Below are 56,589 nucleotides of genomic sequence, written 5' to 3' on the forward strand. Positions count from 1 at the left end.
CGGCGCCGCTCCCGGGCGCCCTGCGCTCAGGGGGGGGCGGGGGAGAGCGGGGGCGGGGGGGGGCCGGGGGGACCGGACCCCGCCCGCGCCAAGGTGCACGAGCCGTAGGTACGGGGGGAACCCCGGCTCGGTGCGACAGCCGATGACCAGTCGGCTCACTCTGTACTGCGTCACCGTGGCCGGAAACGTCACACCCGACTCGCCGGATCGTTCCCGATATGCGAAGGCGCAGGTCGGAGCCTTGGGTCGGGGGAGCCTTGACTCGGGGGAGCCTCAGAGCGCGGTGTACGTCGGGCTCGGCGAAGAGCCCGGGGAGCGCGTGGGGCCGTCGGGCCGCTGCGGGGCGAAGGCGGACGGGACGGGTGTGCTGCCGCCGTCCTGACGGTGGTCGTCGCCGCGACCCTCGTCCGAGCCGCCGCCGTCGTCATCACCACTCTGGTCGCCCCGGTGGCCGTGGCCGCCCCGGTTGTCCCGGTGACCGTGGTGACCTGAACCACCGTGGTCACCTGAACCACCCTGATCGCCCTGGTCGCCCCGATCGCCGTTGTTACCTTGATCGCCCCGATCGCCCTTGTCATCCTGCTCGTCCTGGCCGGACTGTTCGTCCTTGCCGTCCTTGCCGCCGTCGGACTTCCGGCCCGTGCCGCCCTGGGTGCCGCCGGTGCTCTCCAGGACTCCCTTGCAGTACGTCCACACGCGCGCGGGGCCGCCCGCCGCCCGCTCCAGGAGGCGCTCGCGGCCGGGGCCGATTTCCTTGCCGTCCCGGAGGTCACGGCAGGCCGCGGGCGCGCCCGCCCACGGCTGGGGGGTATGCCCGGCGGAGCCGGTGGCGCCGCCCTCGGCCCGATCGGTGCCGGACCCCTCGCGCGGGGAGCCGGTGCTGGGGGTGCCGCTCGTCGGGGCGCTCGGCGTCGGCGGGCCCGACGTACCGCCCTGCGCGACGTCCGCGGAGGGCGAGACGAGCGGACCTTCGGGCGTCCCGGCGGCGGAGACGGAGGCGGCGGGGCCGGGATCGTCGCCGCCGAAGGGCACCGGAAGGACTCCGGTGCCGGCGGCCACCGCGACCCCGCCGACCGTGCCCACGGCCAGCGCGGCGGCGAGCGCCAGCCGCACGGGGCGGGCCCAGCGGGGACGGCCGCGGGCGGGGGCCGGGCGGCCGCCGAGGCGGACCAGTCCCACGTCGGACGGCCGGGACGCCGCACCGGTGCGGCGCTCCTGCGAACCGTCGCCGTGCGCCACGGCGGCCTGCTCTGCGGTGGCCTCGCGGGCCTTGCGGAAGGCCGCCAACGCACCCTCCTCACCGGGGAGTTCGACCCCGGCCGGGGTGGCCTCGACGGCGAGCGCGCCCAGCGTCCCGGCGAGCCGTTCGGCCCGGCCTCGGGCGGACGCGTCGACGGCTTCGAGTGGCTCACCGCGCAGCAGACGTTCCGCCGTTTCCCGGTTCAGCCACTTGTCCTGCTCGTCGGCCATCACATGTCCTTCTGCGTCCGCCAACGCGTATGCGTCACAGTGGCGGACGTCACCGTACGATCGCGCGGTTCTCGCTGGGTCGGCAGGGCGTCGAGCCGGCCGGCTGATTCCGGATCCTCGGCGAGCAGTTCGGCGAGCCGTTTCAGACCACGGTGCGCGGCGGTACGGACGGCGCCCGCGCGTTTGCCGAGCGTCTCGGCGGCGGTCTTGGCGTCGAGTCCGACGACCACGCGCAGCACGACCGCCTCGGCCTGGTCCTGCGGGAGCCGCGCGATGAGGGCGAGGGCGCGGTCGGTGGCCAGGGCCTCGATGGCCTCGCCCGCGGTGTCGGACTCGGCGGCCCAGGCGGTCAGTTCGGTCTCGTCGCCGCCTATCACCGGGCGGCGGCCACGCATGCGTATGTGGTCGAGGGCGCGGTTGCGGGCGATACGGGCGGCCCAGCCGCGGAAGCGGTCCGCGTCACCGCTGAAGCGTTCGAGGTCGCGGGCTATCTGCAGCCATGCCTCGGACGCGACGTCCTCGGCGTCCGGATCGCCGACCAGTGTCCGTACGTACCCCAGCAGCCGCGGATGCACCGCGCGGTAGACGGTCCGGAACGCGGTCTCGTCCCCGTCCTGTGCCGCGCGTACCGCGGCGGTCAACTCCGCGTCGTCCCCCAGCACCCGTGGTATCCCTACTTTGCGCCTAAACCGGCGCCGCTCTCGCGGCCGTGGTCCTCGCCGTCGTGGTTCCTCAATTGATGGTTGCGGTGTTCGAGGTCACAGGTGGTTGGTCATGCGTCCCCCGCGCCTCGGCGCGAAAGGCACGTTACGGCCTGAAACCGCTGCCGTCCATGTCCGTACAAGATGCAACTAACTCATGACGCGGATCGGTGTGACAGAAAACGCACCCCTGACGCTGAAGGAAGTACGGGCCGCTGCGCGGCTCGTGCCGCGCGACGGCCGGGGCCTCTCCTGTGGGGGGTGGCGGCCCCGGCCGTCGCCTCGGCGCCTCCCGCTGTGACCCAGGAATTGTCCGGAGTGCGGGGCGTCTCCATACCTGGACCGTGGTCGAGGTCCTCCGCGCCCCTGGTATCCGCATCGGCACGGCTCGAACTGAGCCGGCACGGCCTGGTCCCATACCGGCTGCCGCCGGCCACCCCCTACGCGCCTGGTTCGAAGACTGGCCGCTCTCGGTCTCAGCTGCTGTAAAGGTCAGCTGTTGTATCAACTGCTGTAAAGGGTGGTCAGATCGACCAGGAGGAGATCGTCACGACGGTCGGCCAGGTCGACCAGGTCGGGGTAGAAGCCGTGCAGGGAGTACAGGGCCAGAGTGGTGGCAGCCGTGTCGTACCCCTGATCTGCGAGCAGGGCACGGATACGTTCCAGGCGCTCCAGGTCACCGGTCCCACGGCGGGCGGCGGTCGCCTTGGCCTCGCCCAGCAGCGCGATCCTCGCACGGGGAGCCTGTGGGCGCTCACCGGCAGCCAGGGCGATGACATCGACCTCGTGCTTCGTCCGGGCGGCCTGGTCGGCGACCTCGGTGGTACCGACCGGGCCGGGCAGTCCAGCGGGCAACAGGGTGTGGGCGTAACGACGGGTGAAGGCGCGGGCCAGGTCCTCGAAGTGCGGCCCGAGGATCTTGGAGTTGAAGGTCGGAGTTGCCTGCTGCCACACCTGCTCGGCGAAACCCTGCTCCACGGCGGCGGCCTGCGGGAGGGTGATGAGCTGGTTGAAGCGGATGACGGGGTCAGCGAGCGTGATGACGGGGTGTCTGGAGCGGAGGATGTCCTGTTCCCGCCGAATGTAGCCGGTGGATTCCAGCACTCCGAGCGGGTGAGCGACGGCGTTGCGCGGGCGTTCCAGGGCGGCACCGATCTTGCTGGGGGTGGTGGCGCCTTGCGCGATCGCGGTGAGGATGTCGTAGTACAGCGTGTGCTGCGTGATCCTCGGGTCCTCGCGCAGCAGGTACTCGGTCTCGGTACGCGAGTACACCGCCCGCCCCGGATCGAGCAGCGTCCGGGTGAGCCAGGTCTCAAAGCCGTCGTCCGGATGCGGCCGGGCAGCCACCGGCCGGTAGCCGGGTGCCCCGCCCAGGACCGCGTGCACCTTCAGCGCGGTCAGCGGTTCGGCGATCTGCCAAAAGGCCCGGCTGTCGCGGTAGTCGAAGGCACCCAGCCGTAGATCGACCACGGCTCGTCCCCGCAGCGGCTTGGTCCCCGAAAGCAGTTCGTGCATGACGCTCATGGCGGAGCCGCACAGGATCAGCCGCGGACCCGGCCCGGCACCAGGACGGGCACCCCGCTGGCGTTCGTCATAGAGCTGTTGCAGCAGCCCCGGGATTTCAGGCGAGTGCTGGAGCAAGTACGGCAACTCGTCGATCACCAGCAGCGGGTGCGCGGAACGGGCGGTCACATCAAGGGCGTTGGACAGGACGTCACGCCAGTCGGTCAGACGCAGACTCCCTGGCCGCAGGCCGGCGTGGGCGGCGACCGCGTCACTGAACCGCTGGATCGCGGGCAGCCGCCCCTCCTCCCGGACCGCTGTCGCGTACAGGCCGCCGACCTGCTCGGACAGTGCCCGCAGAAGGTACGACTTCCCTTGCCGCCACCGCCCCGACACGATGCCGAGCCGCATCGCCGGATCCGGATCAGCGACGAACTCCGCGAGCAGATCCCACTCCCGGTCCCGAGCGGCCGCGTCGTCCGGCTTGACCAGCAGGCTCTTCTTCACTCGCCCCCCCTACACATCGACTGCTACGAAATAAGTCCAAGTGCACTTCGACGGAAAGTGTCGTACTGGAATTCACTCTGGCACAACAGCTCGCAGGGGCCGACCCGATGATTGGGCGTAGCCCACGCGTGACCAACAGCGGCCAGGAACCGTCAGAAGCACCCCGACGGGGGCCGATCCAGACGGTAATCGAGAGCCTCTGCCCAGACGGCATAATTCCTGTTCAGAGGCCCTTCAAGGCTCAGGCAGGCCAAGGGTGGCGGCCCCGGCCGTCGCCTCGGCGCCTTCCACTGCGGCCCGGGCCGATACGGGGCATCGCCGGCCGCCGTGCCCCACCGTGTGACCCACCGGTCAGGGCGCCTCATGCACTGCTCCCCAGGCCGATGCGCAGAGCCGTCCCGGCCCCCGGCCTGCGAGCCCCTTCGACTCGGCGCTTGCCGTGCCGGGCCATGGTGCGCCCCGGTGAGTGGTGCCCCACATGCGCGGAGACCTCCATGGGGTTCTCCCCCGCGCCCTCCAGATGTCCCCGAGGCAGCGCGCCGTTCCCAGGGGCTCACCTCGGTTCGTCGGACACGGAGCTGTTTCCAGCATCCGAAGGCCTCGTAGCCTGCGCCGGCACACTCCCGGCCGATCCAGTATCGGATCTTCTTTCCCTCAGCCGGACCGTCACTGCGTCGCCGCTACTCACATCGCTTGAGCCTCTTCAGCATCACCGCGTAAGTCGGCGAGCCGTCGTACGGTTTGGACTCGTCAACCTTCTCGTATCCCCACGATCCGTATAGGGTCACAACCTTGGGGTGCGAGAGATCGACAAACAGCGTGACCGCCTCTTCATCCCTGCCGGACAGCAGTGCCTCGTGCAATTTCAAGGAGACGCCGGTCTTCCGCCAACGTGGCATCACCATCAGCTCCGACAGCGCGAAGGCCCGCTCCTCGGGCCCCAAGATCGCAGGCCGTTCAGATCCGCTCCACCAACCGCCAGGGCTGAAGGGGGCCCCATAGGCGTATCCCATCGGCTCGCCCTCGTCAAAGCCGATGACGCACACCCACCCGTCCCGGCTGCTCCAGCCGTCGACGAACTGCGTAAAACGCTCCCGAGAGTCGAAGGTTCCTGACAAACCCTCGTAGACCGCGTCGTGGATATCCAGCAGCATGGTTCGGATGCCCTTCACTTCTTCTTGCCCATAGTGCTTCAGATCCATTGCCGCGATCTTTCGATCCAGGAGGTGATTTCGGGCGCCGTCGAACCTGTGGAAATAATCAGCTTCCGAACCTTTTCCAAAATGTCTGTCGTGCGTTTCGAACCGGACTCCGGATTGAGCATGTCGTAGGCTCCCTGCCCCGCCGCACAGGCCAGTTCCACTTCCCCTTGGCTTGCCTGAGCAAGCGCAAGATGGGCCGAGTAAAGAGCCCGGTTTCGCACCAGTTCCGTACGGATTCCCGACAGCGCTCGGTGGAAGAAATACTCAGCCTTGGCGAAGTCACCCAGGGAGAACCACAAGCTCGCCGAGAGCCCATCGACTTCACTCTGATCGTAGAAGCCGATCCACGCCGGCCGCTCCGCGTCCGGGCCCCGAGCGAAGGAATTCTCCGCCGCAACGAGGGCCTTCAATGCATCACTGCGCTGACGGCTTCGCGCCAGCGTCCTCGCGTTTCGCATGTGCGCGAGGGAGGCATACACGGGGTCTCGCCGGGCGATCCACAGTACCTTCATGGCATCGGCCGCAGCCGCTGCCTCGACAAAGTCCCCCCTCTGCCCAGCCGTCATCGCAAGGTGATTCCACACGTGGTACTGGGTCTCGCTGTCTCCGGACAGCCCTGCGAATGTGACCGCCCTGTCCAGGTGCTTGCGCGCCCGGGTCCGGTCCTTGGCATCGATTGCGGCGAAGGCCGCGGTGCTGATCACATCAGAGGACAGGGAGTACAGCTTCTGCCGCACCCGTGGAGACGCAGTCCCCGATGAGAGGGTCGACTGGATGCGCGTGGACAGCTCAACAGCATCGTTCTCCACCTGCCGCGCCCCACCGACTCTCCAATCATCCTCAAGGATTTGGACGTATTCATGATGAAATCGGCGTACGTCACTCATCCCGAGGCGGGTCAGGGCAGGGGTCACTGCGGCGAGAGCGGTGCCACTTGCCGCTGTGAAGAACGTACGGCGGTGCACGGGGACCTCCCGCGGGGCCTGGACGGTCTTGCCCCGCGGGATGAACCCTAAATCGGTGGCCGAGCGTCCGAACACCCTCTCAAGGCAGAGCCGTTGCCTCGCATGCGGCCAACTGGTCTTGCCTTCGAGGTAGCGCCGCACGTCGCGGTCCGTGAAGCGCCCCTCCCGCCCAGTCAGCACCTCAGTCTCAGCGTTGAGTCTGCGGGCCAACCCCGCCTGTGAAAAGGCGAGTTCTTCCATTGCCTCGGCGAGCGCTCGGTTCTCCGCCATAACCGCACGGTAGCGGCGACACGACCAGCGACGACAACCCGAAGGTAAAAATCACCGGGGTCACGCACGCGTCGCGCGGCGGAATGACCTGTCCGCTACGGATGGTCCAGGGGTGAACTTGTCTCGTCGCAACCACCGTTGCAGTGAAGAGGCGCCACCCCGGCGCCCGGCTGCACGGAGAGGAGAGCCCGGCCAGCCCCCCTTCATGGCTGGGCAAATCCACCGCGCCGGAGGGATGACCCCGTGATCATGACAGCCGCCAGACCTACCACGACAGGTGCGCCGGGCTACAGCGAGACCATGCCTTGCGAGCCGGAGTCCGCACACCGCGCCCGCCAGCTCGTCTCTACCGCCCTCAACACCTGGGGCATAGGCGAGTTGGCTGACACCGCCAAGCTGATCGTCTCGGAACTGGTCAACAACTCCGTCAACCACACCAAGTGCCAAGCGATCCGCGTACTCATCCGCCGGGAGAAGCGCGACGTGATTCGCATCGGGGTTGCCGACAAGAGCCGAAACGTTCCCGTGTTGGGCAAGCCCGACGACAATGTGGAGGCGGGCCGTGGCTTGCTCCTGGTCGATTCCATGAGTCGTAATCGCCCGCCCACAGGCCGCGCCCCCGCTGTCCAACACGGCCCGTCAGCGGGTCTGGTTCGGCTCCCCCGAAGGGTCGGGCTGGGACTTGCCCGCCTGACCTCTCCACCGGACAACGGCACGACACCGAGAGGTCATCCGTGATGCAGGCCGAGGCCGGAGCCGACATCGTGGGACCGGCCGCGGTGATCACTCTCTCGGCGCGGGCCATTCGCGAGGCACGTATGGCGCTCTGGAGAACGCCCGCGAACTCAGGGCTTCCTGACCGACGCCAAAATGCCGTCTGCACCCTGACCGCGAAGGTCGGCGGCCACGCAGGAGCCACCCGTCGTCCCGGCGAGGGGCGCCCGGGCCGGTGGGATCACTGCTCGGCCCGGGGTTCCTCGGCCGCCGCCGTAGCTACCGACGCCGTCGCCGTCGCCGCGGCCAGTCGGTCGGCGCAGTACGCCGTCACCTTCTCCGTGCCGCCCGCGGCCGTGACGAGACGCTGCCAGGCCGTCGCGTTCAGCGCCTTGCCCCGGTCCTTGACCTGCTCGTACGCACGGCAGTGGGCGAGGGTGTCGTTGGCCGTGGCCGGGTGGTCCGGGCGGGCGTGGGCCGCCGCGGACTCCGGGGGCGCCGGGTCCGTGGGGCTGGGGCCTGCGGCCGGGCTCGTGGCGGGCCGGGGGGCGGACGGCTCCGGGGCCGGTTCGGTGGGCGGCCGTTCCCGGGTTTCCGTGGTTTCCGTCGACGGGTGCGGGGCCCGCCGGCCGGGCTCGTCGCCGTGGTGCGCCGGTGACCCGGCCGAGGCGATCGCCGCGACGGCGAGGCCGCCCAGCGCGACGCTCGCGAGGAACGCGGACAGCGTCGCCTTCACCGAGAACCGGGCGCGCCGCGGCGCGCGTGGCTGCCAGTCGTCCCGGCGCCGGGTCCGTGCCCGGTGCGCCCCCGTGTCCCGCGCGGCGCGGAACGCGGCGACGGCTCGCCGCTCGGCCGCCGGATCGAGGTCGGCGCCGTCCGGCCGGAGCGCGGCGGCGAACCGTGCCTCCAGCGTCGCGTCCTGGTCCGCCGACCTCGGGCCGGGCCGCGGGCCACCGGGGTGCGAGGGCCGCGGGCCGGGCAGCGGACCGCCAGGGTGCGCGTGCCGACGGCCTGGCGGCCCGTCGTCGCTGTGCCGTTCACCCATGTCCGCTCCCCGTCCTAGCCCGGCCCGCCGGATCCGCTGGGGCTGCCGGAGCCGTCCGCTCCTCGCCTCGCGGGGGCCGCCGGGCGCTGCTCGATCCGTCGGCTCCACCGACTCCATACGTGCCGCGCCCGCCACCGTTCATGTCGAATCCCCCAGCGTGCCCGGGCCCTGATCCGTCACACCGTCGTCCGCCGGTGATCCGCCGCCCAGTTGCCGGGCGAGACGTTTCAGCCCGCGGTACGCGGCCGTGCGCACCGCGCCGGGGCGCTTGCCGAGGACGCGCGCGGCGGCGGGGCCGTCGAGACCGACGACGACCCGCAGCAGCACGGCCTCGGCCTGGTCGCGCGGCAGCCCCCGGACCAGGGCGAGGGCGTGTTCGGTGGAGAGGGCCTCCAGCGCCTGGTCGTGCGTGCTGTGCGGCCCCGGCAGCTCCAGTACGTCCTGTTCAAGACCCGTGGCCCGGGGCCGCACCCGCTGCCTGCGCAGATGGTCGAGGGCCCGGTGCCGGGCGATGGTCGCGGTCCAGCCGCGGAACCCGGCGCCATCGCCCTGGAACCGGCCCAGGTCCCGGGCGATCTCCAGCCAGGCGTCGGAGGCCACGTCCTCCGCGTCGTCGCCGACGAGGCCACGGAGATAGCCGAGCAGGCCCGGCTGCACCATCCGGTAGGCCGCGGCGAAGGCGGTCTCGTCGCCGTCCTGGGCCCGCGCGACGGCCGCGCCCAGCTCGCCGTCGTACGCCTGTAGGCGGCGACGTTCCCCTCCCTGGCCCAAGAACCGTCCTCGTCCGTACGAGCCGTGCCCATGCCCGTGCCACCACTCGTCCTCGCGACGCATCGGCACCGAGCGACACGGTGCGACACGGCGACCCGTGTCCCCATGATGATCAGCGCCGCAGCTCACAGATGTGTCACAGGGCGTGGCTGTCCCGGCGGCCACCCACCGGGACAGCCGCGCCCGGCGCCCGGCTGCGGGCCGCGTCCGCGGTGGTCGTCAGGGCCCCGACACCGTCGCGTCCCGGCACAGCAGCCGCAGCGAGCCATGCCCGGCGAAGCAGCGCCGCGCCTCCTCGACGGGGTCCCACAGCCGACCGTCGGGCGTGCGGATCCAGTGGTCGCCGCCGCTCGCCCACCACTCGGCGCCGGTCTGCCGGACGATCACCTCGCCGGCGTAGGCGCCGAAGCCGCGCAGCACGTCCTGCACGGCGGCGGGCGGCGCCCCCTCGCGCCGTATGTCGTCGATCATCCGGTCCACCCGCCACAGGCTCTGCGCCGAGTAGTCGAGCCGTACCCGCGCGCCCTCGCGCATCGTCGCCACCACGTCCGCCGCCCATCGCACGGGCTTGGTCGCGGCCTGCGGCCTGGTCCGCTGCTGTTCTGTCACCTGCTGCGCTGTCACATAGTCAAAAGCGAGACCGGCGTGGCTTTCGTCACTCGGAACCGGGCCGGGTCCGCGACCGGTGCAGGACCGCCCCACCTCTCCCGCACGACGATCACAGCACCGGCCCAGGAGCGCGGGACGATCACAGCACCGGCCCGGGAGCGCGGTCCGCCCGGGCCCGCCGCCGAGCGGTCTCAGGCCCGGCCGCGGGCCCGGCGCGAGACCACCGCGCCCAGCACCCGGCGCCCCTCGGTCGTCACGTCCAGGGCCCGCCACAGCCCGCCCGCCCCATGCGCGGCGAGCAGTTCCAGGACGGTGACCTGACGGCGCAGTTCGGCGGCGACCAGCGGCGGCAGGCCCTGCGTACGGCCCTCGCCGGTCGTTGTACGGCCCTGGCTACGGCGCTCCCCGGTCGTCCTCCCGGCGCGTACGGCGTCCAGCGCCAGGGGGCGCAGACCGCGCGGGTCGCCGTCCGTGCCGGTGCCACCCGCGGCGGGTTCGAGGAGCCGGTGGACGCGTAGCGCGGCCACCGAGCAGGCGTCGGCCCACACCCGTAGCGCGACGCCGGTGCGCTCGGCCGGGACCGCGTCGAGCATCCGGCGGGCGAGCCGCACGGCCTCGTCCTCGTCCTCGTCCGCGGCATCGGCCGGGCCCGGCGGGCCTAGGGCGGCACGCGCCTGCTCCAGGCACCCGCCCCAGTGGCCGCCGTCCGCGAGGCTCCCCCACAGCGGGCGCAGCACCTCGCCGTCGCCGCCCAGCAGCGGTGCGCAGCGGTCCAGACAAGCCAACCCACTGGCGGCCAGCCCCTGTTCATCGGCCTGTGCGATCAGGTTCACCAGGCTCATTCGCGTCTCCCTCGCCGGGGCGCCGACCTGTACGGAGCCCGCACTTCCCGTTACTGCGCGGGAGGGCGCCGCAGTGTCACAGGGGTGGCGCACCCAGCAGGGCGAGAAGGCGGAAGAGCAGGTTCTCGGCCAGGTCGTCGGGCTCGGCGGTCAGCACGTCGAGCACGGCCTCCGCGGTGACCGTGTGCCCCGCCTCGGCGGCCCAGGCGACCGCACGCGCGGCGGCGTCGCGGGGATCCAGGAAGTAGTCCTCCAGGGTGAGGCCCGCCGCGTCGGCGCCGAGGTAGCCGGCCATCGCGGTGCGCGCCAGACACGTCGTCCAGGCGCCGCTGTCCGGCGCCGCCGCCTCGACGACCACACAGGCGCTGTCCATGACGTACCCGAACAGAGCGGGCGCGCCGGTCTGTTCGGCGAGGGCGTTCATGCTCCCGATCTCGCCCTCGGGGCCCGGGTACTCCCACACCTGCCAGCCGCCCGGCCCGGCCGCCCGCCGGGCCAGGCCCTCGGCAGCGGCCAGCGCGTCCAGTTCGGCGAGCGGCCGCGCGGCCCGGCCCACGACGACATACCCCCAGTAGCCCATGTCCGTCCCCCCTGGCTGTGCGACTCGGCTCCGGGCGAATACACCACAGCCGCACGGAAGTTCGCAGCCGTATCCGCAAACGGACCCCCGGGGCGGGGGTCAGCCCGGCGGCCCAGACCGGCGGGCCAACCCAGCGGGCCAGACCGGCGGGCCAACCCAACCGGTCAGCCCAGCGGCCCAGACCGGCGGGTCAGCCCAGTCGGCCGGCCAGCTTCTTGAAGTCGGCCCAGGACAGCGCCGGTGTGCCCGGGTCCCACAGCCGCTGCACGGTCGCCCGCAGCGGCATCCGGATCCCCGCGGCCACCTGGTCCTGGGTCTGGGCGTTCGGGAAGTCGCACCAGACGGCGAAAGAACCGCCGAGGATCTGCCCGTCGTACCGGGCGGGCACGGCGGTCGTACCGCGCAGCACCCGCGGGTTCCACTGCTCGTAGATCCGCTGCCCGGTGGGGTAGACGAAGGTCTGCGGCTGGCCGAGGACGTAGTACAGGAACTCGTCGTTGTAGTTGATGACCTTGCGCCCCTCGCCCAGGTACTCCGCCGGCGGCCGGGCGCCGATCTCCTTGCCCGTCCAGTAGGCGACCTCCAGGTCCTTGGCGGGCTGCACGGAGGTCCCCCGGTAGAAGCCGTCGTTCCAGGCCCGCATCGTGCGGTCATGGGCGCGGACGGTGTCGGCGCGGGCGTTGAGCCAGCCGGTCGCCAGGTCGGCGATGGTGCCGCCGGGGCCGTACGCCTTCTGGGCGGCGGTGGCCAGCTGGGGGAAGGACGCGGCCGGATCGGACACCGCGAGCGCGCGGTACTCGTCGCCGCCGAGGTGCCAGTACGGGCCCGGGAACACACCGCTGAACTCGCCCAGCAGGTCGTCGAGGAGGCGCGCCGCGGCGGGCTTGGAGATGTCGATGGCACCGCGCGAGGCGACGCCCTGCGCGTTGCGCAGCTGGAGATCGGGGTGGGCGGCGATGACCGCGCCGAGGTGTCCGGGGGAGTCGATTTCGGGTACGACGGCGATGTGCCTGCCGGCCGCGAGGTCGACGATCTTCTTGACCTGCGCCTGGGTGAGATGGTCCTTGGAGACGATCTCCGGGTGGGTCCTGGACTCGATCCGGAAGCTCTGGTCGTCGGAGAAGTGCAGCCCCAGCTCGTTGAACTTCAGGTCCGCCAGCTCGCGCACCCGGTCCTCTATCCAGGACTCGCTGAACGGCTTGCGCGCTATGTCCAGCATGAAGCCGCGCCGCGGCTTGGCGGGCTCGTCGCGCACGACGCCCTCCGGGGCGGCGCCGCCGCCGTGGACCTCCTGCTTCAGGGTGCGGGTGCCGTAGAACACACCCGCGTCGGCGGACCCGCTTATGGTCACCCCGCCGCCGCGCACGGTCATGGTGTACGACTCCGGGTTCCCGGCCTTGTCGCCGGTCAGCTCCAGCCGCAGGTCCCCGGCGCGCCGGTCGTGCCGCTCACCCGCGTACGCGAGGCCCAGCTCACCGGCTATCAGGCGGCCCTCGTCCGCCAGGGCCGGGTCGCCCACCACGACCCGCTCGCCCCGGGCGGGGCGCCAGCCGGGGCCGTGCTCGGGGGTGTGCGAGCGCACGGCGGGGATGGTACGGGGGGCCTGGGACAGCGGGTAGGAACGGCTGGGCGACGGGCTCGCCGGGCTCGGGGTGGCCGAACCGGGGGCCGCGCCCACCGCGCTGTCGCCCGAGGATCGGCGCGCGGCTCCCGTGGACGGTGCTCCGGTGCCGCCGTCCGCCGCGGCCCAGACACCCAGTCCGACCCCGAGTGCGACCGTGCAGACGAACGCTCCGCCGATCGCCGCGCGCCGCCGCCTGATCTGCTGCGCCGATGCGCGGCGCCTGTGCTGGCTCACACCGCCAAGCTAAGGCCAATGCCGAAGCGATGCGTCCACGAGCCGTTCCGAAACTCTGCCGTCCGGGTGAAATTCGGGCATCCGTCGGACACACCGTGACCACTCTCGATAACGTGACGACACATCTCTCACAGCACATCTTTCACAGCATCCGCTGCCACCCCACATGTGCTGCCGCCCCATATGTGACGCGAGGACCCACGCTGCCTGCGCATCGTCTCCCGTACCCGTCCGGGTCCTCCGGCGGAGCGACCATACCGGCGCTCCCCGAGCAGACCCGCGTCCCGCCGTGCGCCGGCCGACTGGCGGGATTCAACGCCACGACCGCCGACGAGGCCCGCAAGGCGCTCCTCGCCTGCCTGCACAGCCCACGCTGGGCCGAGCGCCTCGCCGCCCACCGCCCCTACCCCGATCTGGACGCCCTGCTGGCCGCGGCGGACGAGGCGGCCTACGACCTGACCCCGGCGGAGCTGGCGGAGGCCCTGGCAGCCGAGACCCTGCCGCCCCTCCCGGAGGACACCTACGTGGCGGCCCACACGGCCCTCAGCGCCGCGCACGCCGCCTACGAGGCCCGCTTCGGCCATGTCTTCGTCATCCACCTGGGCGGCACCCCGCCCGAAGAGGCCCTGGACCGCACCCTCGAAGGCATCCGGTCCCGCCTGACCAACGATCCGGACGAGGAACGCGCGGTGACGGCGGAGGAACTCCGGCGCCTGGCGCGAGCCCGTCTGACAACCCACCTGAGCAGCACGACGAACGGCACACAGGCGAACGACACATAGGCGAACGACACATAGAAGAACGGCACATAAGGGCCACGGCACCCCGCCGTCACCCCAGAGGGGCGCGGGGAACCGCATGAAAAGCCACAACCACGCCGCACCCGGCACCACCCAGCCGCCTACCCCACCCCCGTGGCCGCCCGCCCAGCTAACCCGTCCGGTGCCAGTTTGATCACACAGTCAAGGCCCCCCGCTGAGCGCCGCAGGCACCCCGCTACCATGCTGGGGGCCGGTGGACCGTACCCGGCCGGGCCCGACCGACACCGAAGCCGGCGCGGCCCTCAGTCCCCGCTCCCGGAGGGTTCTTCCGTGCCGGCTGGAACGCTGTACCGCGGCCGGGAAGGAATGTGGTCCTGGGTGGCTCATCGAGTCACCGGCGTCCTCATCTTCTTCTTCCTGTTCGTTCATGTGCTGGACACCGCTCTCGTGCGTGTCTCCCCCGAGGACTACGACAAGGTCGTAGCCACGTACAAGACGCCGATCGTCGCGCTGCTGGAGTACGGCCTCGTCGCCGCCATCCTCTTCCACGCGCTCAACGGCCTGCGCGTCATCGCCGTCGACTTCTGGTCGAAGGGCCCGCGCTACCAGAAGCAGATGCTGTGGACCGTCGTCGGCGTCTGGGTCGTCCTGATGGCCGGCTCGCTCTACCCGGTCCTCGGCCACGCCGCTCGTGTCCTGTTCGGGAGCTGACGCCGATGTCCACCACTGAAACCACCACTTCCGGGATCGGCCCCGTCGAGGGCGAGACCCTGTACGGCGTCGACAACCCCGCGCCGCTCATCGAGGCACCGCGCCAGCGCACCAAGAAGACCCCGCGGTCCACCCGCGGCAACTTCGAGATGGCCGCCTGGCTGTTCATGCGCCTGTCCGGCATCGTGCTGGTCGTCCTGGTCCTCGGCCACCTGCTCATCCAGCTGTTCCTGGACGGCGGCGTCTCCAAGATCGGCTTCGCCTTCGTGGCCGGCCGCTGGGCCAACCCGTTCTGGCAGGTCTGGGACCTCGCCATGCTGTGGCTCGCGATGCTGCACGGCGCGAACGGTCTGCGCACGGTCATCAACGACTACGCGGAACGCGCGAACACCCGGCTGTGGCTCAAGGGCCTGCTCTACACCGCCACGGTGTTCACCATCCTGCTGGGCACGCTGGTGATCTTCACCTTCGACCCGAACATCCGCTAGGCACGGGGCTGCGAGAATCATGAAGATCCACAAGTACGAGACCGTCATCGTCGGCGCCGGTGGCGCGGGCATGCGCGCGGCCATCGAATCGACCAAGCGCAGCCGCACCGCGGTGCTGACCAAGCTCTACCCGACCCGCTCCCACACCGGCGCCGCGCAGGGCGGCATGGCCGCCGCGCTCGCCAACGTGGAGGAGGACAACTGGGAGTGGCACACCTTCGACACGATCAAGGGCGGTGACTACCTGGTCGACCAGGACGCCGCGGAGATCCTGGCGAAGGAGGCCATCGACTCCGTCCTCGACCTGGAGAAGATGGGCCTGCCGTTCAACCGCACCCCGAACGGCACCATCGACCAGCGCCGCTTCGGCGGTCACTCCCGCAACCACGGCGAGGCCCCGGTCCGCCGCTCCTGCTACGCGGCCGACCGCACCGGCCACATGATCCTCCAGACGCTGTACCAGAACTGCGTCAAGGAGGGCGTGGAGTTCTTCAACGAGTTCTACGTCCTCGACCAGCTCATCACCGAGGTCGACGGCGTCAAGAAGTCGGCCGGGGTGGTCGCGTACGAGCTGGCGACCGGCGAGATCCATATCTTCCAGGCGAAGGCCGTGATCTACGCGTCCGGCGGCTGCGGCAAGTTCTTCAGGGTGACGTCCAACGCGCACACCCTGACCGGTGACGGCCAGGCGGCGGTCTACCGGCGCGGTCTGCCGCTGGAGGACATGGAGTTCTTCCAGTTCCACCCGACCGGCATCTGGCGCATGGGCATCCTGCTCACCGAGGGCGCCCGCGGTGAGGGCGGCATCCTGCGCAACAAGGACGGCGAGCGCTTCATGGAGAAGTACGCGCCGGTGATGAAGGACCTGGCGTCCCGTGACGTCGTGTCCCGCTCCATCTACACGGAGATCCGCGAGGGCCGCGGCTGCGGTCCCGAGGGCGACCACGTCTATCTGGACCTGACGCATCTGCCGCCGGAGCAGCTGGACGCCAAGCTGCCCGACATCACGGAGTTCGCCCGCACCTACCTCGGCATCGAGCCGTACACGGACCCGATCCCGATCCAGCCGACCGCGCACTACGCGATGGGCGGCATCCCGACGAACGTCGAGGGCGAGGTCCTGTCGGACAACACCACCGTCGTGCCGGGCCTGTACGCGGCCGGCGAGGTCGCCTGTGTGTCGGTGCACGGCGCCAACCGCCTGGGCACCAACTCCCTGCTGGACATCAATGTGTTCGGCCGCCGGGCGGGCATCGCGGCGGCCGAGTACAGCCGGCAGGCGGACTTCGTCGAACTGCCGGAGGACCCGGAGTCCGTCGTCGTCGAGCAGATCGAGCGGCTGCGCACGTCCACGGGCACCGAGCGGGTGGCGACGCTGCGCCGTGAGCTGCAGGAGACCATGGACGCCAACGTCATGGTGTTCCGCACCGAGCAGACCATCAAGACGGCGGTCGAGAAGATCACGGAGCTGCGCGAGCGCTACAGGAACGTGGCGATCCAGGACAAGGGCAAGCGGTTCAACACGGACCTGCTGGAGGCCATCGAGCTGGGCAACCTGCTGGATCTGGCCGAGGTCATGGCGCTGTCCGCGCTGGCCCGCAAGGAGTCCCGCGGCGGTCACTACCGCGAGGACTACCCGAACCGCGACGACGTCAACTTCATGCGCCACACCATGGCGTACCGCGAGGTGGGCGACGACGGCACCGAGTCCGTCCGTCTCGACTACAAGCCGGTCGTCCAGACCCGCTACCAGCCGATGGAGCGTAAGTACTGATGGCAACCCCTGTTCTGGACAAGGTGGAGGCGGAGGCCGCCACCTCTCCCTACATCACGGTCACCTTCCGCGTCCGCCGCTTCAACCCGGAGGTCTCGGCGGAGGCCACATGGGAGGACTTCCAGCTGGAGATCGACCCGAAGGAGCGGGTCCTCGACGGTCTCCACAAGATCAAGTGGGATGTGGACGGCACGCTCACGTTCCGCCGCTCCTGCGCCCACGGCATCTGCGGCTCGGACGCGATGCGGATCAACGGCAAGAACCGCCTCGCCTGCAAGACGCTGATCAAGGACATCAACCCCGAGAAGCCGATCACGATCGAGCCCATCAAGGGCCTCACGGTCCTCAAGGACCTGATCGTGGACATGGAGCCGTTCTTCCAGGCGTACCGGGACGTCATGCCCTTCCTCATCACGAAGGACACGAACGAGCCGACGCGCGAGCGGCTGCAGTCCGCCGAGGACCGCGCCCGCTTCGACGACACCACGAAGTGCATCCTGTGCGCCGCGTGCACCTCCTCCTGCCCGGTGTTCTGGAACGACGGCCAGTACTTCGGCCCGGCGGCGATCGTCAACGCGCACCGCTTCATCTTCGACTCGCGTGACGAGGCCGGCGAGCAGCGGCTGGAGATCCTCAACGACCGCGACGGCGTCTGGCGCTGCCGCACCACCTTCAACTGCACGGACGCCTGCCCGCGCGGCATCGAGGTGACGAAGGCGATCCAGGAGGTGAAGCGAGCGCTGATCACGCGCCGCTTCTGAACTTCTCCGCCACGAGCCGCTTCTGAGCCTCCACCACGCACCACCGAAGGCCCTGGTCCCCCCGTCCGCTGTGGGACGCTGGTGGTGAATGCGAGACCCTGCTCACTTCGCCCCGCCGATCACAAATCGGCGGGGCGAACGCACGAGAGCACGAATCGGCGGGGCGACCGCACGAGAGGCGGCGGCCTCACTCACCCCATCGGATGTAGCACGCCGAATCGCCGACGGCATTCCCGATCTGCCGCTACCGTCAATCGCCTCACCCGTCCACCCGACCCCCCAGGACACATGAGCGGACAACCAGCACAGCCCGTCATCGACACTCACGTCATCCTCCGTGACGGGGACAAGATCCTCTTCTCGCAGCGAGGGGGTCCGTACGGTCGCGGGCGATGGCACATGCCGTCGGGCAAGCTGGACCAAGGCGAACCCTTGACCGTCGGCGCGGCACGGGAGGTGTACGAAGAGATCGGCATCACCGTTGACCCGGCTCACCTGCGCCTGGTCCAGACCGTGCACCACCGGCAGGACGCCCAGGGGGAGCGAATCGGCTTCTTCTTCGTGGCCACCGAATGGGACGGGGAGGCCGTCAACAGGGAGCCCGAGAAGTGCCTCGCCCTTGAGTGGTTCGCCGTGCATGAACTGCCCGACGACATCATCGAGTACCCGAAAGCCCGCCTGCGCGGCTACCTCGACGACAGCGGCCCCCTCGCAGAACACGGCTGGCCGTAAGACCGGCCCGTTGCCCACCTTCGTCGGCGCCGTCCGCCACGCTACGGCGGACGGCCCTTCATGACGGCGGCCTGGCCGGAAGGGTGTTCTACGGCCCCGGTCGGCCGGAGGGCTGGTCGGCTTCGGTGGGACCGGTCATCGGCCGGGGCGCCGGTCGATCGCCGTCAGATCGATCTCGATGTCGAAGGGCACGGTGAGCTTGAGGCGGTCGTGGAAGATCCCGCTGAGGGCGTACGACCGGGTGGCGGGGTCCAGTTCGTAGACATAGACGACGGGGAGCCCTTTGTCCTCGTCCTCGTCCTGCTCGACCCGCCAGAAGTGCCGGACGCCGGCCTGCGCGTACTTGCGGGGCTTGACCTCGCGGTCACGCTCACGGGAGTCGGGCGAGACTACTTCGACGGCGAGGATGATGTCCTCGGGCTCGTACCAGGTCTGACCAGGGCCGGTATTCGCCTCGATCGGAAAGACCAGGATGTCCGGCTCAGGCCGATTCTTCTGGTCCAGCCTGATCGCCATCTCCCGCAGGACATCGAGCCGGGCCGGGGCCTGCTCCAAGAGACTGTGCTCCAGCAGACGCATGCAGCGTGCGTGGAAAGCGGTCTGCGGACTCATGAAGACGAGACTCCCGTCGATCAACTCCGTGTGCGGCGGGAGGTCAGGAATCCGGTCGAGGTCGTCCGCGGTCCAGCCCTCGGCGGGCGGGATCGGCCAGCCGTTCGCCGGGCCGGCATCAAGCTCGTGGTCGGATGCGGCGCTCATGATTGCTCCCATGCGATGGAGTCTCGCCTGTCTCTTCAGACTACCCAGGGGGAATACCGAACGCGTCACCTCATCGGGTGATCACGGCGGCGGCCCCCGGGCCGGTCCTCGAAGGCACGGGATCCGGGCCCGCTAATCTGACGACATGTCAGACGAAGAGTCGTACGAGCTGCTCGGTTTCGACAACGTACTGGTGCCCGTCGGGGATCTCGGCGAGGCCGTCGGATTCTACGAGCGGGCCGGGTTCGCCGTGGGGTTCCGGTTCGACGAGGGCGGGATCGCGCTGCTGAGGGTCGGCGGCGAGACGCCCGGGATCCTGCTGCGGGTCGAGGACGGGTTCGGGCACCGGCCGCCGCCGTGGCCCTCGCCGCGGATCTGGCTGGAGGTGCCGGACGCGCGCGTGGCGGCGCGCGCGCTCGCCGACGCCGGGATCGGCACGCTCGACGAGCCGTTCGCCGTGGCCACCGGGTGGGCCGTGGAGATCACCGACCCCTGGGGCAACGTCATCGGGTTCACCGACTACTCGAAGCGGCCGGAACTCGGCCGGCGGTCCTGACGGACCGGCCGCCGCGGGCGGGCGGGCACCTCCCGCGCCAGCCCGTGCCCCGGCCGCGGACACCGCCCGCGGCCGGGGCCCGGGCCGGTCGTTAGGCTCGTGCCCGTGTCCGCGAAGAACGCGCCCGTGACGGGCGACCCGGCCGGCGCGGGACGCTCCCCCAGCAAGGCGGAGCAGACCCGCGCGCTGATCCTGGAGACGGCGATGCGGCTGTTCCAGGAGCGTGGCTACGACAGGACGACCATGCGGGCCATCGCCGAGGAGGCCGGGGTCTCCGTCGGCAACGCGTACTACTACTTCGACGGCAAGGAGCACCTGATCCAGGGCTTCTACGACCGGATCGCCGCCGAGCACCGGGGGGCGGTCCGGGCGGTCCTGGACCGGGAGACCGACCTGGAGGCGCGGCTCGCGGGCGTGCTGCGGGCCTGGTTGGACGTCGCGCGGCCGTACCACGAGTTCGCGGTGCAGTTCTTCAAGAACGCGGCCGATCCGGACAGCCCGCTCAGCCCGTTCTCCGCGGAGAGCGAGCACGCGCGCGAGGCGGCCATCGGCGTCCACCGGGAGGTGCTGGCCGGTTCGAGGACCAAGGTCCCGGAGGAACTGCGGGACGCGCTCCCCGAGTTGATGTGGCTCTCCCAGATCGGGCTGGTGCTGTACTGGATCTTCGACCGCACCGAGGGCCGTGAGCGCAGCTACCGGCTCGCCGAGCGGGGCGCACGCCTGACCGCGCGGGGCGTGTCACTGGCCCGGTTCCGGGTGCTGCGGCCCTTGGTGCACGAGGTCCACGAACTGTTCACCGATTTCCTGCCCGGGATGACCAGGGCCCTGCCCGACCCCGCGGGAAGACCGAGTCCGTAGGGCCCCGAACCCGCCCGCGGCCGAGCGCGCGGGCGTCCTCGGGGCACGGGCGTCGTCGGAGGCGGGGGCGTCGTCGGGGGCGGGTCCCTCCTGAGTTCTTCGAGCGGTGCCGCTCCACAGGGCGTCGCCGTGGAGTGCCGGCTTCCCCGGCCCGAGTGCGCCCACGCCGGGGAACCCCGCACGCGTCGACACCCTCGGCCGCCTTTGATGGACCGGACGGGTCGGATGGACCGGACCGCGGGGCCCCGGCAGGCGCTGGACCGGCGGGTGCAGGCGGGGTCCGGCGGGTGCGACGGGTCCGGCGGTCCATCCGGTCAGTCCGGTCAGTCCGGTTCGTCCGACGGGCGTCCCCGCCCAGGCGCCCAGGCGCCCGGGCGCCGCGGCGCGGCACCCGGGCAGGGGCGGTGGTCAGTACCCGCGGGTCAGTTGACCGCGTCCACCTCGTCGTCGGCCAGTTCCACGTCGTACACGAGCGGACCGTCGCCACCGTCGACGACGATGTGCCGTGCGCGGGAGCCGTACGAGGCGGAGGTCGCCGCCAGGAGGTAGGTGCCCGGCCCGGGGACCGCCACGATGTAGGAGCCGTCGGCCAGGGAGACGACGCGGTCGAGCTGTCGGCCGCCCTTCGACATCAGGGTCACGGACGCGCCGTGGACCGGATCGCCGTCGACGGAGCGGACGAAGCCGTGTACGACCGACGCCGGGCCGCCGGCCGCGGGCGGCTCCGCGGCCTCCTCGGCCGGCTCCACCGCCAGGTGCGGCAGCCGCTTGTCCAGCCACCGCGGCAGCCACCAGTTCGACCGGCCCAGCAGATGCATCGCCGCCGGTACCAGGGCCGTACGCAGGATGAACGCGTCCAGGGCGACCGCGGCGGCGAGCCCCACGCCCGCCATCGCCGCGCTTGAGTCGCCGCTCAGTACGAAGGCCAGGAAGACGCACACCATGATCAGGGCCGCCGAGTTGATCACCCGGCTGGTCTCGGCCAGGCCGACGCGCACCGCGCGCGCGTTGTCCCTGGTGTGCACCCACTCCTCGTGCATCCGGCTGACCAGGAACACCTGGTAGTCCATGGAGAGGCCGAAGAGCAGGGACAGCATGATGACCGGCAGGAAGGCGTTGATCGGGCCCTCCTTGCCGAGGCCCAGCAGGTCCAGGCCCCAGCCCCACTGGAAGACCGCGACCAGGACGCCGAAGGAGGCCGCCGCCGCGATCAGGTTCATCACCGCGGCCGTCAGCGGCACCACCAGGGAACGGAAGGCGATCAGGAGCAGCAGGAAGCCCAGGCCGATGATGGTCGCGACGAAGTACGGCAGCCGGTCGCCGGTGACCGTCGCGAAGTCCTTCGAGACCGCGGTGACCCCGCCGACGTGGGCCTGCGCGCCGGCCTTCGGGATCACCCGGTCCCGCAGCGTGTCGATGAGGTCGTCCGTCGCCTTCGACTGCGGTGAGGTGGTCGGTACGACCTGGATGACGGTGACGCCCCGCGCGGGCGGCAGCGCGACCGCCTGGGCCACCCCGGAGGTCGCCTCGATGTCCTTGACCAGGGCCGTTGTGTCACCGCCGGAGGCGACCACCTGGAGGGGTCCGTTGAAGCCGGGGCCGAAGCCCTCGGCGAGCAGGTCGTACGCCTTCCTGGTCGTCGTCGACGCCTGGTCGTTGCCCTGGTCGGTCGCGCCGAGCCGCAGCGACAGCACCGGCAGGGCCAGGACGGCCATGACGACCACCGCGAGCGCGGCGACGGTACGGGGGCGCCGCTGCACCCCGCCCGACCAGCGGGCCGCGAGCCCGCTCGCCCGCTCCGGCTCGGGCCCCTGCTCGGCGAGGCGGCGGCGCTGGCGGCGGCTGAGCACCCGCGGGCCGAGGAAGCCGAGGAAGGCGGGCAGCAGCGTCGTCGCGGCGAGCACGCTCAGCACGACCGTCAGCGAGGTGGCGATCACCACGCCGTCCAGGAAGCGCAGGTTCGTGACCAGCATGCCGGCCAGCGCGATGCACACGGTGCCGCCCGCGAACAGCACCGCGCGGCCCGAGGTGTTGAGGGCGGTGACCGCGGACTCCTCGGGGTCGGTGCCGCGCAGGATGCCGCGCCGGTGCCGGGTGACGATGAACAGCGCGTAGTCGATGCCGACGCCAAGACCGATCAGGGTCGCAAGGAGCGGGGCCAGGTCGGGGACGGCGGTGACATGGCTGATCAGCTGGGTGGAGAACAGGCCGGTGCCGACGCCGAAGACGGCGACGCCGATGGGCAGCAGCATCCCGAAGAGCGAGCCGAAGGCCAGGAAGAGCACGACGGCCGCCGCGACGATCCCGACCAGCTCCGCGAGACCGGTCGGCGGCTGCTGCACCCGCTGGATCGCCTGCCCGCCCAACTCGACCTGGAGCCCGCCGCGTTCCGCGCCTTGCGCGATGTCGACGACGTCCTGGACCAGTTCCTTGGGCGCGGAGTCGGCCCGCTCGGTGAAGGTGATCTGCGCATACGCGATCCGGCGGTCGTGGCTGACCTGTGCGGCGCCCCGCTCCCCGGTGTAGGGGCCGGTGACGGCTCCGATGCCGTCCATCCCGGCGATCTTCTTGAGCGCGGGCTCGATCCGGGACCGTACGTCCTGGTCCCGGACCGTGCCCGAGTCGACCTTCCACACCACCGTGTCGGTGTCGCCGGATGTCTCCGGGAACGCCTTCTCCATCAGGTCGTACGCGCGCTTGGAGTCCGTGTCCGGGAGGGCGAACACATTTGCGTAGTCCGTGCCCGCCGTCGAGGCCGTAAAGCCCAGCCCGCCCAGCGCCCCCACCCACAACAGCAGGACCACCAGCCGGTGTCGAAAGCACCACCGTGCCAATGCCGTCACGTTCAAGGCTCCTTCACTGTCTCGTTCGGTCCCCCAGGTCCTGGGCAACAGGATTGGCGCCGGAACCCGCGCGGGGACACGACCCGCCCATGACTCTCAAGGAACTCCAAAGGGCGAACGAGCCCGGCTGTCAGTGGTCCCGCCGATACTGGGGGCATGACGACGGCTCCAGGCACCGTGCTGGTCGTGGAGGACGAGCCGAGCATCGCGGACGTCCTCGCCATCGCCCTGCGCTACCACGGCTTCGAGGTGATGATCGCGGGCACCGTCCGCGAGGCGCTCGCCGACGCCGAACGCACCCGGCCCGACGTGGCACTCCTCGACGTCATGCTGCCGGACGGGGACGGCCGCGCGCTGGGCCGTGAACTGCGCGCCCGGCGGCCCGACCTGGCGCTGGTCTTCCTCACGGCACGGGACTCGCCCGCGGAGATCGTCGGCGTCCTCGGCTTCGGCGACGACTACATCACCAAGCCGTTCAACATCGACGAGGTGGTCGCCCGGATCGGCGCGGTGCTGCGCCGCACCCGCCCCGCCGATGTCATCCCGCAGCGCCCGCCGCTGCGCCACGGCGACCTGGAGCTGGACGAGACGACGTACTCGGTGCGTCGCGCGGGCCGCACCGTGGAGCTGACCCCCACCGAGTACGCGCTGCTGCGTTTCCTGGTGCGCAACGGCGGCCGGATCGTGCCCAAGGAGCAACTGCTGCGCCATGTCTGGCAGTACGAGCACACCCCGCCCGAGTCAACCGTCGTCGAGACCTACATCAGCTATCTGCGCCGCAAGCTGGACCCCCTGGGACCGCCGGTGATCACCACCCGGCGCGGGGTCGGATACGGGCTGGCATGAGGCGCCGCCGTGCCCGCGACATGCGCTCCCTGCGCGCCAAGCTGACCCTCGCGAACGTGCTGCTGCTGGCCCTCGGCATCACCGCGGCCACCGCGGTGAGTCTGATGGGTATGCGGCACTATCTGCTCCAGCAGGTCGACGCCGAACTGGACAAGAGCCGCGGTTCGCTCTCCGACTCGCATCTGACGCTGCGCCAGATCGACTCGCTGGGCGCGCTGACGATCATCCGGGACCGGTTCGTCCGGCCGCCGATGAGCGGGCAGCGCCCGGACTCGCTGCTCTCGGTCGTCGACGCCCGGGGCGGGGTGCTGCCCCTCGCCGGTTTCCCGCCCAGCGAGAGCCAGCGCGCGCTGGCCGACGCGATCGGCAGCCCGGCCCCGCTCGCCGCGCTGCCCGAGCCGCGCGAGATCACCGTCCGCGACGCCGCGTACCGGGTGATCGGCGTCCGGCTCTCCGACGGCAACTACGTCCTGGTCGCCAACTCGACAGAGGCCCTGCACCAGGGCATAGCCAAGGCGCTCAGGCTGGACCTGGCCATGGGCACGCTGCTGCTGGCGCTGCTGGCCTGTCTGACCATGTTCAGCGTGCGGCGCCGGATGCGGCCGCTGGAGGACATGGTGGAGACGTCGTCGGCGATCGCGGAGGGCGACCTCGCCCGCCGGGTGCCCTCCAGTCGGGAGACCTCGCTGGAGGTCGAACAGCTGCGGCTCGCCCTCAACTCCATGCTCCACCAGGTGGAGTCGGCGTACCGGACGCGCGAGCGCAGCGCGGCCCAGCTGCGCCGTTTCGTCGCCGACGCCTCGCACGAACTGCGCACCCCGCTGTCGGCGATACGCGGCTATCTCCAGCTGTACGACAAGGGCATGCTGGTCGAGCCGGGGGAGCGCAAGCGGGCCTGGGACCGGATGAACGGCGAGGTGGACCGGATGGGGCGGCTCGTCGACGAGTTGCTCACCCTCGCCCGGCTCGACCAGCGGCCCGAACTGCGCCTGCGGAACGTGGACGTGAGCCGTCTGGTGCGGGAGGCGGCGCAGGACCTGCGGGCCCAGCAGCCGGACCGTCCGGTCACCGTGGCCGCGGACGGCTCCGTGCTGGTGCGCGCCGACGAGTCGGGTCTGCGGCAGGTGCTGGGCAACCTGGTGGCCAACGTCCGTACGCACACGCCCGCCGAGGTGCCGGTGCGGCTGGCCGTGGAGCGGGCGGACGGGCTGGTGCGGCTGTGTGTCGCGGACGAGGGTCCGGGGCTGGCGGAGGAGGACGCGACGCGCATCTTCGACCGCTTCTTCCGCGCGGGCGGCGGAGCGGGCAGCGGGCTGGGCATGGCGATCGTGCAGGGGGTGGTGCGGGCGCACGGCGGCGAGGTGGCGGTACGGACGGCCCCCGGGGAGGGGCTGGCCGTGACGGTCACGCTGCCGTCCCGGGCGCCCGTACCGCCGTGAGGGTCAGATCCAGTTGAGCTGCCAGAGCCGGAACACACCGGTGCCGTCCGAGAGGTACTGGCCGCCGCCGATGTCCTCGATGCTGACCACGTACTCCTTGCGCTGCCACAGCGGGATCAGCGGCACATCGGTGGCGACGTACCGCTGCACCTCGCGGAAGTCCTGGGCGACCCGGCTGCGGTCCGCGTACTGCCGGCTGTCCTGGATGAGACTGTCGACGGCCTTGTTGCTGTAGCCGGTGTTCAGGGTGGAGTCGGTGCCGACGAGCGAGGCGCCGAAGGTGTCCGGATCGGGGTAGTCGGCGACCCAGCCGACCGCCCAGGCGTCCATCTTCCCGGCCGCCCAGCGCTTCTGGAAGTCGGTCCACTCGTAGCCCTTGACGTCCACCTTGAACAGGCCGCCCGCCTCCAGCTGCTTCTTCAGCGCGGCGGACTCCTCGGCGCCCGAGCCGCGGCCCTTGCCGTAGCCGAAGGTGAAGCGCACCGGCAGGGTCACCCCGGCCTCGGTGAGCAGTGCCTTCGCCTGCGCGGTGCTCTGCCTCGGGTAGGTGTCGAAGAACGAGGTGCTGTGGCCGGTCAGGCCGGTCGGGATCAGCGAGTACAGCGGGTCGACCGTGCCCTGGTACACGGTGGCGGCCAGTTCCTCGCGGTTGATCAGCCAGGCCATGGCCCGGCGCACGCGCACGTCGTGCAGCGGCGAGCCCGCGCGGGTGTTGAGGTACAGGTTGCGGGTCTCGGAGCTGTCGGACTCGGTGACGCGCTGGTGCGGGTCGCTCGCGTTGAGGCCGGACAGGACGTTCGGCGGCAGCGTGCGGGTGGCCACGTCGATCTGCTTGCTCTGCCACGCCTTGTCGAGGGCCTGCGAGTCGCCGTAGTACCGCAGTTCGATGGGCTTGCCGGTGCCCTTCAGGTTGCCCTTGTAGTGCGTGTTCGGCGCGAGGACGGCCCGCTGGTCCTTCGTGTACCCGGTGAGCTGGTAGGGGCCGCTGCCGTCGGCCCCGGAGTCGGTGCGCAGGCTGTCCGCCGGGTACTTGTCCTTGTCGACGATCGCACCGGCGCCGGTGGCCACCTTGAACGGGAAGGTGGTGTCCGGCGACGACAGGTGGAAGGTGACGGTGCGGGCATTGTCGGCGCTCACCGAGTCCAGGGTGGAGAACAGCGGCGCCGGACCGACATCGGAGTTGATCTTCTTGACCCGGTCGAAGGAGTACTTCACGTCCTCGGCCGTCATCGCCCGGCCGCTCGGGAAGTCGATCCCGTCGCGCAGCGTGCACCGGTATGTCTTCAGGTCGCTGCCCGCGAACGTACAGCTCTCCGCCGCGTCCGGTACGGGCTGTACGCCGCCCGGTTCGAACGTCAGCAGCGACTGGAAGACATTGCTGAACAGGGCCGAGGAACCGGCGTCGTAGGCGCCGGCCGGGTCGAGGGACGTGACGGCGTCCGTCGTGCCGACCTTGATGGCCGTGTTCTTTTCCTCTTGCGACGGCAGCAGTTGCCAGCCACCCACTCCCACGATCGCCAGCACGAGCAGCGTCACGAGAATCCGCATGCGAACCGATCGCATGGTGGTGCCCTCCCCGGGCCTTCCGCGGGCCCTACCCCTGGTTTTGCACAGGCGCCACTCCCCTTCAGGGCGCGGCTCACCTAATCACACGTGTTTCACCTGGGGGAAGAGCAATGGGGCGAGATGTGCGACAACTTACCCCGCGACGGTTACCGCCTGGTTTCACAGAGTGTTCGCGGCGGCCGGGGCGAGGGGGCCGCCGCCTCCCCCGCACCGTCATGACGTGGGCTTTTCCAGTTGCTCACACTGGCTGGCGGGGGGCGGCGGCAACGGCGGGAGCGCTCAGGTCCGCCGGGCGGCACTGGCGGGGGGCACTCAGGCCCGTCCAGCGACACCGGCGGGGGGGAGCTCAGGTCCGCCCAGCGACACCGGCGAGCGCGCTCAGCAGCCCGCCCAGCGACACCGGCGGGGGGCTCAGGCCCGCCGGGACGCCAGCTCCACGACGGTGATGTCCGACGGCGCCCCCACCCGGGTGGGCGGACCCCAGGCGCCCGCACCGCGGCTGACGTACAACTGGGTGTCACCGTAGCGTTCCAGGCCCGCCACCGTCGGGTTGGCGGCCGCGGCGAGGAAGTTGCCCGGCCAGAGCTGGCCGCCATGGGTGTGGCCGGAGAGCTGGAGGTCGACGCCATGGCGGACGGCCTCGTGGATCTGGACGGGCTGGTGGGCGAGGAGCACGCACGCGCGTGCCGGGTCGCGGTCGCCGAGGGCCTTGCCGAAGTCCGGCCCCTGACCCTCGCTCTCGCCCTGTACGTCGTTGACGCCGGCGAGGTCAAAACCGGCCAGTTCGGTGCGGGCGTTCTCCAGCGGGCGCAGCCCGAGCCGTCGTACCTCCTCGACCCTCCCCCAGTGCCTAAAGGGCCTGGGGGGACCCCCAGCTCGGCACCGGAGAAGTACTCGTGGTTGCCGGTGACGAACGCCCCGTGCCGGGCCGAGAGCTGTGCGAGCGGCGCCGCCGCCGGGCCCAGGTCCGCCACGCTGCCGTCCACCAGGTCGCCGACGACCGCGATCAGATCGGGCTGGGTCGCGTTGATCGTGTCGACGACCCGCTGCGGGAAGCCCCGGCCGAGGACCGGCCCCAGGTGGATGTCGCTGACGACGGCGATACGGAACCCGTGTGCCGAGCACACGGGTTCCTGGCCAGCGGGACCGTGACGCGTTTCACCTTCGGTCCGCGCAGCACGCCGTAGGTGCCGTATCCGACGGTCGCCACGGCGGCCGTGGCCGCCGCACCGCCGACGACCCGCGCGACGAAGAGCCGACGGGACGGGTCCTGCGGGGCGCGCCCCGACTCGAGTTCGGCTTCGGGTCCCGACTCGGGTTCCGGACCGGCCTCCGGCCGCGGTTCCGGTGCCGCCTGTTGTGCTGCGGGCGCCGGTGCCGTGCCCGCCGGTACGGCCACCGGGACGGGGACGGGCCGGTGTTCGCGCAGCCCCGACGGCCGCCGCGTCAGCCGGCGCAGCAGCGGCCGTACGGCCTCCCCCGCCACCACCGCCATCAGCAGGTAGAGCGCCAGTGCCATCCACAGGAAGCCGGGCCGGCCCAGGGTGCGTTGGAGCCAGAACGGCGCTCCGGAGCGCTCGGCGACCAGGGCCGCGACCATCAGGACGGGGCCCGCCACGAACACCGCCGTACCGGCCCGGCGGGCGCGCCCCGAGGCCGCCGTGGTGTCGCGGACCAGCCGCCGCCAGACGTACCGGTGCAGCCCGGCCACGATGGCCAGGGCGACCAGGGCGACGAGCGCCAAGACGATGACCGCTGTGCTGTGTCCTCGCAGTCTTCCGCTATGACGTCTATGGCGTCCGGCGCGGTGCGCGCAGCCCGCGCAACCCGATGCCCCCGATGACCGTCCCCCATACGAAGGAGACGATCGCCAGCAGCAGATGCACCCAGAAATAGGCCGTCGGATGCCCGTCGTCGAAGGCGAGTCCGCTGCTGTCCTTGACGAGGTTCTTGACGAAAGTGACCCAGATGACCCAGCTCCACACCCCGAAGGCGAGCAGGAACCAGGACACCGGGCGGCTGAGCTTCATACGCCCAGTATCGCCGTCGGTCGGCCGGATCTCTGTCCGGGGTGGAACGGGCGGCAGGACTTCACGGCCCGCGACAGGTACGTTCTCGACCGTGCCCGCACCCAACAAGATAGCCAGACGATCCCTTCTGGCCAGTTCTGCCGCATTTTTGTCCATATCCCTCACGTCCCTCACGTCCCTCACGGCACCGGTCGCCCTGGCGGCCCCGCGCCCGTCGGCCACACCCCCGGCGCAGATGTCGACGGTCGGCGGCGCCCGCCTGGGCCAGGCCGGTACGCAGGTCGACCTGGGCACCGGCGCACCCGTGCTGCCCAAGGGACTGACCGCGCGCTCCTGGATCGTCGCCGACGCCGAGACCGGCGATGTGCTCGCCGCCCACGACGCACACTGGCACCTGCCCCCGGCAAGCACACTGAAGATGCTGTTCGCCGACACCGTGCTGCCGAAGTTCCCCAAGTCGACCGAGCACAAGGTGGTGTCCTCCGACCTGGCCGGCGTCGGCGCCGGTTCCAGTGTGGTCCCGGTGCACGAGGGCGAGACCTACACGATCCGCGACCTGTGGCTCGGCGTCTTCCTGCGCTCCGGCAACGACGCCGTGCACGTGCTGTCCGCGATGAACGGCGGCGTGGCCGAGACCGTCAAGGACATGCAGGCGCACGCCGAGGAGTTGCAGGCCCTCGACACCCATGTGGTCAGCCCCGACGGCTACGACGCCGAGCGGCAGGTCTCGTCGGCGTACGACCTGACGCTCTTCGCCCGCTCCGGGCTGCAGAAGAAGGACTTCCGCGAGTACTGCTCCACGGTCCGGGCGAAGCTCCCGGGCGAGACCAAGAAGGTCAAGGGCAAGACCGTCCGCGAGACCATCGAGCTCCGGAACACCAACCGGCTGCTGAGCGGCGACACCGACGTCCCGGTGTACCACGGGATCGCGGGCGTGAAGAACGGCAACACCACCAAGGCGGGCGCCACCTTCACCGGCGTCGCGGAACGCGGCGGCAGGGTGCTGCTGGTCACCGTCATGAACCCGGAGAAGAACGAGCACAACGAGGTCTACAAGGAGACCGCGAAGCTCTTCGACTGGGGCTTCGCGGCGGCCGACAAGGCGCGGCCGGTGGGCGAGCTGGTGCCACCGAAGAGCGCGGCGCCGCCCAGCGGGCGGCCGGGCGCCACGGCGTCCGCCGCGGAGGCGGGCGGCACCGCCGCGGCCGGGGGCAAGACCGACGGCGGGTCCTCGGCGAAGCCCGTGAGCACCTCCTCCGCGGGCCCGTCGGGCGGCGTCGGGATCGCGCTGGCGATCACCGGTGGGCTGCTGGTGCTGCTGGCCGGCGGGGTGTTCCTGGTCAATCGCCGCTGGCCGCTGCCGGACCTGGTGCGCCGTCGGACGCCCCGTCCGTGACCGGTCCCTCAGCGCTCTGCGTCGCCGTCCAGGCGGCGCAGAACAGCACCAGTCTCGCGGTGAAGTTGATCCACAGCAGCAGGGCCACGGGCACGCCGAAAGCCCCGTACATGCTCTTGGTGGCGACGCCCTGGATATAGCCGCTGAGGAGCAGCTTGAGGAGTTCAAAGCCGACCGCGCCGATCAGTGCGGCCACCACCAGGCGGCGACGCGGCGGATCGACCCCGGGCAGCAGGGTGAGGACGTAGAGCAGCAGCAGGAAGTCGGCGAACACGGCGACGGCGAACGCGACGAGGCGCAGCAGCAGGCTGCCCCAGCTCGCCCGGTCCAGGCCGAGCTGCTCGGAGACCCAGCCGACCAGGGCGGAGGCCACGGCCGACAGGGCGATGGTCGCGAGCACCGCGCCCCCGAGGCCGACGAGGACGCCCGCGTCGACGGCCTTGCGCACGATCGGGTTCTCCTCGCCGTCCGGCCGTTCCCACACCGCCCGCAGACAGTCGCGCATCTGGCCGACCCAGCCGATGCCGGTGAACAGCAGCACGGCACCGGCGATGAGTCCGACGGTGCCCGCGTTCTGCACCAGGGCGTTGATGTCCAACTGGTCGGAGATGCCCGGGACCTGATCGGCGATCTTGTTCTGGAGCTCCTGCTGCTGCGCCGCGCTCAGGGTGGCGGCGGCGATCGCGGCGGCCACCGTCAGCAGCGGGAACAGCGCGATGAAGCTGATGAACGTCATCGCCGCCGCCAGCCGCGTCCATTTCACCCGGTCCAGGCGCTCGTACGCCTGCCACGCGTGCGTGGTCATGAGCCATGTGAGGAGCGGCCCGATCCCGGGGAGCCTCTTCAGCCAGTCCATGATCCGACTCTGCCCTCGGCGGGGAACACCCATGTCCGGGTGCCCCAGAAGCGCAGGACCGTGGCGAGGGCCATGCCGATGCCGGACCCGGAGACGGTGTCGGCGCACTGCGAGGTGAGCCCGAGGCCGTAGTGGCTGACGGCGATGCACAGAAGCTGGACGAGCGCGCCGGCGAGGTTCACGGCGACGAAGACGGCGTACGGGCGCGGGCCCCTGGGGTGCGCGTGGCGGTAGGTGCCGCGGGCGTTGCCCAGGTAGGCGACCGTGCAGCCGGCCGCGAAGGACGCGGCCTTCGCGGTGAGGGGATCGAGTCCGGCGGGGCCGCGCAGACAGCTGAAGACGGCCAGGTCGGCGGCATAGGCGAGGAGCCCGGCGGTGGCGAAGCCGAGCAGCTCGCGTCGGTCGACGCTCACCAATTGGCCACCGCCAGGCCGTACATGGCGAGCCAGGCCAGCCCGATCAGGGCCAGCGCCCGGTCGCGCAGGACGACGTCCTCGGGCTCACCCGCGGTGCCACGGTCGGCGAAGACGGCGTACCGGAGGATCGCGAGGATGAAGGCGACCATCGACAGCTGCCGCCAGGGCAGCACGCCCGCGTGCGGCGTACCGCCCTCCTCCAGGGCCCACATGCAGTACGCGAGGACGGCGACCCCCGCGGCCAGTTGCCAGACGAAGCGGAGGTAGCCGGTGGTGTACTCGGTGAGCAACGCGCGCGTGGCACCCGATTTCCCGGCCATCTGGAGGGCTTCGGAGTAGCGCTTGGCCGACACCATGAACAGCGCCCCGAACCCGGTGGTGATCAGGAACCAGCGGGACAGCGGGATGCCGAGCGCGACCCCGCCGATCATCGCGCGCATCACAAAGCCGGTGGTGACGACGGCGAGGTCGGCGACCAGGACATGCTTGAGGCTTACGCAGTACGCCAGTTGCATGCCGACGTAGGCCGTCAGGAGGGCCGCGACGAGGGGTGAGGTCAGCCAGGCCGCGAGGGCAGGCGCGAGCACGGCCAGGGCGGCTCCGACGGCGTATGCGACGGATACGGGGACCTGCCCCGCGGCGACCGGACGGCGGCACTTGGTGGGGTGGGCGCGGTCGGCCTCGGCGTCACGGGCGTCGTTGATCAGGTAGACGGCGGCGGCGCAGGCGGTGAACAGGACGAAGACGAGGGCGACTTGGGTGAGCGCGTGCCGGGAGAAGAGCTGCCCGGCGGCGGCCGGTGCGGCGGCGACGAGGCTGTTCTTGACCCACTGCTTGGGGCGGGTGGTCCTCAGCAGGCCGCCCAGGACACTGCCCTTGAGCGGGGGCGCGGCCGCCGACGCGGGGGGCCTGCGCCGCTCCGGCAGCGCGGCTTCGCCGACGTGCACGCCGTCCGTGAGGGGCGCTGTCTCAGTCACGGATGCCTCCTGCCATCCAGCGCACTCCGAGTCGCGCCGTGAGCGCCCCCAAGGCCGCGCCGGCGGCGACATCGGAGGGGTAGTGGACGCCCACCACCAGGCGGGACAGGCACATGGCCGCGGCCAGCGGCGGGAGCCCGTACGCCCCCAGCGCCCCGAACGCCACGGCGGCGGCCGTCGCGGAGGCGGCGTGCGAACTCGGGAAGGAGTACCGGCCGACGGTGCGCACCAGCGGCTCGACGTGCCCGGGACGCCCCCGGCGCACCAGGCGTTTGACGCCCGAACTGGTGAGGTGCGCGCCCGCGACGAGCGCCGTGCCGCGCAGCCAGGAGCCGCGCCGCGCGCCGTCCGCGGCGGCTCCCACGAGCCCCGCCGCGAGCCACAGCGCGCCGTGCTCACCGGCCAGGGACAGGCCGCGTGCGGCGGACGCGACGCGCGGATCGGCACCGCAGGCGCGGAGCGCGAAAAGGATCCGGTGGTCCATGTCGTCCATGTGGACTCACTGTTCACCCCCGCACCCCCAGAACTACGGCAATATTGAGCGACATCCCATTAATCACCCATTTCGGGGAGGGAAGTGATGTTTCTTGATTAATAGCTCACACAGGGGCGATACGGTCACCGGCATGTCTGGAGTCATGGTTTCCGTCACCGGATGGGGCCGCACCGCCCCCACCTCCGCCCGGCTGGTGCGCCCGCGGACGTACGAGGAGGCTGTGACCGCCGTCCGGAACTGCGGGGCCCGCGGCGGCATCGCGCGGGGCCTGGGCCGGGCGTACGGGGACGCGGCGCAGAACGCCGGCGGGGCCGTGCTCGACATGACGGGCCTCGACCGCATCCATGCCATCGACGCCGACGGCGGCATCGTGCTGTGCGACGCGGGCGTGTCCCTGCACCGGCTGATGGAAGTGCTGCTGCCGCTCGGCTGGTTCGTACCGGTGACGCCCGGCACCCGCCAGGTGACGGTCGGCGGGGCGATCGGCGCCGACATCCACGGCAAGAACCACCATGTCTCCGGCTCCTTCTCGCGCCATGTGCTCGCGCTGGAACTCCTCACCGCCGACGGCGAGATCCGCGCGGTCGGCCGCGGCACCCCCCTGTTCGACGCCACCACCGGCGGCATGGGCCTGACCGGGGTGATCCTGACCGCCACCGTGCGGCTGCTGCCGGTGGAGACCTCGTACATGTCGGTCGACACCGAGCGCGCCACCGACCTGGACGACCTGATGGCCCGCCTGACGGCCACCGACCACCGCTACCGCTACTCGGTCGCCTGGATCGACCTGCTGGCCCGGGGCGCGGCCACCGGTCGCGCCGTCCTCACCCGCGGCGACCACGCGCCCCTGGAGGCACTGCGCGAGGGCACACACGCGTGGCGGCGCCCGCTGTCCTTCCGCCCCCGGCAGTTCCCGCCCGCCCCGGCCTGCATCCCGGAGGGCCTGCTCGGCCGCGCCGGCGTGGGGCTGTTCAACGAGCTCTGGTACCGACGGGCGCCACGCGCGCGTACCGGCGAACTCCAGCGGATCCCCGCCTTCTTCCACCCCCTGGACGGCGTGCCCCACTGGAACCGGATCTACGGCCGCGGCGGCTTCGTCCAGTACCAGTTCGTCGTCGGACACGGCCAGGAGGACGCCCTGCACCGGATCGTGCACCGGATCTCCGGCCGCCGGTGTCCGTCCTTCCTGGCCGTCCTCAAGCGCTTCGGGGAGGCGGACCCCGGCTGGCTCTCCTTCCCGGTGCCCGGCTGGACGCTCGCCCTGGACATCCCGGCGAACCTGCCCCGGCTCGGCACCTTCCTCGACGAGCTGGACGAGGAGGTCGCCGCCGCGGGCGGACGCGTCTACCTCGCCAAGGACTCCCGGCTGCGCCCCGAGCTGCTCGATGCGATGTATCCCCGGCTCGCCGACTTCCGGGCCCTGCGCGCGGAACTGGACCCGCGCGGGGTGTTCGTCTCGGACCTCGCCCGCCGCCTGGGCCTGTGAAGCCCCCCATCCCCAAGGAGCTGTCGTGAAGGACGCCTTCGGCCTCCCCCAGTCCCTGCTCGTCCTCGGCGGTACGTCGGACATCGCGCTGGCCACCACGCGCCGGTTGATCGCCCGCCGCACCCGCACGGTATGGCTCGCGGGCCGCCCCTCACCAGCCCTGGAGCGGGCAGCCGAGGAACTGCGCGGCCTGGGCGCGGACGTCCGCACCGTCGCCTTCGACGCGCTCGAACCCGAGTCGCACGAGTCGGTGCTCGGGAAGGTCTTCGCCGAGGGCGACGTCGACATGGTGCTGCTCGCCTTCGGCATCCTCGGCGACCAGGCGCACGACGAGCGGGAACCGGTGAGCGCGGTCCGGGTCGCGCAGACCAACTACACGGGCGCGGTCTCGGCGGGCCTGGTCTCGGCCGCCGCGCTCCAGACGCAGGGGCACGGCTCCCTGGTGGTCCTCTCCTCGGTCGCCGGCGAACGGGCCCGCCGCTCCAACTTCATCTACGGCTCCAGCAAGGCCGGCCTCGACGCCTTCGCCCAGGGCCTCGGCGACGCGCTCTACGGCACCGGCGTGCACGTCATGGTCGTACGCCCCGGATTCGTCCGGTCCCGGATGACGGCCGGCCTCGACGAGGCCCCCCTGGCGACCACACCGGATGCCGTGGCCACGGCCATCGAACTGGGCCTGCGACGCCGCACGGAAACGGTCTGGGTCCCAGGCACCCTCCGCCTGATCATGACAGCCCTACGCCACACCCCCCGCCCCCTGTTCCGCCGCCTCCCCCTCTGAACACCCAACACCCACAACAACGCCCCGCCAGGGGCGCGGGGAACTACGCAACTCAACAGCCAACGCTCACAGCAACGCCCCAAGAGGGGCGCGGGGAACTGCGCAACAAGCCACAACGCACCCGCAGCCGCAAGACAACCAACCCCGCCACCCCAGCGGAGCGCTAACGCGGGGAACTGCGCAACAAGCCACAACGCACCCGCAGCCAAACAACAACCCACCCAGCCCCACTCTCAGCGGCACGCCAACACCCCCGATAGGGGCGCGGGGAACTGCGCAACAAGCCACAACGCACCCGCACCCGCAGCCGCACCCGCAGCCAAACAACAACCAACCCACCCGCTCCCCAGCGGAGCGCTACCGGCTGGCGATCGTCCCCCACTCCGCGTGCCCCGCCTGCGGCGGCACCACAGCGCCACCGAAGGTGAACTCCCGCAGCTTGCGCCACACACCGTCCGCCCCCTGCTCGTAGAGCGCGAACCCGGTGCACGGCCACTCGGCCTCGAACCCGGCCAGCTCCCGAAAGGCCAGGTCCATCGCCGCGTCCTCGATGCCATGCGCCACCGTGACGTGCGGGTGGTACGGGAACTGCAGCTCGCGGGCCAGCGGACCGGACCCGTCGCGGACGCGTTTCTGCAGCCAGCAGCAGGCCGCCGCGCCCTGGACGACCTGGACGTAGACCACCGGCGACAGCGGCCGGAAGGTGCCCGTGCCGGACAGCCGCATCGGGAACGACCGGCCGGCCGCGGCGATCGCCGTCAGATGCGCCTCGACGGCCTGCAGCGCGGAATCGTCCACCACCGTCGGCGGCAGCAGCGTGACGTGCGTGGGGATGCCGTGAGCCGCGGCGTCGCCGAAGCCCGCGCGCCGCTCCTGGAGCAGGCTGCCATGAGGCTCCGGGACCGCGATCGACACGCCGATCGTTACGGTCCCCACGTCGTCTCCTGTCGTCGTCTCGGCTGGGCCGCCGGCTTCGTACTCAGCCGTCCGGCTATCGACTGTACGGCCATGGCTGTGCCGTGGGCAGGCGCAGCCGAAGTGATGTGCGGCGCTCTGTCCGAAGGCCCGTGTGCGGTGGTGCGCCTCAGTGCTTCGCGGGCAGGAAGCCGACCCGGTCGTAGGCGCGGGCCAGGGTCTCCGCGGCGACGGCGCGCGCCTTCTCCGCGCCCTTGGCGAGGATCGAGTCGAGCGTCTCGGGGTCGTCCAGGTACTGCTGGGCGCGCTCCCTGAACGGCGTCACGAACTCCACCATGACCTCGGCGAGGTCGGTCTTGAGCGCCCCGTAGCCCTTGCCCTCGTACGTCGCCTCCAGCTCGGCCACGCCCGTGCCGGTGAGCGTCGAGTAGATCGTGAGCAGATTGCTGATGCCCGGCTTGTTCTCGGGGTCGTAGCGGATGACCGTGTCGGTGTCGGTGACCGCGCTCCTGACCTTCTTGGCGGTGGCCTTCGGCTCGTCGAGAAGGTTGACGAGGCCCTTCGGCGTGGAGGCCGACTTGCTCATCTTGACGGACGGTTCCTGAAGGTCGTAGATCTTCGCCGTCTCCTTCAGGATGTACGGCTTCGGCACGGTGAAGGTCTCGCCGTAGCGGCCGTTGAAACGCGTGGCGAGGTCACGGGTCAGCTCGACGTGCTGGCGCTGGTCCTCGCCGACCGGAACCTCGTTGGCCTGGTAGAGCAGGATGTCGGCGACCTGGAGGATCGGGTAGGTGAACAGACCGACGGAGGCGCGGTCGGCACCGTGCCTGGCGGACTTGTCCTTGAACTGGGTCATGCGGGACGCCTCGCCGAAGCCGGTGAGGCAGTTCATGACCCAGGCCAGCTGGGCGTGCTCGGGGACATGGCTCTGGACGAAGAGCGTGCAGCGCTCCGGGTCGAGGCCGGCCGACAGGAGCTGGGCGGCGGCGAGCCGGGTGTTCGCGCGCAGCTCCTTCGGGTCCTGCGGGACCGTGATCGCGTGCAGGTCCACGACCATGTAGAACGCGTCATGGGTCTCCTGCAGGGCCACCCACTGACGAACCGCGCCGAGGTAGTTGCCGAGATGGAACGAGCCTGCGGTGGGCTGGATCCCGGAGAGCACGCGAGGACTGTCTGAAGCCATGTTCACCATTCTCTCAGGTGCCGCCCCCCGATCCCGAACTGGCCGGAAACAGGTGGGAACCGATTCGTCGTCCGCGGTGTATCAAATGCGTGAAGACGCGGGAGGGGGGCCGCATCGTCGATGAGGCCGCGGTGATCGCACGCGTACGCGCCGGAGAACCGGAGGCGCACGCGGAGCTGGTGCGGGCCCACACGGGCATCGCCCTGCGGGCGGCGGCGGCACTCGGGGCGGGTGCGGACGCGGAGGACGTGGTGCAGCAGGCATTCGTCAAGGCGTACTGCGCGCTGGGCCGCTTCAAGGACGGCGCGGCGTTCAGGCCCTGGCTGCTGTCGATCGTCGCCAATGAGACGAGGAACACAGTGCGGACGGCGGCGCGGCAGCGCACGCTTGCCGGCCGGGAGGCCGCCTTCGTGGAGGCCGAGCCGCTGATACCGGAATCGGCGGACCCGGCGGTCGCCACGCTGAGGACGGAGCGCCGCGCGGCCCTCCTGGCCGCCCTGGACCAGCTGAGCGAGGAGCACCGCCTGGTCGTCACCTACCGCTATCTCCTGGAAATGGGCGAGCCGGAGACCGCCCAGGCCCTCGGCTGGCCCCGGGGGACGGTGAAGTCCCGGCTGAATCGCGCCCTGCGGAAGCTGGGCCGGCTGCTGCCGGAATTCGAGCCTCGGGAAGGGGGTGACGAGTGTGACTGAGCGCTGCGACGACGAGGGGCGGCGAGCCGCCTGGGAGGCCGGAGGCCGGGGTCCGCGCGGCCGGGGCGGCGGCCTGGGGCCGCGCGGGCGGGACGGTGGGCCGTCCGGCAGGTCCGCCGCCCGGCTGCCGGAGGAGCTGCGGGCACTGGGCCGGTCACTGGGCGCGCCCGGGGGCGACGGTGGTGACGGTGGTGACGGTGCCGCGGGGGCGATCGGCTCCGAGACGATGGCCGAGCGGGTGCTGGGACAGATACTGGCCGAGCGGGTGCCGGTCCCGGTGGCCGAGCCTGTGGGGGCCCGGGAGCGGCTGCGCGCGGTCCGACGCTGGACGCGGCTGCGGTGGCGTGCGCTGACGGCGACCCTGTGCGGTCTGCTGACGGTGCTCGCGCTCACGCCCCCGGTGCGCGCGGCGGTCTACGACTGGTTCGACTTCGGCGGGATCGAGGTGCGGTACGACCCGTCGGCGGTGCCCTCCCCTGGCTCCGAGGTGCCCGGCTGCGGCCGTTCCCTGTCCCTCGCTCAGGCGGGTCAGCGGGCCGGGTTCGAGCCGCTGGTGCCGGGCGCCCTCGGTGTGCCGGACTGGGTGACCGTGACCGGCGGGCCGGACCGACGGCCCGTGCTCAGCATGTGCTGGCGTGAGCGGGGTCGCACCGTCAGGCTCGATGAGTTCCCTGCGAGCCTGGACTCCGGCTTCACCAAGACCGTGCGCGAGGGACCGGAGTGGATCGATCTGCGCCCGGCGCCTTCGACGGTTCCCGACTTCGCGCTGTGGTTCCCCGAGCCGCATCTGCTGAAGTTCTGGCTGGTGGACGCGGACGGCGACCGCTATCGGCGTCAGGTGCGCACGGCCGGGCCGACCCTGCTGTGGAGCCATCACGCGAAGACGGGCACCGGGACCGGCGCCGACCAGGGCGGCGGAGGGGACGGGGCCGACGGGGCGCGGCGCGTGGCGGTGACGCTGCGTCTGGAGGGCGTGGTGTCGCAGACGAGGGCGGTGAAGATCGCCAAGTCGCTCACCACGATGTCCCGGCTGTCCGCCGGGCACATCGAGCCCCGCTGATCCGGGGCGTCCGCGACAGCTTCGGCATCGGAATCCTCGAAAGGGTGCGTGCGGGAAGGGAACCCCGGCGGGTCGAGCGGTGTATCAGAAGTGACACGCGCAGAAGTGGCACACGTAGAAGTGACACGCGGCTCGCAGGCGGGCCGCAGGGGCTTCGTCTGGTGGGGGGAATCGGATGGTGAGAGGCAGGATTCGTGAACTGACGGCGCTGAGCGGGGTGTTGGCCCTCTTGCTCGGACTGCTGTTGTGGGGTGCGTCGGCCGCGGTGGCGGGCGGCCCGACCAGCGTGCTGGTGGCCTCGCCACAGAGCGGTGAGGCCACCGCACGGTACTTCTCGGACAAGGAATACGGACAGCTCCGACAACTGCTGGGCCCGGAGAACCAGGGCTCGCGCGACAAGCCGCCGGAGGCGGACCTGGCGTCCGTCCGCCAGATCAATGTGACCTGGCTGACGCACGACATATGGCCCTGGCGCATGGACCGGGTCTTCCCCGTCGATTCCAGGACTCGGGAGGTCTGGATCCACACGGCGGCCGATGTGCCCGAATCGCTGAACGGCTACTGGCACCGCGCCGAGCATCCCGCCCAACTGCGCGCTCTGCTCACGAAGTTGGGCGTGATGAGCGGCAAGAACAGTCAGGCGGGCTATACCGGTATGTTTCCCGGCCCATGGCAGTCGGAGAGCCCCGGCGCGGAGGACGGGAACGAGCAGTCGACCACCACGGTCTCGGTCACCACCGGAACCGAGGAGGACGGCACCGACTGGTGGTGGGCGATACCGGGCGCGGCGGCCGGTGCAGCCCTTGCGCTGGTGCTGCGGTCCCTGGTCCCACGGGTGGCACCGGCCCTGCGGCGCCGTGACCGGGAGCCGGGGCCCAGACAGGAACTGCGGGACGTATGAGGACGTAATGAGAGCGGACACAGCCGCGATATCCCGGCGGGTCGGCGCCGGCGGCTTCCTGATACGCCCCTCGCGGCGGCCCGGTGCGTGTCCGGACCGCCACGGGAGGAAACCACGACGGGAACTGACCGATCTCCGACCGGCGGAGCTTCCGGCCTTCGGCTCGGGTGCCGGGGTCAGCCGAGGTCGATCTCCGGGTACAGCGGGAACCCGGCCACGAGGTCGGAGGCGCGCTGCGAGATCTCGTCCGCGACCTTCGGGTCGAGCACGTACTGGGCCTTGGACGGGGTGCCCTTGCCGGTGGTGCCGGGCCCGGCGGTGGTCAGGACGCGATCGATGAGGCCGGCGACCTCGTCCATCTCGGCGGTGCCGAGGCCACGCGTGGTCAGGGCCGGGGTGCCGATGCGGATGCCGGAGGTGTACCAGGCGCCGTTGGGGTCGGCCGGGATCGCGTTGCGGTTGGTGACGATGCCGGAGTCCAGCAGTGCGGCCTCGGCCTGGCGGCCGGTGAGGCCGTAGGAGGTGGCGACGTCGATCAGGTTGAGGTGGTTGTCGCTGCCGCCGGTGACCAGGGTGGCGCCTCGGCTCATCAAGCCCTCGGCGAGCGCCCGGGAGTTGTCGACGATCCGCTGCGCGTAGTCCTGGAAGGAGGGCCGGCGGGCCTCGGCGAGGGCCACGGCCTTGGCCGCCATGACATGCGGAAGGGGGCCGCCGAGGACCATCGGGCAGCCGCGGTCGACCTGATCCTTGAGGGAGTCGTCGCACAGGACCATGCCGCCGCGCGGGCCGCGCAGCGACTTGTGGGTGGTGGTGGTGACGATCTGGGCGTGCGGCACCGGATCGAAGTCTCCGGTGAGGACCTTGCCGGCGACGAGACCGGCGAAGTGGGCCATGTCGACCATGAGCGTGGCGCCGACCTCGTCGGCGATCTCACGCATGATCCGGAAGTTCACGAGACGGGGGTAGGCGGAGTAACCGGCGATGATGATCAGCGGCTTGAATTCGCGGGCGGAGGCACGCAGGGCCTCGTAGTCGATGAGGCCGGTGGCCGGGTCGGTGCCATAGGAACGCTGGTCGAACATCTTGCCGGAGATGTTCGGGCGGAAGCCGTGGGTGAGGTGGCCGCCGGCGTCCAGGGACATGCCGAGCATGCGCTGGTTGCCGAAGGACTGGCGGAGTTCGGCCCAGTCCTCCTCGGAGAGGTCGTTGATCTGGCGGACGCCGGCCTTCTCCAGGGCGGGCGCCTCGACGCGCTGCGCGAGAACGGCCCAGAAGGCGACGAGGTTGGCGTCGATGCCGGAGTGCGGCTGGACATAGGCGTGACGTGCGCCGAACAGTTCCTTGGCGTGCTCCGCGGCGATCGACTCCACGGTGTCGACATTGCGGCAGCCGGCGTAGAAGCGGCGGCCGACGGTGCCCTCGGCGTACTTGTCGCTGAACCAGTTGCCCATCGCCAGGAGGGTGGCCGGGGAGGCGTAGTTCTCGGAGGCGATCAGCTTGAGCATCTCGCGCTGGTCGGCGACCTCCTGGCCGATGGCGTCGGCCACGCGCGGCTCGACGGCACGGATCACATCGAGGGCGGCACGGAAGGCGGTGGACTCGGCGGAGCCGGACGAGGAAAGGGGCTGATCTGGCATGGGGACCTCCGGACGGCGTATATACAGCGTTCACGGCTCGGCCCAGGCGCACGGCACTCGTTTCGCTGGGCCGCTCCCCGATGGTCCATCCCATCCCAGCGCGCCAGTCACGGCCCGCCGGTCAGCCTACCGGGCGCATCGGACGGGCACGCGCGGCGGTGGTCGCATGTTGCTGACGGCTCCGGGTCCGGCCCGCGAGCGAGGATGAGAGAGAGGGGGGGACGAATCCCGACACTCTGGCCCACTGGAGTTCCCGTGAACACTACGGAGACGCTCATCGCCGCCGCCGACGCCCACAGTGCGCACACCTACCAACCACTGCCGGTGGTCGTGGCCACCGCGGACGGGGCCTGGATGACGGATGTCGAGGGTCGGCGCTATCTAGATCTGCTCGCCGGCTACTCCGCGCTGAACTTCGGGCATGGAAACCGGCGGCTGGTGGCGGCGGCCAAGGCGCAGCTGGAACGGGTGACGCTGACGTCGCGGGCGTTCCACCACGACCGGTTCGCCGCGTTCTGCACCGAACTGGCCGAGCTGTGCGGCATGGAGCTGGTGCTGCCGATGAACACCGGTGTGGAGGCGGTGGAGACCGCGGTGAAGACGGCCCGGAAGTGGGGCTACCGGGTGAAGGGGGTGCCCGGGGAGATGGCGAAGATCGTGGTCGCCGGGGGCAACTTCCACGGCCGTACGACGACGGTCATCAGCTTCTCCACGGATCCGGAGGCGCGGGCGGACTTCGGGCCGTACACGCCGGGCTTCGAGATCGTGCCCTACGGGGACCTGACCGCGATGCGGGCGGCGCTCACCGAGAACACGGTCGCGGTGCTGCTGGAGCCGATCCAGGGCGAGGCGGGCGTGATCGTGCCGCCGGCCGGTTATCTGCCGACGGTGCGGGAGCTGACCCGGGAGCGGAATGTGCTGTTCATCGCGGATGAGATCCAGTCGGGGCTGGGCCGGACCGGGCGGACCTTCGCCTGCGAGCACGAGGGGGTCGTGCCGGATGTGTATCTGCTGGGAAAGGCGCTGGGCGGCGGGATCGTGCCGGTGTCGGCGGTGGTCTCGGGAGCGGAGGTGCTCGGGGTGTTCCGGCCGGGTGAGCACGGGTCGACGTTCGGCGGTAATCCGCTGGCCTGCGCGGTGGCGCTGGAGGTGATCGCGATGCTGCGGTCGGGCGAGTACCAGGCGCGCGCCGCGGAGCTGGGCGAACATCTGCACCGTGAGCTGGGCGCGCTGCTCGGTACCGGCGCGGTGACGGCGGTGCGCGGGCGCGGGCTGTGGGCGGGGGTCGATGTCGCGCCGGCGCTCGGGACGGGGCGGCGGATCTCGGAGCGGCTCATGGAGCGCGGCGTGCTGGTGAAGGACACACACGGCCCGACGATCCGGATCGCGCCGCCGCTGGTGATCGAGAAGGAGGATCTGGACTGGGGGCTCGACCACGTGCGGGCGGTGCTGGCCGACCGACGGGGGGAGGCGAGAGTCCGGTGAGAGACCGGCCCGCATCGGGCCGCGGGTTTTCCCGCTCCCCTACAGTCGCTTCGTGCTCTTCGGAATGGTGTGCGCCCTGGGCGCGGCGGTCTGTTTCGGTACGGCGACCGTGTTGCAGGCGATGGCCGCGCGCCGGGCGGCGGGCACCGGTGCGGGCGGGGACGCGGCGCTGCTGCTGCGGGCGCTGCGGCAGTGGCGGTATCTGGCCGGTCTTGGGCTGGACGGTCTGGGGTTTCTGCTGCAGATCGCGGCGCTGCGGTCGATCCCGATCTATGCGGTCGGTGCGGCCCTGGCGTCGAGTCTGGCGGTGACCGCGGTGGTCGCGGCGCGATGGCTGCGGGTGCGGCTGAGCGGGGCGGAGTGGGGCGCGGTGGCGGTGGTGTGTGCCGGGTTGGCGATGCTGGGGCTGGCCTCCGGGGCGGAGGGCCATCAGGACGGTTCGACGGCGTTGCGGTACGCGATGCTGGCGGCTGCGGTGGCGGTGTTGCTGCTGGGGGCGGTCGGCGGGCGGTTGCGGGGGCGGGGCCGGGCGCTGTTGCTCGGTCTGGGTGCGGGCTTCGGGTTCGGGGTGGTGGAGGTGGCGGTGCGGCTGATCGACGATCTGGCGCCCGCGGCCCTGTTCACCAACCCGGCCGCCTATGCCCTGCTGCTCGGCGGGACGGCCGCCTTTGTGCTGCTCACGTCGGCCCTCCAGCGCGGCTCGGTGACCACGGCCACCGCCGGGATGGTGATCGGCGAGACCATCGGCCCGGCGGCGGTGGGCGTGGTGTGGCTGGGTGACCGCACCCGCGAGGGCCTGACCTGGCTCGCGGTGCTGGGCTTCGCGGTCGCGGTCACCGGCGCCCTGGCCCTGGCCCGCTTCGGAGAGGCCCCGGTACCGGAGCGCTCCGCTGGATATGCCGTGATACGCCGTCGGTAGTCTGCGGCACCATCGTGGCTGGTCGCGCAGTTCCCCGCGCCCCTTCACTTCAGGGCGCGGGCGACGGCCACCGGCAGGGTGGCGGTGGCTACGGCAGTACCCGGCACAGGGCCTCCAGGGCTGCTGTCCAGGCGTGGTCCGACGGGGTGCCGTAGCCGACGACCAGGGCGTCCAGGGGGGCGGTGACGGAGTGCTCGTGGCGGAAGGTGGTCAGGCCCTGTAGGGCCAGGCCCTGCCAGGCGGCGGACTGAAGCACCGACTGTTCGGTGCCGGGCGGGAGCCGCAGAACGGCGTGCAGTCCGGCCGCGATACCGGTGACCTGGACCTCGGGGGCGCGGGCGGCCAGGGCCGCGACGAGGGTGTCACGGCGGCGCCGGTAGCGCAGCCGGGCGGCGCGCACATGGCGGTCGTAGGCGCCGGAGGTGAGGAACTCGGCCAGGGATAGCTGGTCCAGCACCCCGCAGCTGTCGCTGTGCCCCTTGGCGGCGGCGCACTCGTCCACGAGGGACGGGGGCAGCACCATCCAGCCGAGCCGCAGGCCGGGGGCGAGCGACTTACTGGCGGTGCCGAGGTGGACGACATGGTCGGGGGCCAGACCCTGGAGCGCGCCGACGGGCTGGCGGTCGTAGCGGAACTCGCCGTCGTAGTCGTCCTCCAGGACCAGGCCGCCGGTGCGCCGTGCCCAGTCCACGGCGGCGGCCCGCCGGTCGGGGTGCAGGGCCGTGCCCATCGGGAACTGGTGGGCGGGCGTGAGCAGCACGGCGCCCGCGTCCGGGATGGCGCGGGTGTCGGTGGCCAGGTCGTCGTAGGGCAGCGGGCGCGTGGCCAGGCGGGCGGCGGCCAGCAGGTCCCAGTGCACGGGCAGGCCGTAGGACTCGACGGCGACGGTGCGGACGCCGCGGGAGCGCAGTACCGCGGCGAGGATCTTCAGGCCCTGCGCGAACCCGGCGCACACCAGGATGTTCTCGGGCTCGGCGCGGACGCCGCGGGAGCGGGCGAGGTAGCCGGCGAGGGCGGTGCGCAGCTCGGGCCGGCCGCGCGGGTCGCCGTAACCGAGGGCGTCGGTGGGGGCGGTGGTGAGGGCGCGGCGGGCGGCCTTGAGCCATTCGGTGCGCGGGAAGGCGGAGAGGTCGGGGGTGCAGGCGATCAGGTTGTGGGTGGGCCGGTCGGCGGCACGGCGGCGGGGTGCCCGGCCGGCCACCGGGATGGCCACCGGGCCGGCCGGGGATGGTATCCCCGTGGCCACCCGGGTCCCCGAGCCCTGCCGGGCGGTGAGCCAGCCCTCGGCGACGAGGTCGGCATAGGCGTCGGCGACGGTGTTGCGGGCGATGTCGAGGTCGGCGGCGAGGGTGCGGGAGGAGGGCAGCCGGGTGCCGGGGGCGAGGCGGCCGGTGCGTACGGCGTCCCGCAGCGCATCGGTGAGGCCGCGCCGCAGGCCGAGCGAGCCGGTCGGTTCCAGATGCAGGTCGATACCCAAAGTGGCCCAGGATTCCGCCATGGAAATGGACCATACTCCTGGGCTGCCTGGCTTCTAGGGTCGAGGACATGACCGCACAGGAAAGCATGCAGTACGCACCCGAAACCGCACCCCGCCTGCGCATGGCCGAGCTGGCGCCGGACGTGTACAAGGCGATGATCCGTCTGGACACCGCGGCCAAGCGGGGCCTGGACCCCAAGCTGTACGAACTGGTGAAGATCCGGGCCTCGCAGATCAACCACTGCGCGTTCTGCCTCGACATGCACACCAAGGACGCTCTCGCGGCCGGTGAGAGCGTCGAGCGGATCGTGCAGCTGAGCGCGTGGGAGGAGTCGCGGCACTTCTACACCGACAAGGAGCTGGCGGCGATCGAGCTGACCGAGGCGATCACGGTCCTCACCGAAGGCTTTGTGCCCGACGAGGTGTACGACAAGGCCGCCGCGCTCTTCGAGGAGGCCGAGCTGGCGCAGCTGATCGCCGCCATCACGGTGATCAACGCCTGGAACCGGCTCGGGGTGACCACCCGGATGACGCCGGGCCACTACCAGCCGGGGCAGCACGCCTGACCCATACCCCGCTGCTCGACCCCGGTCCGGGTTCGTGGCGCGCGGCAGACGGCCCGGATTCTGTCCGGGCCCCCGGGCGCAGACCGGCACGGAAGCAAACGGGCCGGAAGTAAACGGAACGGAAGTAAACGGAACGGGACGGAGGCAGAGGCGGACGGAGGCGGACGGAGGCAGACGGGGGTGGAAACGGCCGCGGGCCCCGCGCCGGGGTGATCCCGAGGGGGACCGGAGCGGGGCCCGCGTGGCTCGTGGCGGGACGTCGACGAGCGGTGGCTCAGATGAGGCCGAGGGCGCGGACCGCCTCGCGCTCCTCCGCCAGCTCCTTGACGGAGGTGTCGATGCGGGCGCGGGAGAAGTCGTTGATCTCCAGGCCCTGCACGATCTCGTAGCGGCCGCCCTCGGTGGTGACCGGGAAGGAGGAGATGAGGCCCTCCGGGACGCCGTAGGAACCGTCCGACGGGATGCCCATGGAGGTCCAGTCGCCGTCGGCGGTGCCGTTGACCCAGGTGTGGATGTGGTCGACGGCGGCGTTGGCGGCGGAGGCCGCGGAGGAGGCGCCCCGGGCCTCGATGATCGCGGCGCCGCGCTTGGCGACGGTCGGGATGAACTCCTCGGCCAGCCACTTCTCGTCGCCCACGACCTCGGCGGCGTTCTTGCCGGCGACGGTGGCGTGGAAGATGTCCGGGTACTGGGTGGCGGAGTGGTTGCCCCAGATCGTCAGGCGCTTGATGTCGGCGACCGTCGAACCCGTCTTCTTCGCCAGCTGGGTCAGCGCGCGGTTGTGGTCGAGGCGGGTCATCGCGGTGAAGCGGTCGGCCGGTACGTCCGGGGCGGCGGCCTGCGCGATGAGCGCGTTGGTGTTGGCCGGGTTTCCGACGACGAGGACCTTGATGTCGTCCGCGGCGTGGTCGTTGATGGCCTTGCCCTGCGGCTTGAAGATGCCGCCGTTGGCCTCCAGGAGGTCACCGCGCTCCATGCCCTTGGTGCGCGGCCGGGCGCCCACGAGGAGGGCGACGTTGGCGCCGTCGAAGGCGACGTTCGGGTCGTCCGTGATGTCGATGCCCTGTAGGAGCGGGAACGCGCAGTCGTCCAGCTCCATGGCCGTGCCCTCGGCCGCCTTCAGTGCCGGGGTGATCTCCAGGAGGCGCAGTTTGACCGGCACGTCCGCGCCGAGCAGCTGGCCGGAGGCGATGCGGAAGAGCAGGGCGTAACCGATCTGGCCGGCCGCGCCGGTGACGGTGACGTTCACGGGAGTGCGGGTCATGGCGTTCTCCGTATGACAGCTGGCGGTGGGGCGTCCCTGCCCCGGGGGTACGGGATCCCCGCCCCGGCTTGTGACCGGCGCCCGCCGCGATGATCGATCACGGTTCGGATGATCGATCTCTTGGCGTCAAGAGAGATCCAGCGGTCAGGCTATCGCGCATCCGCCATGCCGGACCGCCCGCCCCGTGTGGCCCACCCCACAGCGCCCGGAAGGGGCGGCCGCCCGTCCGGGAGAGGTGAGACAAGGGCGGCCGCCGCTCTGGGACACCGGAGTCCGGATCCCGTGGGGGTACGGTTCGCGTGCCCCCGATGACTGAGACCATGCGCACCCCACGGCGATTCTTCACAACGGGGGCACCGCCGACCCGCGTCTTCGGAACGGGGGCGCCGCCGGCCCGTGGGGTTCCCGGCGAGCGCCCTCACGATCCCGGTGCCGCTATGGGGTGCAGCCCGTCTGGCCCGTGGACAGGGTGGCGCAAGCCTTCGCCTCCGTAGCGGTCTTGACGGCCACCATCGGGGTGTACGCGATGGTGTCACCGGTCGTGTCGACCGCGCCGGTGCGGCTGGTGGTGCCGGCGGCGACGCGGATCTCGTCGCCCTGCCCGGCGCCGGTGATCCGCCCCCATGCCGCCTCGCAGGTCTTGCTGTAGCGGACCTCGACGGTGGTGGTGCCGACGGTGGTGGTGTTGGTGGTGGTCACCAGGTCGCCGCTGCACCCCATGGCCTCGGCGTCCTTGCCCGTGCAACCGCTGCCCGCGCATTTGACCCCGGCGGGCAGGTCGGCCGCGGTACTGGCGGACGGGGAGGGCGACTTGTCCGTGCCCTCGTTCTTCCGCTCGCCACCGTTGTCGGTCAGCAAGAAGACGGCGGCGATGACGACGAGCACGCCGACGAGGCCGGCCAGGAACATCGCCGTCCGCCGCTTGCCGCCCGGCCCCCCGGACGCGGCGCCGCCGGAGCCCGGCGCCTCGGGCGGCCGCCCGTACGGGCCCGGGGCTCCAGGGGTCCAGCCGGCACCGTTCGGGGATGCGGAGGCGGATGCGGATGTGGAGGGGGAGACGGAGGAGGCAGGGGACGGAGCGGGGGTGGACGGCGACGGCGTGCGGCCGCCCGCCCGTGAAGGGCCCTGGTACCCGGCCAGGGCCCAGGAGTTGCCGCCCGTCCCGGGATTCCGCCCGGCCCCCTCGCGCGCGTCGGCGTCGGGCGCCGTCGGCTGGGGCGGGATCGTCGGGGACACGCCCGTGGGGCCCGCGACCCCCGGCGTCGCCGTCGTGCTGCCGCCCTTGCGGGCCGGCCCGCCCCGGCTCCCGCCCGTCGCCGGCCCGCCGAACTCCCCCAGCGCGGCGCGCGCCTGGGAGATACGTATCGCCTCCATGGTCATGTCGTGGCGCATCTCCGAACGGCTCCAGGCACGTTCGGCGAGCTCCCACACGGTGGTGAGGTGGATGGGATTCGTGCCGGTGACCTCGGCGAGCGCGACGATCGCGCCCTTCGGCGCGAGAAGCCGTCCGTTGAGGTAACGCTCCCAGGACGTCTTGCTGTAGCCCGTGCGGTCGGCCAGCGCCGCGACGCTCAGCCCGCTGCGGTCCACGAGCCGCCGCAACTGGCTCGCGAACTCCTTGATCTGCGGATCGAGTTCATCCGGCAAGGCTTTCCAACGAGGCATGAGCTCCCCCTCTTCCCCCGGTCGGTGCTGTTGTGTTCCCGGCGTCTCCCCCGCGCTTCCCGCGTGGCACCCCGCCGCCAGTCCCCGTTCTGGCTACCCACGGGGATGCGTCCTCCTAAAGGATCGCAGTTCCGCGGAAGGGGGCGCACGGGAGCATCGGACCCGTTGGTCATGCACCGTTGCACGCCTCCCGGCGCCGGGTCCACCGGGCCGTCGCGATGGGACACGTTAGCCCGGTTGTGCGTGCATTCCTGACGCATCCCCGAATTTGTCAAGACATCGGCACAGTCCGCACGGAGTGGTGACATCGCCCGTCACAGGGGCGGTCCGGGCGCCCGGGGGCCCCACTTTGTCGCAGGGCGCGGACACCGTACCGGAACGGTCACTTCCGTGCCACAGCGCCCGGACAGGCGTTGAACAGGCCACTCATGGCACGGAAGGGTTGAGACGCGACGGCGGTCCCGTCCTCCTCGGGGGAGGGGATGGGCCGCCGTCCTCCGGCGAGGGCGCCGGTCCTCTCGGGTCGACGGCCCTCTCGGGTCGACCGGCCCCTCGGGTCGACCGGCCCCTCGGGTCGACCGGCCCCTCGGATTGGGGCACCTTCAGATCATTGACCCTTCGGATCATTGGCCCTTCGTCATTGGCCCTTCGGGTCATTGGTTCAGCGTGAAGTGCAGGGTGTCCTTCAGGAACGGGATTTCCAGCCACGGCCTGGGCTGGGCCATCATCGCCAGCAGGACGATCGCGAGCCCCAGCACGCCGTAGGTGGCGATGTCCGTGAAGCGCGAGCGCACGGCGAGCATGCCGACACCGGGCAGGACCCAGCGCAGCACCGCGCCGGCCAGCAGGGCGGCGCCGATCAGCAGCGTCCCGTACCGGACCACGTCGAGGGCGATCAGCAGCAGACCCAGGGCGACCGCGGACAGCACGACGAGCAGCGGCCACTGGCGGGCCGGTGCCGGCAGGTCACCGGACGCGGCCCGGCCGCCGCCCTCGGGGCGCGCGGTGTCCCTGGTGAACAGCGGGAAGCGGCCCGTGGCCCGCTTGGGGCGGCCCGTGGTGCCGGGCGCGCCGCTCGCGCCGACTGTGTCGCGGACCGTCGTCCCCGCCGTCTCCGCGTCCGGGCGGGTGTTCTCAGCCGGCACTGCGCTCCGCCGCCTCGACCACGTTGACGAGCAGCTGCGCGCGGGTCATCGGGCCCACGCCGCCCGGGTTCGGCGAGATCCACCCGGCGACCTCGGCGACCTCGGGGTGGACATCGCCGACGATCTTGCCGTCGGCGCTGCGCGAGACGCCCACGTCCAGGACCGCGGCGCCGGGCTTGACGTCCTCGGGCCGGATCAGATGGGCGGAACCGGCCGCCGCGACGATGATGTCCGCGCGCCGGAGGTGGGACGACAGATCACGGGTGCCGGTGTGGCACTGGGTGACCGTGGCGTTCTCGCTGCGTCGGGTGAGCAGCAGCGGCATCGGACGGCCGATGGTCACGCCGCGGCCGACGACCACCACCTCGGCGCCCTTGATCTCCACGCCGTGGCGACGCAGCAGGGTCAGCACGCCGTTGGGGGTGCAGGGCAGCGGGGCGGGCTCGTTCAGCACGAGGCGGCCCAGGTTCATCGGGTGCAGGCCGTCCGCGTCCTTGTCCGGGTCCATCAGCTCCAGGACGCGGTTCTCGTCGATGCCCTTGGGCAGCGGCAGCTGGACGATGTAGCCGGTGCAGGCGGGGTCCTCGTTCAGCTCGCGGACGACCGCCTCGATCTCCTCCTGCGTCGCCGTACCGGGCAGCTCGCGCTGGATGGAGGCGATGCCCACCTGGGCGCAGTCCCGGTGCTTGCCGGCGACGTACTTCTGGCTGCCTGGGTCGTCCCCGACCAGGATCGTGCCGAGGCCGGGCGTGATGCCCTTCTCCTTGAGCGCCGCCACGCGGGCGGTCAGATCGGACTTGATCGCGGCTGCGGTGGCCTTGCCATCGAGAATCTGGGCGGTCATGCCCCCATCCTCCCGGATGACCGCCCCCTGGTTCCAATCCGGGGCCGCCCGTTCCCCCCGCTCCCGGTTCGCCCAAGATCGCCGATGTTGCGCTTGCACAACGCCTGGCGAATGCGGCTGGACAAGGGCTTGTCTCAGCCATGACGATGAAAGACGCAGTATCGCGGTCCGTGTTGGGGGGCAAACCGCTTATGTTCTGACGTTCCTCCGCGCCATCCGCATCGTCCCCGCAGTACAACGGAGGAAGTTCCGCCATGAGTTTCGGCTCGCCCCAGAACCCGTACGGCTCGCCGCAGAATCCCCAGGGGGGTTACGGCCAGCCGCAGCAGCCGGGTCAGCCCGGCTACGGCTACCCGCAGGCCCCGGGCGTCCCGCAGCAGCCGGGCTACGGCTACCCGCAGCAGCCCGGCTACCCGCAGCAGCCCGGCTACCTGGGCGGTGGCCCCGGCCCGCGCGTCGCGTCGATGGGCCGCCGGTTCGGCGCCCGCCTGATCGACTTCGTGGTCCTGTTCATCATCTACTTCATCTTCGCCGCCATCGGCCTCGCCGGCTCCCTCGGCGCGGCGAACGACTGCGACCCGAACGCCGCGAACTACAGCACCTGCATCAACGACGCGGGCTCCAGCTTCGCGGAGGGCTTCGGCGCCGTCTTCGGCGTCCTGGCCATCGCCGGTCTGCTCTACGAGTGGCTGATGACCGGCCTGGTGGGCGCGACCCTCGGCAAACTCGCCGTGGGCCTGCGCGTGGTGAAGGCCGACACCGGCCAGACGCCCGGCCTGGGCTCGGCGTTCATCCGCTGGATCATCCCGATGGTCGGCAGCCTCGCCTGCGGTATCGGCCAGCTGCTGGTGTATCTGTCCCCGTTCTGGGACAAGTCCGGGCGCCAGCAGGGCTGGCACGACAAGGCCGCGAGCACGATGGTCGTCCAGAACTGACCCGTCGGAACCGACCCACGGCGGACGCCGATCCGCGTCTTCACGCCAAGCACAGCCAAGGGCCGTGTCTCACCCGCACCGGGGGGGACACGGCCCTGGTGTGTCCTCCCGTGTGTCCCCCCTGGTCTGGCTCGGGAAGCCGTCAGGCACGGGTAGCCGTCCGGCACTGGAGCCGTCAGGCACAGGGAGACGTACCTTGCGCGGGGATCGGAAACCCGCCAACTTGCTGCTGATGACGGAGGGTTCGGCCGGAGATCGGCGAACGCAGCCGCCGGATCGGCCCGTCCGCCGAAGCCGATGTGTGGGCCTGCGGCGCGCTCGCCCCTCTCGTTTCTCACCGGGCCCTTCCCGTGCGTCGTCCACGCCCGGTGCGCGCGGGAGCCGTGACTGTCGCCCGAACTGCCGGGCGCGTGGCGGGAGATCGCTCGCGACCGCCCGGCCGTACGCACGCCGACCGCGTGCCGACCGGGGCGCTCCCGCGCCAGGTCGGGGCGACGGCGGGGACGGGCCGCCCCCGCGCCAGGTCGGGGCGACGGCCGGGACGGGACGCCCCCGACAGCCGTCGCGTCCTGCGAACCTCGGCAGCCTTCCGCGCGTGCGGGGCGCCACGCGGTCGCAGCCGTGCCACGCCACGGCCCCCCTCCCCTTGCGAAGGCCGCCGCATCAGACCCGCACGGCCCCCGCGCGACAACGTCACGCGGGGGCCGTGCGGAAAACGACCGTCAGCGGGAGGCGACCGTCAACGGGGAGACGACCGTCAGTGGACGGAAACCGTCAGTGGAAGAAGTGCCGCGTCCCCGTGAAGTACATGGTGACGCCGGCGTTCTTCGCGGCCTCCACGACCAGTTCGTCGCGGACCGAGCCGCCGGGCTGGACGACGGCCCGGACGCCGGCCGCGGTGAGGATCTCCAGACCGTCCGGGAAGGGGAAGAACGCGTCGGAGGCGGCGTACGAGCCCTGGGCGCGCTCGGCGCCGGCCCGCTCGACGGCCAGCTTCGCCGAGTCGACCCGGTTGACCTGGCCCATCCCGACGCCCACCGAGGCACCGTCCTTGGCGAGCAGGATGGCGTTGGACTTGACGGCCCGGCATGCCTTCCAGGCGAAGGCCAGTTCGCGCAGCTCCTCGGCGGTGAGGGCCTCCCCCGTGGCCAGCGTCCAGTTGGCCGGATCGTCGCCCTCCGCCTGGAGCCGGTCGGTGGCCTGGAGCAGGACACCGCCGTCGATCTGCTGGGCCTCCACCCGGTTGCACGGGCCGTTCGGGGCCCTGAGCACCCGGATGTTCTTCTTCCTGGTGAGGGCCTCCAGGGCCCCTTCTTCGTAGTCGGGCGCGACGATGACCTCGGTGAAGATCTCGGCGACCTGCTCCGCCATCTCCTTGCTGACCGGCCGGTTCACGGCGATCACACCGCCGAAGGCGGACAGCGGGTCGCAGGCGTGCGCCTTGCGGTGCGCCTCGGCGACGTCCGCGCCGATCGCGACGCCGCACGGATTGGCGTGCTTGATGATCGCGACGCACGGCTCGTCGTGGTCGTACGCGGCACGGCGGGCGGCGTCCGTGTCCGTGTAGTTGTTGTACGACATCTCCTTGCCGTGTACCTGCTCGGCGCGCGCCAGACCGCCGCCGGTGCCGTCGACGTAGAGGGCGGCCGGCTGGTGCGGGTTCTCGCCGTAGCGCAGGGTGTTCGCGCGCTCCCAGGTGGCGCCGAGGAAGTCGGGGAAGGGCGACGCGTCGACCGGCGCGTACTCGCTCGCGAACCAGCTCGCGACCGCCACGTCGTAGGCTGCCGTGTGCTGGAACGCCTCCGCGGCCAGCCGCTTGCGGGCGGCGAGGCCGAAGCCGCCGTCCCGTACGGCGGCGAGGACGTCGGCGTACCGCTCGGGGCTGGTGACGACGGCCACGGACGGGTGGTTCTTGGCCGCGGCCCGCACCATGGACGGTCCGCCGATGTCGATCTGCTCGACGCATTCATCGGGCGAGGCACCGGAGGCGACGGTCTCACGGAACGGGTACAGGTTGACGACGACGAGGTCGAACGGCTCGACACCCAGCTCGGCCAGCTGCTGCCGGTGACTCTCCAGCCGCAGGTCGGCGAGGATGCCCGCGTGGACCCTGGGGTGGAGGGTCTTGACCCGACCGTCCAGGCACTCGGGGAATCCGGTGAGTTCCTCGACCTTGGTGACGGGCACGCCGGCCGCGGCGATCCGCCTGGCGGTGGAGCCGGTGGAGACCAGTTCGACGCCGGCCTCGTGCAGCCCGCGCGCGAGCTCCTCAAGCCCGGTCTTGTCATAGACGCTGACGAGCGCGCGACGGATCGGCCGCTCGCCGCTCTCGATGCTCTCGGCGGTCACTGGATAACTACCTTTCGTCCATCAATGCGATGGCCGTGGCGGGCGAGCCTGCCGACGACCTCGACGAGCAGCCTTCGCTCGACTTCCTTGATGCGCTCGTGCAGCGCGCTCTCGTCGTCCTCGTCCCGGACCTCCACCACGCCCTGAGCGATGATCGGCCCGGTGTCGACGCCGTCGTCGACGAAGTGGACGGTGCAACCGGTGACCCTGACGCCGTACGCGAGCGCATCCCGCACGCCGTGGGCGCCCGGAAAGCTGGGCAGCAGCGCGGGATGCGTGTTGACGAAGCGTCCGCCGTACCGCGCGAGGAACTCCTTGCCGACGATCTTCATGAACCCGGCGGACACGACGAGGTCGGGCCGGTGGGCGGCGACGGCCTCGGCGAGCGCGGCGTCCCACTCCTCACGGTTGCCGTAGTCCTTGACCCGGCGCACGAAGGTCGGCACCCCGGCGCGCTCGGCCCGGGCCAGCCCCTCGATCCCCTCGCGGTCGGCGCCGACGGCCACGATCCGCGCGCCGTATGCCTCGGCGCCCTCGGTCGCGATCTCGTCGAGGAGCGCCTGCAGATTGCTGCCGGATCCGGAGACCAGCACGACGAGGCGCTTGACCTCGGGCTTGGCGGCCACGATGGGGCCCTTTCTCGGGGAGGGTCGGTACGACGGCCGGACCCGTACGGCAGTTTGTACATTCGTACGATTGCTTCGCGCCCCTGGAGACGGGGAACCCTACGAAGCAGTCGGCCGTCAGCAACGATACCGGCACTGGGGAAGGCCCCCACGGGACGGGGGCATGGCCGGAAGGTAGCGTCTGGGAGGGAGCGGTTCGGGAACGCTGTCGTAGCGCGGTGCGTTGCCGAAGTGTCAGCTCACACCAGACAGCCGTAATCACCTAGGGGAAGACGCTCATTTGATGCCGGACCGCAGTCTGCGACTCCTCACGTTCCCCCCGCAGTCGGTGCAGGGAGGGGAGCGTGGTGCCGTGCTGGTGCGGGAGCGGCCGGCCTCACCGCCCGACGCGCCCTCGGGCGGGCAGAACGGGGATGAGCGGGGCGGCGCAGCGCAGGACGACAATCCGTTCGCGCCGCCGCCGGAGGGCACGCCGGACCGTCCGTGGCAGCCGCGGCGACCCGCGGGCGGGGACGACTCCTCCTCGGACGAGAACGGCGCCCCGCAGCAACCCTCCCCCTGGGGCAGCCAGTGGAGCGACCGGCAGCCCGGCCGTTCCTCCGGTGGCTTCGGCGAGCGCCCCGGCGCCGGCCCGGAGGGCCCGGGCGGCGGCGCCCCCGGCTCCGGCATGCGCTGGGACCCGACGGACCCCGCCCAACGCCGCGCCCGGTACGCCCTGCTGTGCGGGATGTGGGCCTTCTTCTTCGCCCTGTTCAGCTGGTCGTACGTGGCCCTGCTGTTGGGTGCGCTGGCCCTGTACTGGGGCGTCAGCGCGCTCCGCGCCAAGCCGCGCACGCCGGACCCGGACAACCCCGGGCCCGCGCAGACCGGCCGCCCGCAGACCGGCCGCCCGCACACCGCGGCGGCGGTCAGCGGCCTGGTCACCGCGGCGTTGGCCCTCGCCCTGGTCGCCGCGTCGTTCACGGCACAGCTGGTCTACCGCGACTACTACACCTGCGTGAACGACGCCCTGACCAACGAGGCCAAGCAGTCCTGCGACCACCTGCTCCCCCGGGAACTCCGCACCCTCCTGAGCACCAACACCTGACCACACCCCAACAGAACGGGGCTCCACCCGCCCCGGCGAGACGCCGACCGCACACCTGACAAGGCCGATCCCCCAGCCCAGCCCACTGAGACGACCACTTCCCAGCCGAGGGAGACGGCCGCGCCCGACCCAGCGAAATAGGTCCGTCACGGCCCACCAGGACGGCCGCACCGCCCCCTCGGTCCGCTGAGACGGTCTCTTCTCAGCCGACGGAGACGGCTCCGCCTCGGCCCACCGAGGCGGAGCTTCCCAACTCACAAAGCCGATCGC

General features: G+C 71.5%; 51 protein-coding genes, 1 pseudogene and 1 riboswitch. Of the genes and pseudogenes, 22 read left to right on the top strand and 30 right to left on the bottom strand.

The annotated features are described in order from the left end of the window. Nucleotides 1-273: 273 nt before the first annotated feature. The 5 genes from ACWEKM_RS03135 to ACWEKM_RS03155 all read right to left on the bottom strand — a co-directional run bounded on the left by ACWEKM_RS03135 (nt 274) and on the right by ACWEKM_RS03155 (nt 6,618). Nucleotides 274-1,470: a hypothetical protein gene (locus tag ACWEKM_RS03135; protein ID WP_451619414.1), complete on the bottom strand. Its 1,197-nt coding sequence runs from the start codon at nt 1,468-1,470 to the stop codon at nt 274-276. Next, nucleotides 1,470-2,132: an RNA polymerase sigma factor gene (locus ACWEKM_RS03140; protein ID WP_451619415.1), complete on the bottom strand. Its 663-nt coding sequence runs from the start codon at nt 2,130-2,132 to the stop codon at nt 1,470-1,472. Before ACWEKM_RS03140 ends, ACWEKM_RS03135 begins: the two co-directional genes overlap by 1 nt. Before the next feature lie 543 nt (nt 2,133-2,675). Further along, entirely contained in the window at nt 2,676-4,181 is a 1,506-nt protein-coding gene (locus ACWEKM_RS03145) for an AAA family ATPase (protein WP_451619416.1), read from the bottom strand. 680 nt (nt 4,182-4,861) lie between these two features. Continuing rightward, nucleotides 4,862-5,383 carry a GNAT family N-acetyltransferase gene (locus ACWEKM_RS03150; protein ID WP_451619417.1) on the bottom strand — a complete coding sequence of 174 codons (522 nt, stop codon included), beginning with the start codon at nt 5,381-5,383 and terminating at the stop codon, nt 4,862-4,864. Then, nucleotides 5,374-6,618: an XRE family transcriptional regulator gene (locus ACWEKM_RS03155; RefSeq protein WP_451619418.1), complete on the bottom strand. Its 1,245-nt coding sequence runs from the start codon at nt 6,616-6,618 to the stop codon at nt 5,374-5,376. Before ACWEKM_RS03155 ends, ACWEKM_RS03150 begins: the two co-directional genes overlap by 10 nt. A gap of 249 nt (nt 6,619-6,867) precedes the next feature. Between ACWEKM_RS03155 and ACWEKM_RS03160 the strand changes: the two genes are divergently transcribed. Further along, complete coding sequence (locus ACWEKM_RS03160) at nt 6,868-7,356, top strand: ATP-binding protein (RefSeq protein WP_451619465.1); 489 nt, start codon at nt 6,868-6,870, stop codon at nt 7,354-7,356. 217 nt (nt 7,357-7,573) lie between these two features. Here ACWEKM_RS03160 and ACWEKM_RS03165 read toward each other — a convergent pair whose 3' ends face one another. From ACWEKM_RS03165 to ACWEKM_RS03190, 6 genes are all read right to left on the bottom strand, one after another. Further along, nucleotides 7,574-8,377, bottom strand: a complete 804-nt coding sequence (locus tag ACWEKM_RS03165; protein ID WP_451619419.1) for a hypothetical protein — start codon at nt 8,375-8,377, stop codon at nt 7,574-7,576. Nucleotides 8,378-8,515: 138 nt separating this feature from the next. Next, complete coding sequence (locus ACWEKM_RS03170) at nt 8,516-9,148, bottom strand: RNA polymerase sigma factor (RefSeq protein WP_451619420.1); 633 nt, start codon at nt 9,146-9,148, stop codon at nt 8,516-8,518. 219 nt (nt 9,149-9,367) lie between these two features. Next, nucleotides 9,368-9,757: a hypothetical protein gene (locus tag ACWEKM_RS03175; RefSeq protein WP_451619421.1), complete on the bottom strand. Its 390-nt coding sequence runs from the start codon at nt 9,755-9,757 to the stop codon at nt 9,368-9,370. Nucleotides 9,758-9,948: 191 nt separating this feature from the next. Beyond that, nucleotides 9,949-10,599, bottom strand: a complete 651-nt coding sequence (locus tag ACWEKM_RS03180) for a hypothetical protein (RefSeq protein ID WP_451619422.1) — start codon at nt 10,597-10,599, stop codon at nt 9,949-9,951. Nucleotides 10,600-10,675: 76 nt separating this feature from the next. After that, on the bottom strand, nt 10,676-11,179 hold the full coding sequence (locus ACWEKM_RS03185; RefSeq protein WP_451619423.1) for a hypothetical protein: 504 nt from the start codon (nt 11,177-11,179) through the stop codon (nt 10,676-10,678). A 190-nt stretch (nt 11,180-11,369) separates the two neighbouring features. After that, on the bottom strand, nt 11,370-13,037 hold the full coding sequence (locus ACWEKM_RS03190) for a beta-N-acetylhexosaminidase (protein ID WP_451619424.1): 1,668 nt from the start codon (nt 13,035-13,037) through the stop codon (nt 11,370-11,372). A gap of 185 nt (nt 13,038-13,222) precedes the next feature. Between ACWEKM_RS03190 and ACWEKM_RS03195 the strand changes: the two genes are divergently transcribed. From ACWEKM_RS03195 to ACWEKM_RS03220, 6 genes are all read left to right on the top strand, one after another. Beyond that, nucleotides 13,223-13,819 carry a 2-oxo-4-hydroxy-4-carboxy-5-ureidoimidazoline decarboxylase gene (locus ACWEKM_RS03195; protein WP_451619466.1) on the top strand — a complete coding sequence of 199 codons (597 nt, stop codon included), beginning with the start codon at nt 13,223-13,225 and terminating at the stop codon, nt 13,817-13,819. A 309-nt stretch (nt 13,820-14,128) separates the two neighbouring features. Beyond that, on the top strand, nt 14,129-14,509 hold the full coding sequence (sdhC, locus tag ACWEKM_RS03200) for a succinate dehydrogenase, cytochrome b556 subunit (RefSeq protein ID WP_451619425.1): 381 nt from the start codon (nt 14,129-14,131) through the stop codon (nt 14,507-14,509). A 5-nt stretch (nt 14,510-14,514) separates the two neighbouring features. Then, nucleotides 14,515-14,997, top strand: coding sequence for a succinate dehydrogenase hydrophobic membrane anchor subunit (locus ACWEKM_RS03205; protein WP_451619426.1), 483 nt, complete (start codon nt 14,515-14,517; stop codon nt 14,995-14,997). A gap of 19 nt (nt 14,998-15,016) precedes the next feature. Continuing rightward, nucleotides 15,017-16,771 carry a succinate dehydrogenase flavoprotein subunit gene (gene sdhA / locus ACWEKM_RS03210; protein ID WP_451619427.1) on the top strand — a complete coding sequence of 585 codons (1,755 nt, stop codon included), beginning with the start codon at nt 15,017-15,019 and terminating at the stop codon, nt 16,769-16,771. Then, nucleotides 16,771-17,532, top strand: coding sequence for a succinate dehydrogenase iron-sulfur subunit (locus tag ACWEKM_RS03215; protein WP_451619428.1), 762 nt, complete (start codon nt 16,771-16,773; stop codon nt 17,530-17,532). Before sdhA ends, ACWEKM_RS03215 begins: the two co-directional genes overlap by 1 nt. Before the next feature lie 288 nt (nt 17,533-17,820). Next, nucleotides 17,821-18,264: an NUDIX hydrolase gene (locus ACWEKM_RS03220; protein ID WP_451619429.1), complete on the top strand. Its 444-nt coding sequence runs from the start codon at nt 17,821-17,823 to the stop codon at nt 18,262-18,264. A gap of 135 nt (nt 18,265-18,399) precedes the next feature. On the opposite strand, the gene ACWEKM_RS03225 is transcribed toward ACWEKM_RS03220, so the two are convergent. Beyond that, nucleotides 18,400-19,023 (bottom strand): Uma2 family endonuclease, encoded by a 624-nt coding sequence (locus ACWEKM_RS03225; RefSeq protein ID WP_451619430.1) that lies wholly within the window; start codon nt 19,021-19,023, stop codon nt 18,400-18,402. 145 nt (nt 19,024-19,168) lie between these two features. On the opposite strand from ACWEKM_RS03225, the gene ACWEKM_RS03230 reads away from it, so the two are divergent. Then, on the top strand, nt 19,169-19,579 hold the full coding sequence (locus tag ACWEKM_RS03230; protein WP_451619431.1) for a VOC family protein: 411 nt from the start codon (nt 19,169-19,171) through the stop codon (nt 19,577-19,579). Nucleotides 19,580-19,684: 105 nt separating this feature from the next. After that, nucleotides 19,685-20,437, top strand: coding sequence for a TetR family transcriptional regulator (locus ACWEKM_RS03235; RefSeq protein ID WP_451619432.1), 753 nt, complete (start codon nt 19,685-19,687; stop codon nt 20,435-20,437). Between the two features lie 422 nt (nt 20,438-20,859). Here the strand turns inward: ACWEKM_RS03235 and ACWEKM_RS03240 are convergent, their stop codons facing one another. Next, on the bottom strand, nt 20,860-23,271 hold the full coding sequence (locus ACWEKM_RS03240; RefSeq protein ID WP_451619467.1) for an MMPL family transporter: 2,412 nt from the start codon (nt 23,269-23,271) through the stop codon (nt 20,860-20,862). 165 nt (nt 23,272-23,436) lie between these two features. On the opposite strand from ACWEKM_RS03240, the gene ACWEKM_RS03245 reads away from it, so the two are divergent. Both ACWEKM_RS03245 and ACWEKM_RS03250 read left to right on the top strand, forming a co-directional pair. Continuing rightward, entirely contained in the window at nt 23,437-24,126 is a 690-nt protein-coding gene (locus ACWEKM_RS03245) for a response regulator transcription factor (protein ID WP_451619433.1), read from the top strand. Next, the gene (locus tag ACWEKM_RS03250) at nt 24,123-25,565 is read left to right on the top strand and encodes a sensor histidine kinase (RefSeq protein WP_451619434.1); all 1,443 of its coding nucleotides are present in this window, start codon (nt 24,123-24,125) and stop codon (nt 25,563-25,565) included. The genes ACWEKM_RS03245 and ACWEKM_RS03250 overlap by 4 nt, the downstream gene beginning before the upstream one ends. A 3-nt stretch (nt 25,566-25,568) precedes the next feature. Here ACWEKM_RS03250 and ACWEKM_RS03255 read toward each other — a convergent pair whose 3' ends face one another. From ACWEKM_RS03255 to ACWEKM_RS03265, 3 genes and pseudogenes are all read right to left on the bottom strand, one after another. Beyond that, nucleotides 25,569-27,128, bottom strand: coding sequence for an ABC transporter substrate-binding protein (locus tag ACWEKM_RS03255; protein ID WP_451619435.1), 1,560 nt, complete (start codon nt 27,126-27,128; stop codon nt 25,569-25,571). Nucleotides 27,129-27,542: 414 nt separating this feature from the next. Then, nucleotides 27,543-28,881, bottom strand: a pseudogene (locus ACWEKM_RS03260) (metallophosphoesterase). Between the two features lie 40 nt (nt 28,882-28,921). After that, complete coding sequence (locus ACWEKM_RS03265) at nt 28,922-29,161, bottom strand: SCO4848 family membrane protein (RefSeq protein WP_451619436.1); 240 nt, start codon at nt 29,159-29,161, stop codon at nt 28,922-28,924. A gap of 91 nt (nt 29,162-29,252) precedes the next feature. Here ACWEKM_RS03265 and ACWEKM_RS03270 point away from each other — a divergent pair, with 91 nt between their 5' ends. Next, nucleotides 29,253-30,557 (top strand): D-alanyl-D-alanine carboxypeptidase family protein, encoded by a 1,305-nt coding sequence (locus tag ACWEKM_RS03270; RefSeq protein WP_451619437.1) that lies wholly within the window; start codon nt 29,253-29,255, stop codon nt 30,555-30,557. On the opposite strand, the gene ACWEKM_RS03275 is transcribed toward ACWEKM_RS03270, so the two are convergent. From ACWEKM_RS03275 to ACWEKM_RS03290, 4 genes are read right to left on the bottom strand one after another with little or no spacing between them, the layout of a single operon-like run. Then, on the bottom strand, nt 30,502-31,413 hold the full coding sequence (locus ACWEKM_RS03275; RefSeq protein WP_451619438.1) for a YihY/virulence factor BrkB family protein: 912 nt from the start codon (nt 31,411-31,413) through the stop codon (nt 30,502-30,504). The two genes, ACWEKM_RS03270 and ACWEKM_RS03275, sit on opposite strands and share 56 nt — an antisense overlap. Next, a complete protein-coding gene (locus ACWEKM_RS03280; protein WP_451619439.1) occupies nt 31,401-31,826 on the bottom strand; it encodes a GtrA family protein in 426 nt (141 codons plus the stop codon). Before ACWEKM_RS03280 ends, ACWEKM_RS03275 begins: the two co-directional genes overlap by 13 nt. After that, nucleotides 31,823-32,806, bottom strand: coding sequence for a decaprenyl-phosphate phosphoribosyltransferase (locus tag ACWEKM_RS03285; protein ID WP_451619440.1), 984 nt, complete (start codon nt 32,804-32,806; stop codon nt 31,823-31,825). The genes ACWEKM_RS03280 and ACWEKM_RS03285 overlap by 4 nt, the downstream gene beginning before the upstream one ends. Continuing rightward, the gene (locus tag ACWEKM_RS03290; protein WP_451619441.1) at nt 32,799-33,299 is read right to left on the bottom strand and encodes a phosphatase PAP2 family protein; all 501 of its coding nucleotides are present in this window, start codon (nt 33,297-33,299) and stop codon (nt 32,799-32,801) included. Before ACWEKM_RS03290 ends, ACWEKM_RS03285 begins: the two co-directional genes overlap by 8 nt. A gap of 133 nt (nt 33,300-33,432) precedes the next feature. On the opposite strand from ACWEKM_RS03290, the gene ACWEKM_RS03295 reads away from it, so the two are divergent. After that, nucleotides 33,433-34,788: an FAD-binding protein gene (locus ACWEKM_RS03295; protein ID WP_451619442.1), complete on the top strand. Its 1,356-nt coding sequence runs from the start codon at nt 33,433-33,435 to the stop codon at nt 34,786-34,788. Between the two features lie 25 nt (nt 34,789-34,813). Then, complete coding sequence (locus ACWEKM_RS03300) at nt 34,814-35,569, top strand: decaprenylphospho-beta-D-erythro-pentofuranosid-2-ulose 2-reductase (protein ID WP_451619443.1); 756 nt, start codon at nt 34,814-34,816, stop codon at nt 35,567-35,569. A 357-nt stretch (nt 35,570-35,926) separates the two neighbouring features. On the opposite strand, the gene ACWEKM_RS03305 is transcribed toward ACWEKM_RS03300, so the two are convergent. Both ACWEKM_RS03305 and trpS read right to left on the bottom strand, forming a co-directional pair. Then, on the bottom strand, nt 35,927-36,505 hold the full coding sequence (locus ACWEKM_RS03305) for a 2'-5' RNA ligase family protein (protein ID WP_451619444.1): 579 nt from the start codon (nt 36,503-36,505) through the stop codon (nt 35,927-35,929). 148 nt (nt 36,506-36,653) lie between these two features. Beyond that, complete coding sequence (gene trpS / locus ACWEKM_RS03310) at nt 36,654-37,667, bottom strand: tryptophan--tRNA ligase (RefSeq protein WP_451619445.1); 1,014 nt, start codon at nt 37,665-37,667, stop codon at nt 36,654-36,656. Between the two features lie 89 nt (nt 37,668-37,756). On the opposite strand from trpS, the gene ACWEKM_RS03315 reads away from it, so the two are divergent. The 3 genes from ACWEKM_RS03315 (at nt 37,757) to ACWEKM_RS03325 (ending at nt 40,320) form a co-directional block, all read left to right on the top strand. Continuing rightward, entirely contained in the window at nt 37,757-38,359 is a 603-nt protein-coding gene (locus ACWEKM_RS03315) for an RNA polymerase sigma factor (protein WP_451619446.1), read from the top strand. Between the two features lie 73 nt (nt 38,360-38,432). Beyond that, a complete protein-coding gene (locus ACWEKM_RS03320) occupies nt 38,433-39,419 on the top strand; it encodes a hypothetical protein (RefSeq protein WP_451619468.1) in 987 nt (328 codons plus the stop codon). Nucleotides 39,420-39,594: 175 nt separating this feature from the next. Further along, the gene (locus tag ACWEKM_RS03325) at nt 39,595-40,320 is read left to right on the top strand and encodes a hypothetical protein (protein ID WP_451619447.1); all 726 of its coding nucleotides are present in this window, start codon (nt 39,595-39,597) and stop codon (nt 40,318-40,320) included. 176 nt (nt 40,321-40,496) lie between these two features. On the opposite strand, the gene ACWEKM_RS03330 is transcribed toward ACWEKM_RS03325, so the two are convergent. Beyond that, nucleotides 40,497-41,957, bottom strand: a complete 1,461-nt coding sequence (locus ACWEKM_RS03330) for a glycine hydroxymethyltransferase (protein WP_451619448.1) — start codon at nt 41,955-41,957, stop codon at nt 40,497-40,499. Nucleotides 41,958-41,990: 33 nt separating this feature from the next. Then, a riboswitch (ZMP/ZTP riboswitch) is annotated at nt 41,991-42,078 on the bottom strand. 134 nt (nt 42,079-42,212) lie between these two features. On the opposite strand from ACWEKM_RS03330, the gene rocD reads away from it, so the two are divergent. Then, nucleotides 42,213-43,442 carry an ornithine--oxo-acid transaminase gene (gene rocD, locus ACWEKM_RS03335; RefSeq protein WP_451619449.1) on the top strand — a complete coding sequence of 410 codons (1,230 nt, stop codon included), beginning with the start codon at nt 42,213-42,215 and terminating at the stop codon, nt 43,440-43,442. Between the two features lie 64 nt (nt 43,443-43,506). Next, nucleotides 43,507-44,361: a DMT family transporter gene (locus ACWEKM_RS03340; protein ID WP_451619469.1), complete on the top strand. Its 855-nt coding sequence runs from the start codon at nt 43,507-43,509 to the stop codon at nt 44,359-44,361. Nucleotides 44,362-44,449: 88 nt separating this feature from the next. On the opposite strand, the gene pdxR is transcribed toward ACWEKM_RS03340, so the two are convergent. Then, nucleotides 44,450-45,859 (bottom strand): MocR-like pyridoxine biosynthesis transcription factor PdxR, encoded by a 1,410-nt coding sequence (pdxR, locus tag ACWEKM_RS03345; RefSeq protein WP_451619450.1) that lies wholly within the window; start codon nt 45,857-45,859, stop codon nt 44,450-44,452. A 47-nt stretch (nt 45,860-45,906) separates the two neighbouring features. Between pdxR and ACWEKM_RS03350 the strand changes: the two genes are divergently transcribed. Next, nucleotides 45,907-46,404, top strand: a complete 498-nt coding sequence (locus tag ACWEKM_RS03350) for a carboxymuconolactone decarboxylase family protein (protein WP_451619451.1) — start codon at nt 45,907-45,909, stop codon at nt 46,402-46,404. A 274-nt stretch (nt 46,405-46,678) separates the two neighbouring features. On the opposite strand, the gene ACWEKM_RS03355 is transcribed toward ACWEKM_RS03350, so the two are convergent. The 4 genes from ACWEKM_RS03355 to ACWEKM_RS03370 all read right to left on the bottom strand — a co-directional run bounded on the left by ACWEKM_RS03355 (nt 46,679) and on the right by ACWEKM_RS03370 (nt 51,322). Further along, nucleotides 46,679-47,668: a malate dehydrogenase gene (locus ACWEKM_RS03355; RefSeq protein WP_451619452.1), complete on the bottom strand. Its 990-nt coding sequence runs from the start codon at nt 47,666-47,668 to the stop codon at nt 46,679-46,681. Between the two features lie 435 nt (nt 47,669-48,103). Beyond that, a complete protein-coding gene (locus ACWEKM_RS03360) occupies nt 48,104-49,333 on the bottom strand; it encodes a DUF2690 domain-containing protein (protein WP_451619453.1) in 1,230 nt (409 codons plus the stop codon). Nucleotides 49,334-49,986: 653 nt separating this feature from the next. Then, entirely contained in the window at nt 49,987-50,478 is a 492-nt protein-coding gene (locus ACWEKM_RS03365; RefSeq protein ID WP_451619454.1) for a DUF3017 domain-containing protein, read from the bottom strand. After that, entirely contained in the window at nt 50,468-51,322 is an 855-nt protein-coding gene (locus ACWEKM_RS03370; RefSeq protein ID WP_451619455.1) for a bifunctional methylenetetrahydrofolate dehydrogenase/methenyltetrahydrofolate cyclohydrolase, read from the bottom strand. The genes ACWEKM_RS03365 and ACWEKM_RS03370 overlap by 11 nt, the downstream gene beginning before the upstream one ends. A 254-nt stretch (nt 51,323-51,576) precedes the next feature. Here ACWEKM_RS03370 and ACWEKM_RS03375 point away from each other — a divergent pair, with 254 nt between their 5' ends. Then, entirely contained in the window at nt 51,577-52,257 is a 681-nt protein-coding gene (locus ACWEKM_RS03375; protein ID WP_451619456.1) for an RDD family protein, read from the top strand. Nucleotides 52,258-53,031: 774 nt separating this feature from the next. On the opposite strand, the gene purH is transcribed toward ACWEKM_RS03375, so the two are convergent. Further along, nucleotides 53,032-54,606, bottom strand: coding sequence for a bifunctional phosphoribosylaminoimidazolecarboxamide formyltransferase/IMP cyclohydrolase (gene purH, locus ACWEKM_RS03380; RefSeq protein WP_451619457.1), 1,575 nt, complete (start codon nt 54,604-54,606; stop codon nt 53,032-53,034). Further along, nucleotides 54,603-55,232 (bottom strand): phosphoribosylglycinamide formyltransferase, encoded by a 630-nt coding sequence (gene purN / locus ACWEKM_RS03385; RefSeq protein WP_451619458.1) that lies wholly within the window; start codon nt 55,230-55,232, stop codon nt 54,603-54,605. Before purN ends, purH begins: the two co-directional genes overlap by 4 nt. 283 nt (nt 55,233-55,515) lie before the next feature. On the opposite strand from purN, the gene ACWEKM_RS03390 reads away from it, so the two are divergent. Then, on the top strand, nt 55,516-56,319 hold the full coding sequence (locus ACWEKM_RS03390; RefSeq protein WP_451619459.1) for a hypothetical protein: 804 nt from the start codon (nt 55,516-55,518) through the stop codon (nt 56,317-56,319). Nucleotides 56,320-56,589 lie beyond the last annotated feature (270 nt).

The organism is Streptomyces sp. NPDC004752 (assembly GCF_053601275.1).

Coding starts and splice junctions, on each gene's coding strand:
- ACWEKM_RS03135 (WP_451619414.1), bottom strand. CDS start 1,470: ATGGCCGACGAGCAGGACAAGTGGCTGAACCGGGAAACGGCGGAACGT.
- ACWEKM_RS03150 (WP_451619417.1), bottom strand. CDS start 5,383: ATGGATCTGAAGCACTATGGGCAAGAAGAAGTGAAGGGCATCCGAACC.
- ACWEKM_RS03155 (WP_451619418.1), bottom strand. CDS start 6,618: ATGGCGGAGAACCGAGCGCTCGCCGAGGCAATGGAAGAACTCGCCTTT.
- ACWEKM_RS03160 (WP_451619465.1), top strand. CDS start 6,868: ATGACAGCCGCCAGACCTACCACGACAGGTGCGCCGGGCTACAGCGAG.
- ACWEKM_RS03165 (WP_451619419.1), bottom strand. CDS start 8,377: ATGGGTGAACGGCACAGCGACGACGGGCCGCCAGGCCGTCGGCACGCG.
- ACWEKM_RS03180 (WP_451619422.1), bottom strand. CDS start 10,599: ATGAGCCTGGTGAACCTGATCGCACAGGCCGATGAACAGGGGCTGGCC.
- ACWEKM_RS03185 (WP_451619423.1), bottom strand. CDS start 11,179: ATGGGCTACTGGGGGTATGTCGTCGTGGGCCGGGCCGCGCGGCCGCTC.
- ACWEKM_RS03205 (WP_451619426.1), top strand. CDS start 14,515: ATGTCCACCACTGAAACCACCACTTCCGGGATCGGCCCCGTCGAGGGC.
- sdhA (WP_451619427.1), top strand. CDS start 15,017: ATGAAGATCCACAAGTACGAGACCGTCATCGTCGGCGCCGGTGGCGCG.
- ACWEKM_RS03215 (WP_451619428.1), top strand. CDS start 16,771: ATGGCAACCCCTGTTCTGGACAAGGTGGAGGCGGAGGCCGCCACCTCT.
- ACWEKM_RS03220 (WP_451619429.1), top strand. CDS start 17,821: ATGAGCGGACAACCAGCACAGCCCGTCATCGACACTCACGTCATCCTC.
- ACWEKM_RS03225 (WP_451619430.1), bottom strand. CDS start 19,023: ATGAGCGCCGCATCCGACCACGAGCTTGATGCCGGCCCGGCGAACGGC.
- ACWEKM_RS03230 (WP_451619431.1), top strand. CDS start 19,169: ATGTCAGACGAAGAGTCGTACGAGCTGCTCGGTTTCGACAACGTACTG.
- ACWEKM_RS03245 (WP_451619433.1), top strand. CDS start 23,437: ATGACGACGGCTCCAGGCACCGTGCTGGTCGTGGAGGACGAGCCGAGC.
- ACWEKM_RS03250 (WP_451619434.1), top strand. CDS start 24,123: ATGAGGCGCCGCCGTGCCCGCGACATGCGCTCCCTGCGCGCCAAGCTG.
- ACWEKM_RS03255 (WP_451619435.1), bottom strand. CDS start 27,128: ATGCGATCGGTTCGCATGCGGATTCTCGTGACGCTGCTCGTGCTGGCG.
- ACWEKM_RS03265 (WP_451619436.1), bottom strand. CDS start 29,161: ATGAAGCTCAGCCGCCCGGTGTCCTGGTTCCTGCTCGCCTTCGGGGTG.
- ACWEKM_RS03275 (WP_451619438.1), bottom strand. CDS start 31,413: ATGGACTGGCTGAAGAGGCTCCCCGGGATCGGGCCGCTCCTCACATGG.
- ACWEKM_RS03290 (WP_451619441.1), bottom strand. CDS start 33,299: ATGGACGACATGGACCACCGGATCCTTTTCGCGCTCCGCGCCTGCGGT.
- ACWEKM_RS03295 (WP_451619442.1), top strand. CDS start 33,433: ATGTCTGGAGTCATGGTTTCCGTCACCGGATGGGGCCGCACCGCCCCC.
- trpS (WP_451619445.1), bottom strand. CDS start 37,667: ATGGCTTCAGACAGTCCTCGCGTGCTCTCCGGGATCCAGCCCACCGCA.
- ACWEKM_RS03325 (WP_451619447.1), top strand. CDS start 39,595: ATGGTGAGAGGCAGGATTCGTGAACTGACGGCGCTGAGCGGGGTGTTG.
- ACWEKM_RS03330 (WP_451619448.1), bottom strand. CDS start 41,957: ATGCCAGATCAGCCCCTTTCCTCGTCCGGCTCCGCCGAGTCCACCGCC.
- ACWEKM_RS03340 (WP_451619469.1), top strand. CDS start 43,507: ATGGTGTGCGCCCTGGGCGCGGCGGTCTGTTTCGGTACGGCGACCGTG.
- pdxR (WP_451619450.1), bottom strand. CDS start 45,859: ATGGCGGAATCCTGGGCCACTTTGGGTATCGACCTGCATCTGGAACCG.
- ACWEKM_RS03350 (WP_451619451.1), top strand. CDS start 45,907: ATGACCGCACAGGAAAGCATGCAGTACGCACCCGAAACCGCACCCCGC.
- ACWEKM_RS03355 (WP_451619452.1), bottom strand. CDS start 47,668: ATGACCCGCACTCCCGTGAACGTCACCGTCACCGGCGCGGCCGGCCAG.
- ACWEKM_RS03360 (WP_451619453.1), bottom strand. CDS start 49,333: ATGCCTCGTTGGAAAGCCTTGCCGGATGAACTCGATCCGCAGATCAAG.
- ACWEKM_RS03370 (WP_451619455.1), bottom strand. CDS start 51,322: ATGACCGCCCAGATTCTCGATGGCAAGGCCACCGCAGCCGCGATCAAG.
- ACWEKM_RS03375 (WP_451619456.1), top strand. CDS start 51,577: ATGAGTTTCGGCTCGCCCCAGAACCCGTACGGCTCGCCGCAGAATCCC.
- ACWEKM_RS03390 (WP_451619459.1), top strand. CDS start 55,516: ATGCCGGACCGCAGTCTGCGACTCCTCACGTTCCCCCCGCAGTCGGTG.